This window comes from Paracoccus versutus (assembly GCF_000763885.1).
Classification (GTDB): Bacteria; Pseudomonadota; Alphaproteobacteria; order Rhodobacterales; family Rhodobacteraceae; genus Paracoccus; species Paracoccus versutus.
The window spans coordinates 1-55,516 of the sequence record NZ_JRKO01000023.1 but is presented as its reverse complement, the minus strand read 5'-3'; the positions used below and the strand labels follow the sequence as shown (position 1 = coordinate 55,516).

Here is a 55,516-nt window from a genome sequence, read left to right as displayed (position 1 = left end):
CCCGACCTCGGCCATGAAACAGGGCGGCGATCAACCGATGGGCAGCCGCCGCCAAGCGGCCGGGGCAAAACGCCCGGCAACCTGCCCGGATATTCGCCACGGCGACGGGTTTTTGGGCAATCGCCGAACGCCTGCCGCCCTTTGGCCGCCGGTGCCGGACCTGGGCCGGGAAAACCGACCGCCCCGGCCCTGCTTCGATCCATTTCTGCCCGTTCGGCAAGCGATCGCCCGCGGAACTGGCTGAAACTTCATCACCGCATGTCGCCCGGCGCCGCGCCGCGGCATGGGATTTGGCGCGGTGCCGCCGATGGCCTCTAGTGCCCCTGAACCCGCTGCCAATGACACAGGGAAGGGAAGACAGGGATGAAGAGGATTATCAGCGCAGCCGCCGCACTGGCCGTTTCGACCGGCCTTGCCAGCACCGCGCAGGCGCAGGCGCAGGAAGGCGAGCCGATCAAGATCGGCGTGCTGCATTCGTTGTCGGGCACGATGGCGATTTCGGAAACCACGCTGAAGGACACCGTCCTGATGATGGTCGAGCGCCAGAACGCCAAGGGCGGCCTTCTGGGCCGCCCGCTGGAGGCGGTGGTGGTCGATCCCGCCTCGGACTGGCCGCTCTTTGCCGAGAAGGCGCGCGAACTGCTGACCGTGTCCGAGGTGGACGTGATCTTCGGCTGCTGGACCTCGGTCTCGCGCAAGTCCGTGCTGCCGGTGCTGGAGGAACTCAACGGGCTGATGTTCTATCCCGTTCAATATGAAGGCGAGGAAAGCTCGAAGAACGTCATCTATACCGGCGCCGCCCCGAACCAGCAGGCGATCCCGGCGGTCGATTACATGACCGAGGAGCTGGGCGTCGAGAAATGGGCGCTGCTCGGGACCGACTACGTCTATCCGCGCACGACGAACAACATCCTCGACGCCTATCTGAAGGGCAAGGGCGTGGCAGAGGGCGACATCTTCGTCAACTACACGCCCTTCGGGCATTCCGACTGGTCCAAGATCGTCGCGGACGTGGTGGCGCTTGGCGCCGACGGCAAGAAGGTCGGCGTGGTCTCGACGATCAACGGCGACGCCAATGTCGGCTTCTACAAGGAGCTTGCCGCGGCGGGCGTCTCGGCCGAGGACATCCCGGTCATCGCCTTCTCGGTCGGCGAGGAAGAGCTTTCGGGGCTGGATACCACGAACCTCGTGGGCCACCTGGCCGCCTGGAACTATTTCCAATCCGCCGACACGCCGGAAAACGCCGCGTTCATCGAGGACTGGCACAAGTTCATCGGCGACGCCAAGCGCGTGACCAACGACCCGATGGAGGCGACGGTGATCGGCTTCAACGCCTGGGTGGCGGCGGTCGAAAAGGCCGGGACCACGGATGTCGATCCGGTGCTGGACGCCATCGTCGGCGTCGAGGTGCCGAACCTGACCGGCGGCACGGCGACGGTCCTGCCCAACCACCACCTGACCAAGCCGGTGCTGATCGGCGAGATCCGCGAGGACGGGCAGTTCGACATCGTCAGCCAGACCGAGCCGGTGCCCGGCGACGCCTGGACCGACTTCCTGCCCGAATCCGCGGTGCTCGAGGCCGACTGGCAGGACAGGAAATGCGGCATGTTCAACACGCAGACCGACAGCTGCGTGCAGATCCAGTCGAATTACTGACAGATTGCGGGGGCGGTTCCGCCGCCCCCTTCCTTGGACGGGAGCGCCCATGACCTGCCGCCTGATCGCCCTTTTGCTGACGCTGCTTCTGGCCCTGCCTGCCGCCGCCAACCCGGCGCTGGAAGCCGTCGTCGCCGACAACCTCGACCAGATCGAAAAGCCCTCGCGCCGCACGGTCGGGCCGCTGGTCGCCGAGATCGCCGCCACCGGCCCCGAGGGGCTGGCGCTGCTGTCGGCCTGGGCGGGCCGCGCGCTTGGCCTGGCCGGCGGGCGGCTGGTGATCGTGGACGGCGACGGCGCCACCGATGCGGTGACGGGACAGCCTGTCGCGGACGCGGAGCCCAGGATGCTGCGGCCCAATTCCGGCGTGCGCGGCGTCATCGAATCGGCGCTGGTCGCGGGCGAGATCGCCAGCCCCGACCGCGCCCGCCGCGCCGCCGCGCTGGCCAGCATCGCCCGCGACGGCACCGCCGCGCATCTGGCCGCCCTGCGCTCGGCCGCGCCCGAGGCCGATCCCGTCCTGGCCGCGCGCCGCGACCGGATCGAAAGGCTGCTGACCATCCGCTTCGATACCGACCCCGCCGCCCGCGTGGCCGCCATCCAGCTGATGGCGGGCGATGTCGGGCTGGATTTCCGCGCCGCGCTGAACCCGCTGCTGGCGACGCGCCGCCTGGCCGCGGCGGAGGAGCCGCAAGCCAATATCGCCCGCGAATTGCGCCCAGGCTCGGATGATTTCCCGCGCGAGGCCGCCGTCGCCCTGCTGACCGCCGAGGGGCTGATCCAGCCGCGCCTGACGCCCGCCGACCAGCGCGCTGCGCTGGCCGCGCATGTCGCCCAGGGCCGCGTGGGCGGCGTTCCCGTCGCAGAACTGTCCGACCCGCAGGCCCGCGACCGCGCCTATGAGGCGCTGGAGGCCGCGGGCGCCGTCCCCCCTGCCGCGACCGAGTCCGAGACCGAGGCGGCGCTGGCCGGCACCCGCTTCTTCGAGGTCTATGCGGAGGCCGACCCCGACGTGACCGACGCCGCCCGCGCTGCGCAAAGGGGCGCGGAATGGCGGCTGGCGGCGATGTCCGGCATCGACCTGGGGCTGGACGCGCTGTCCCTGGCCTCGATCTATTTCCTAGCCGCCATCGGGCTGGCGATCACCTTCGGCGTCATGCGCGTCATCAACATGGCGCATGGCGAATTCATCATGATGGGCGCCTATACCGGCTATGTCACCCAGACCATGATCGCGGATCGCACCCTGTCGCTGGTGGTGGCGCTGCCGCTGGCCTTTGCAGTGACCTTCGCGGCCGGGGTGGCGCTTTACCGGCTGGTGATCCGGCACCTGGCGCATCGCCCGCTGGAGACGCTGCTGGCGACCTTCGGCGTGTCCATCGCGCTGCAACAACTGGCCAAGAACATCTTCGGCACCCAGGCCCGGCCGCTGACCGCGCCGGCATGGCTGGAGGGGGCGATCACCGTGAACGACGTGATCTCGATCTCTTCGATCCGGGTGGCGATCCTGGTGCTTGCGGTGCTGTTCCTGGGGCTGTTCCTGTTCATCATGAAGCGCACCCGGCTGGGGCTCGAGGTGCGCGCGGTCACGCAAAACCCCGGCATGGCCGCCAGCATGGGCATCAACCCCGACCGCATCGCCATGATGACCTTTGGCCTCGGCTCGGGCATCGCCGGGATCGCCGGGGTGGCCATCGGCCTTTTCGCGCAGGTCACGTCCGAGCTGGGCCAGCAATACATCGTGCAAAGCTTCATGACCGTGGTGGTGGGCGGCGTCGGCAATATCTGGGGCACGCTGGCGGGCGCCGGGCTGATCGGGGTGCTGTCGAAGGTGATCGAATCCTTCAACCCCTCGAACACGCTGGCGGCGCAGACCTTCATGATCCTGTTCATCGTGATCTTCATCCAGTTCCGTCCGCGCGGCATCATCCCGCAGCGCGGCCGTGCGGCGGAGGCCTGACATGACTCGGCAACCCCTGATCCTGCGCAACCCCTCGGTGCTGGTCGTCCTGGCGCTGCTGGCCGTCTTTACCCTTGCCGTCACGCTGCTGAGCCAGGCCTACGGCTCGGGCGTCGTGCCGACCTCGACCGTCAAGATCCTGGGCAAGACGCTGTGCCTGGCGCTGGCCGCCCTGGCGATGGACCTGGTCTGGGGCTACCTGGGCATCCTGTCGCTGGGGCAGATGGCCTTCTTCGCGCTTGGCGGCTACATGATCGGGCAATGGCTGATGTATGCCAGGACCGAGGCCATCGTCGCGGCCGCGATGGCCGGCAACCCGATCCCGCCCACCGCGCAGGAACTGCGCGAGGCCGTCGCCAACCAGATCTTCGGCGTCGTCGGCTCGTCCGAGCTGCCCCTGGCCTGGGCCTTCGCCCACAGCCTGACGGCGCAGCTGGTGCTGGTGGTCGCGGTGCCGGGGCTGCTGGCGCTGGCCTTCGGCTGGCTTGCCTTCCGCTCGCGCGTGAACGGGGTCTACCTGTCCATCCTGACCCAGGCGATGACGCTGGCCCTGGCCTTGTGGCTCTTCCAGAACGACAGCGGCTTTCGCGGCAACAACGGGCTGTCGGGCCTGCAGAACATCCCCGGCCTGGACGGCGTCCCGCAGGCCACGCTGTCGGTCTGGTTCCTCTGGGCCTCGGCCGCGGCGCTGGCGCTTTGCTACGTGCTGGCCGCCTGGCTGGTCAGCGGCAAGTTCGGCAGCGTCATCCGCGCCATCCGCGACGACGAGACGCGGGTGCGCTTCCTCGGCTATCCGGTCGAGGGCTTCAAGCTGGTCGTCTTTACCCTGGCCGCGATGATCACCGCCGTCGCCGGCGCGCTCTATTACCCGCAGGCCGGCATCATCAACCCGGCCGAGTTGATGCCCATCGCCTCGATCTACCTGGCGGTCTGGGTGGCGATCGGCGGGCGCGGCCGGCTTTACGGCGCGATGATCGGCGCCATCGCGGTGTCGCTGCTGTCCAGCTGGTTCACCGGCGGCCGCGCGCCCGACCTGCCGCTGCCGGGCTACACGGTCAAATGGGTGGATTGGTGGCAGGTGGCGCTGGGCCTCAGCTTCGTGCTGGTCACGCTGTTCGCGCCCAAGGGCATCGCCGGCATCTTCGACCGGCTGGCGGGCGTGCTGCCGCCGCGCCGGCACGGCCGCGACCTTGGCCCCGGCCAGGGCGCCTTGCAGGAAAAGGAGGCCAAGGCATGAGCGCGCTTCTGGAGGTCGACGGCATCTCGGTCAGCTTCGACGGGTTCCGGGCGATCAACAACCTGTCCTTTGCCATCGGCGCGGCGGAACTGCGCGCGGTGATCGGCCCGAACGGCGCCGGCAAGACCACCTTCATGGACATCGTGACCGGCAAGACCCGGCCCGATTCCGGCGATGTCCGTTTCGGCGAGACCTCGCGCTCGCTCTTGCGGATGAACGAGGCGCAGATCGCCCGCGCCGGTATCGGCCGCAAGTTCCAGCGCCCCACCGTTTTCGAGGACCAGAGCGTCGCCGCCAACCTGACCATGGCGCTGAAAGCCGGCCGCGGCCCCTTTGCGGTGCTGTTCTGGAAACCCTCGGCCGCATCGGTGGCGCGGGTCGCGGAACTGGCGGCCGAAGTCGGGCTGGCCGAACACACCGGCCGCAAGGCGGGCGAGCTGAGCCACGGCCAGAAGCAATGGCTGGAGATCGGCATGCTCCTGGCGCAAGAGCCGCGGCTGCTGCTGGTGGACGAGCCGGCGGCGGGCATGACCCTGGCCGAGCGCGAGCAGACCACCGCGCTTCTGGTGCGGCTGGCGCGGACCCGCGCCGTGGTGGTGGTGGAACACGACATGGATTTCGTGCGCCGGCTCGACTGCAAGGTGACGGTGCTGCACCAGGGCTCGGTCCTGGCCGAGGGCACGCTGGACCACGTGACCCGCAATCCCGACGTGATCGAAGTCTATCTGGGGCGCTGAGAGATGCTGGAAGCCAGGAACCTGACCCTTCACTATGGCGGCAGCCAGATCCTTCACGGCATCGACATCGACGCCCGGCCCGGCGCGGTGGTCTGCGTGATGGGCAACAACGGCGTGGGCAAGACCTCGCTGCTTGCCCTGCTGGCCGGGCGGCATCCGCGTTCGGGCGGCACGATCCGCCTGGACGGGCGCGAGCTGGGCCGCGTCAGCGCGCAGCAGATGGCGCGGATGGGCGTGGGCTACGTCCCGCAGGGCCGGGCGATCTTCCCGATGCTGACCGTTCGCGAGAACATGGAGACCGGATTCGCCTGCCTGCCGCGCGCCGAGCGCCGCATCCCCGACGAGATCTTCGACAGCTTCCCGGTCCTGGCCGAGATGGCGCATCGGCGCGGCGGCGACCTTTCGGGCGGCCAGCAGCAGCAACTGGCCATAGCCCGCGCGCTGATCACCCGGCCGCGCCTTTTGCTGCTGGACGAGCCGACCGAGGGCATCCAGCCCAACATCATCGCCCAGATCGGCCGGGTGATCGCCGCGCTGCGCGACCGCGGCGACATGGCCATCGTGCTGGTCGAGCAGTATTTCGACTTCGCCTGGGATCTGGGCGACGACTTCCTGGTGCTGGAGCGCGGCCGGGCGGTGGCGCAGGGCCCCAAGGCGCGGCTGCGGCGCGAGGACCTGCACGCGCGGCTGGCCGGCCACGCGGCCGCCTGACGGGTCCAGGGTCGCCCGGCCTGTCCATGCGGCGCCATGGGACGGGGTTCGCGGCGACATGCCGGCCCGGTTTTGCAAAGGCGCTCCGGTCCTCTCGCATCAACGCCGGCCGTCCTGTGCAAGACATGCGGTTTCGGGACGCGACAGTCAGGCCGGACCCACCGGCACGGCGTTCCGGCCGGCCGGGAAAGGCGTCGGGACGAGCAGGAATTTCTGGCTGGATTGCGCGATTTGGACTATCATCGTCCCATTGCAACGGGGGCGGCAAAGATGCGTATCCTGGCCCTGACTCTCTCGACAGCAGCGATCGCGCTCGTTTCCGGCTGTGAGGAGGTTCCCACTTCCTCCGCAACCGGCCAGCAGGCGCAGCCGGCCGTTTCCTCGGCCGGGTCAACAGGCGGAACCGGCGGCGGCCGGGCAAATGAATCCGGCGGCGGTGGCTCGAGCGGCGGCAATAGCGGCGGCTCGGGTGGCGGAACCGGCGGCGGCGGTTCAGGCGGCGGCTCGGGTGACGGTTCGGGCGGCGGCGACAGTGACGGTGGCGACAGCGGCGGAGACGGCGGCAGCGGTGGCAGCGGCAACGACGGCGGCGATGACGGCGGAGGGGGCTGGGACTAGCGATGTCGGCCGGGCGACCAGCTAGGTCTCTGCTGCTGGCTGCGGCGGTGTCGCTGGGCCTGACCACCCTGGCCGGGGCCGAAGGCGCCCGCATCGCGCTGGTCGTCGGCAACGGGGACTATCAGCGCGCGCCCCCCTTGGACAATGCCGTGCGCGACGCCCGCGACATCGCCGACATGCTGCGCGGCTTCGGCTTTACCGTGCAGGAATCCCACGACCTCGACCGGACGGGCTTCGAAACCTTCCTGCGCACGGCCTTGCTGAACATTCCCGAGGGATCGGAGCTGGTCTTCTTCTATGCCGGCCATGGCATCCAGATCGGGCGGCGCAACTATCTGCTGCCGACCGACGTGGCCTTCGAAAGCATCTACGACCTGCCGGTGCAGTCCATCACCCTGGACCGGGTGGTCGAGCTGCTGTCGGCCCGCGGCTCGACCCATGTCGCCATGATCGACGCCTGTCGCGAAAACCCCTTTCCGAACCTGCGCCTGGCGGCCAATCTTGATGCGACGCTGTTCGAGACCAAATCCGGCTTCGAGGTCTTCTCGACCCCGATCAATTCGTTGGTCGCCTTTTCGACCTCGCCCGGACAGGTGGCCTATGACGGCGAGGCGGGCGGGAACGGGCCCTATGCCCAGGCCATCCTGGACGCGGCCGGGCAATATTCCGATGAAAACATCCTGACCATGCTGGCCGACGTGCGCCAGCGCGTCTATCAATCGACCAGCGGCCGGCAGGTGCCCTGGGAAAGCTCGACCCTGGTGCAGCCCTTCTACCTGGTCCAGGGCGGGACCGTCGCCGCCCCGCCGTCCGCGGATTCCGCCGTCTCGCAGCCCAACCGCAGCGCCGCGCCCGCGCGGGAACAGGCGGTCGACCTGACCCTGCCCTTCGCGCGCGAACTGCCGCTGGGCGAGCGGCTGGCCGAAGGGATCGGCGGCCCTCTGGGCGATGTCTCGGTGATCGAGGCGCCGCAGCATGGGCAGATCGACCTTGCCGGCGGCGCCCCGACCTATCGCCCGCACCTGGCCGAGACCCCGATGGCCGGCAGGACCGAGCATGTCGTCCGGGACCGCTTCACCCTTGGCATCGGCGGCGCCGAGCCCGGCGTGCTGACGGTCTCGGTCCAGATGCCCGCCCTGGCCTGCGACGTGCAGGCGGGCGATGCGCTGGACCTTCAGGGCGTGGGCCTTTACCGCCTGCCGAACCAGATCGAGCCCCGGCGCGCGCTGGCCGATTGCACGCAGGCCGTGGCCGAAAACCCCGGCGTCCCGCGGTTGCTCTACCAGCTGGGCCGTGCGCAGCAGGCGTCGGGCGACCTGAAAGCGGCCTATGACAGCTTTCGCGCCGCCGCCGCGGCCGGCCATGTCCGCGCCGGCCATGCCGCCGCCATGCTGCTGCTGAGCCCGCGCGTGGACCGCGCCGCGGTGCCGATCCCGCTGGACGAGGCGCAGGGCAACGCGCTGCTGGAGCAGGCCATCGCCAGCGGCGATCCCTTTGCCATGCACAGCCGCGGCCTGCGCCTGCTGCGCAACGGCCCTGCCGAAGCCGACCGCCAGCGCGGCTTCGAGCTGCTGGAGCGCGCCGCAGAGCTTGGCCATACCTATTCCATGAACGAGCTGGGCGCCTATTTCCTGGACCCCGACAGCCGCTGGTTCCGGCCCGAGCGCGGGCTGACCTATCTGCGCGCCTCGGCCGAGCGCAAGGACATCTACGGCTACAACAACCTGGGGCTGGTGGCGCTGCGCGGTCATGGCGACGTGAAGCCCGATCCCGCCGCCGCCCGCGACTGGTTCGAGCGCGCGGCCCAGGGCGGGCATCCCTTTGCGCCCGCGAACCTGGGCCGGATGATCATGCGCGGCCAGCTGGGCAAGCCCGATCCGCGCGCGGCGCTGCGCTGGTATGACATGGGGCTGGCGCGGGGCGACGGCTGGGGCGGTGCCAATGGCGCCGGCATCATCCTGGGGGGCGACGCCCGGCCGCTGGGCCCGGCCGATGCCGCCCTGCGCGCCGCCAAGGCGCTGCACCTGCCCTCTGCCGAGGCGGCCGCCCGCGCGCGCGAGCTGCTGGAGGGGGTCGCCGCCGCCGACCTGGACCGGGCGGCGCAGATGATCCTGAACGAGCTGGGCGAAGCGGTCGCCGTGGACGGGCGGGCCGGGCCCGCCACCATCGCGGCATTGGCGCGGGCGGGCAGCCGCGCGGGGCTGGAAGCCTTGCCGCCCCGCGCCGGCCCGCAGGAGCGGCTGCTGATGGCAGCCCGCGCCTGGTGGACGCAGAACCCGCCCCGCGTCGATCTGTTCTGAGGCGACCGGGACGGGCAAGCACCCCGCCCCGCCGGTCCTGGCTTTTCTGCCGGTGCGCTGCGTCCGCCTGCCCCCAGGCCCAGCCGACGGCTGCCCCGTCAGCGCATAGCTCGTTTGCAATCTCATGCGTTGCGGCGAATTGGTTTGGATGCCATCTATTTCTGCATCACAGCAGGATCTCCCCGATGTCCGAAGACGACGAGCAGGGCCGGCCGCCCCGGCTGGGCAGGCTGATCGGCCAGGCGAGCCGCCGCTGGCGGCAAGCCATCGACCACAGGCTCCAGGGCTGCAAAGTCACCGATGCCGGCCTGGCGCCGCTGGTCCAGCTGGCCCGCGCAGGCGAGCCGGTCCGGCAAAAGGAACTGGCCGCGGCGCTGTCGCTGGACAGCTCGTCCCTGGTCCGCATCCTTGCCCGGCTCGAGGCCGACGGGCTGGTGCGCAGCGCGCCCGACCCGCGGGACGGCCGCGCCAAGGCCCTGAGCCTGACCCCGGCCGGAGAGGCTTTGGGCCGCCGCGCCCTTGCAGTCTCGCGCGAGCTGGAGGCCGAGGTGCTGGCCGGCATCGACGAGGACCGGATCGCCGCCGCCCGCGACGTCCTGCAACGCATCCTTGACCGGCTGGCGCCGGAACGAACCGACAAAGGCAACGCCCCATGACCATGGCCACCTGTCACGAGCCGCAAGGCTGGCGAACCGCCCCGGCGCCCGCGCCGCTGTGGCTGCTGGCCATGCTTACCCTGGGCGGCACCATGGCGATCCATATCTTCGTGCCGGCGCTGCCGATGGTGGCCGCGGCCTTTGGCACCACCGCCGGCGCGGCACAGATGACGCTCAGCGCCTATGTCGTCGGCCTGGCGCTGGCGCAGGTCGTCTACGGGCCGATAGCCGACTGTTTCGGGCGCCGCCCGGTGCTGATCGCGGGCATGGTGATCTATGCCCTTGCCGGGGCGACGGCATTCCTGGCCCCGACCATCGAGATGCTGATCGTCGCGCGCTTCTTCGAGGCGATCGGCGGCGGCTCGGGCCTGGTCCTGGGCCGGGCGATGCTGCGCGACGGCCATTCGCACGAAGAGGCGGCAAGGAAGCTGTCGCTCATGAACCTGATGGTCATGGTCGGGCCGGGCCTTTCGCCGCTGGTCGGCGTGCTTCTGGCCGAGGCGACCGGCTGGCGCTCGATCTTCCTGGTCCTCTGTGCGCTGGGGCTGGTAAACCTGCTGCTGGTCTGGCGCCGCCTGCCGCATGGCCCCGACCTGCACGGCCGGGATCTGGGCCGGGTGATGCGCAGCTATGCCGGGCTTCTGGGCTCGCGCCGCTTCCTGGGCTATGCCATCGGCGGCGGCTTCGCCACGACGGCGATCTATGCCTATCTGGGCGCCGCCCCCTTCATCTTCGTCGACCAACTGCACCGCCCGGCCAGCGAGGTCGCCTTCTACCTGGCCTTCAACGTGCTGGGCGTATGGTTCGGCAGCCTTGCCGCCAGCCGCCTGGCGGGCCGCATCCGCATGGGGCGCCTGATGGTGGCGGGCAACCTGATCAGCTGCCTGGGGGCCGTGCTGTTCCTGCTGGCGGTCCTGAGCGGCACGCTGAGCGTGGCCCTGGCGGTCCTGCCGATGCTGGTGCTGAGCTTCGGCGCCGGGCTCGCCTCGCCCATGGCGCTGTCCGAGGCGCTGAGCCTCGACCCGGCCGCCTCCGGCTCGGCCTCGGGACTTTACGGCTTCATCCAGATGGTGATCGGCGCGGCCTGCGTCGCGCTGAGCGGCATCGGCGGCAATCCGGCCCTGGCCGCGGCGCTGGTGCTGACGGCGGCGGGCATCCTGGCGCAGCTGTCGTTCCACATCGCGCATCGCAGCCGGGCCTGACGCGGCGATCCCGGACCGAGCCGGCGGCGGCCGGCCCGCGCGGCCTTGCCGGGGGCTGGCTCAGGACGTGCTCAGGACGTGCTCAGTACGTGCCCTGGCGCTTCAGGATCGACACGAGGTCAAGCGCGTTCGTGGCACGGCCGGACAGGTCCAGGTCGCGCTTGATCTGGGCCAGATGCTCTTGCATCAGGCGCGCGCCTTCCTCGGCATCGCGCCGGCGGATCGCATCGACGATCCGGGAATGATCGTGGTCGCGGCAATCGGTCATGTCCTGCGCGCCGAAAATCCCGATGATCAGCGAGGTGCGCGTGATCAGTTCGCGCATCATCCGCAGCATCACCGAATTGCCCGCCACCTGCGCCAGAAGGCCGTGGAACTGGCCCGACAGGCGGATGGCGTCGCGGCGCCTGCCGATGTGGTGGGCTTCGTGCTCGCGCTCGATATGGGCGGCGAGCATGGCGATTTCGGCATCGGTCGCGCGCTGCACCGCAAGGCGGGTGATCGAGGGTTCCAGCATCAGCCGCGCCTCGAAGACCTCATGCGCCTGTTCCGCGGTCGGGCTGGCGACGAAGGCCCCGCGATTGGCCTGCAGATCGACGATCTGGCGGCTGGCCAGCAGCAGCAGCGCCCGGCGGATCCGCATCCGCCCGACGCCGAATGCATCGCACAGGGCCGATTCGGAAAGCTTGGTGCCGGGGGGCAGGCGCTGTTCTATGACTGCTTCGAAAATATGCTCGACGATGTCTTCTTCACCAATCTCGGTGCTTTCGTCCTGTGCTGCTGCGAACTCCATCGACAGTCAATTCCCCGGCAATGCCCTTCTGTTCCCCCGAAAATAGGGTCTAACCCAGGCTACAACAAGAATCCGACGCGATCCAGATTGTTAACATAATTGTTGACATATCTGTTAACGGGTTCACGATGGGCCTTGTCGAAAATCGCAAAAGCACCCGCGCGGCGGCCTGGAGCCACTGCCCGGACAGTCAACAGACAGGGAGAACTGAACTCATGCTGCGTCGTAGCTTTCTGAAATCCACCGCATTGGCCGCCGTCGCCACCCTGGCGCTGATCCCGGCGGCCCATGCCGAGAATGCCAAGCTGAAGATCGGCTTCGTGGGCGTGACCTCGGGCCCGGCGGCCGCCTGGGGCATTTCCAACCAGCGCTCGATGGAGGCCCGCGCGGCCTGGCTGAACGAACTGGGCGGGGTGCAGATCGGCGACACGACCTATGACGTGCAGATCGTCGCCTTCGACGACCAGAAGGATCCCAAGCGCGCCATCGCCGGGATGGAAAAGATGGCGCAGGACGGCGTGCATTACGTCGTCGGCCCGAATGTCGACGACGGCGCGGCCGCCGTCCGCCCGGTCGCCGAGCAGAAAGGCATCATCTATTTCCCCTATGCCTTCCCCAAGACGCTCTATGTCGCCCCCGCCTCGAACGCCATCCTGGGCATGGTCGCGAACTATCAGTCCGGCCCGGCGATCTACAAATACCTGATGGAGAACAAGGGCGTGAAGAAGGTGGCCTTCGTCGCCGCCAATGAATCCGACCCGCTGAGCCAGCGCGATTCCGGCATCGAGGCGGCCAAGGCGCTGGGGCTCGAGGTGGTGTCGGACAAAGTGACCTACCAGGTGGACACCACCGATTTCACCCCGGTCCTGCTGCCGGTGCTGCAGGCGCAGCCCGACCTGCTGGTGCTGTCGGGTGTGTCGCCCGCCAACGCGCCGCAGCTGATCCGTTCGGCGCGCGAACTGGGCTACGAGGGGCTGATCTCGACCGAGACCGCGCAGGATGCCAGCGTGCTGGCCGAGGGCGCGGGCGACCTGGCCGAGGGCTTCATCTCGGTCGGCGGCGCCTCGACCGAGGAGCTGGCCTCGGACGCGATGCGCGAATTCGTGGAGCGCTATACCAAGATGTTCGGCGAATATAACGACGAGTCGAACACCAAGGTCTATGCGCTGGAATACATCATCGAGACGCTGAAGGCGAACCCCGCCGCGATCAGCGACGTCGAGGAGTTCAAGAAGACCATCGACACCTTCGAGGCGCCCAATCCCTTCATGGTCGGCGATGCCAAGCTGCGCTATGTCGGCGAAAGTTCCTTCGGACAGAAGCGGCAGCTTTCGGTGCCGCTGGTCGTGAACGAATACCGCGGCGGCAAGTTCGAGACCCTGTTCGTGGCCGAGGTCGACTGACGCCGCATCGCGTCGGGGGCCTTGCGACCGCATGGCCCCGGTTTCACACACGAGGACGGGATGGAACAGATCATCGCAAACGGCCTGTATCTGGGTGCGCAATACGCCCTGATCGCCCTGGGCCTGACACTTATCTTTTCACTGATGAACGTGCTGAACTTCGCGCATGGGCAGATGTATGTCCTGGGCGGCTTCGTCTGCTACACCGTCGTGGCGCAGCTGGGGATGCCGTTCATCGTTGGGCTGGTCGCCTCGGCCCTGGTGCTGGCGGTGCTGGGCGGGCTGATCGAGCGGTTCCTGTTCCGCCCCGTCATCCGCCGCTCCAAGCGCGACGAATCCACCATGCTTCTGGCGGCGGGGATCGCCTTCTTCCTGGACGCGGTGATCCTGCTGCTGTTCGGCGAAAAGCAGCGCGGCGTGCCCAAGGTGGTCAACGGGGTCTTCAACTGGGACTTCCGCATCATCATGCCCTATGACCGCATCCTGATCGGGATGCTGGCCATCGGCCTGATCGTCGCCTTCATCCTGTTCATGCAATATTCCAAGGCCGGCCGCGCCATGCGGGCCCTGGCGCAGGACCGGGTGGCGGCGCAGCTGATGGGCGTCGACGTGGACCGCTATTCCATGATCGGCTTTGCCATGGGCGCGATGCTGGCCGGGCTGGTCGGGGCGCTGCTGGTCACGATCACCGGCGTCAACCTGGGCATGGGCGGCCCCACCTCGATCAAGGCCTTCCTGATGATCATGATCGGCGGCGCCGGGGTGATCTCGGGCGCCATCGCCGGGGGCTTCATCCTGGGGATGATGGAAAGCGTCGGCCTGTCGGTCTTGTCCTCCTATGGCGACGTGACCTATCTGGTGATCTTCGCCACCCTGATGATCTTCCTTGCCATCCGGCCGCAGGGCCTGATGGGCAAACCCTGGGGCTGAGGCGATGACGATGCAAAACCAACCGCACGCCGCGCCCTTGGCGGCCGGCAAGGGGCTGACGATGCCCAAGATGCTGGGCGTGGCCGCCTTCCTGGCCTTCGTCTTCGCAGCCGTGCCCATGTTCATCGCGGCGACCGGCCGCTGGGACTTCTACTATACGCTGACCTCGGTGGCGCTGCTGTCCATCGGGGCGGCGGGGGTCTGGCTGACCTTCTATATCGGGCGGATCAACATCGGACAGGGGGCCTATGCGCTGGCCGGCGGCTATGTCTCGGCCGTGCTGATCACGCAGGCGGGCGTCAGCTTCTGGCTGACCCTGCCGCTGGCGGGGCTGTTCTGCGCGCTGATCTCGGTGCTGATCGGCCTGCCGATCCTGCGGCTGCGCGGCGTCTATTTCGCCATGGTCACGCTGGTGCTGACCGAGGTGGCGCGGCTGACCGCGCTGGCCCTGCCGGTGACGAACGGGGCCAAGGGCATCACCTCGATCCCGCTGCCGGGGGGCGTCTCGGTCTTCGGCATCACCCTGATCCCCGATTTCGCCACGCTGCAGAACCCGCGCCAGGCGTTCTATTTCGCCGCCATCGGCCTGATGATCCTGGTCTACGTGATCCTGTGGCGGATCGTGAACTCGCGCCTGGGCCACCTGTGCCGCAGCCTGCAGCAGAACGAAGAGCTTTCGGCCTCCATCGGCGTCAACACAGCATGGCTGCGGATCATGGCCTATGCCATCTCCAGCTTCTTCGGGGGCGTCGCGGGGGCGATGTTCGTGTCGATCTCGCAATCCATCTATCCCTCGTCCTTCGTGGTGCAGGACAGCGTGAACTTCATGCTCTACTGCTTCCTCGGCGGCCTGGGCTATGTCTTCGGCCCGATGCTGGGCACGCTGCTGCTGTATTTCGGCTGGGATCTGCTGTCGGTGGCCGGGAAATACCAGCTGCTGATCTATTCGGGGGCGATGATCACGCTGATGCTGGTGCTGCCGAACGGCGTGCTGAGCCTGTTTGACCGAAAGGGGGGCGGCAAATGAGCCCGATCCTGGAAATCCGCAACGTCACCAAGAAATTCGGCGGGCTGACGGCGAACAACGACATCAGCTTCGACGTCGCACCCGGCGAGATCCTGTCGGTGATCGGGCCGAACGGCGCCGGGAAATCGACGCTGTTCAAGCAGATCGCCGGTTTCGAGAAGCCGACCACCGGCGAGGTCCGCTTCAAGGGCGAACGCATCTCGGGGCTGGCGCCGCACAGGGTGGCGCGGCTGGGCGTGGTGCGCACCTTTCAGGAAACCACCATCTTCCGGTCGATGACCGTGCGCGAGAACGTCATCGTCTCGCATCACCTGCGCTCGCGCGCCAGCCTGCTGGGCTATTTCCTGGGCACCGCCACCGCGCGCGCGGACGAGGCAGAATTCGCCCGCTCGGCCGACGAGATCATCGACTTCCTGGGCCTGGGCGCCATCCGAGACGAACTGGCCTCGAACCTGCCGCAGGGGCATCTGCGGGCGCTTGGCATGGCCATCGGCCTGGCCACGCAGCCGCAGGTCATCCTGCTGGACGAACCCTTCGCCGGCATGAACCACGACGAAACCATGCGCATGGTCGCCCTGGTCCGCAGGCTGCGCGACGAACGCGGCGTGACCGTGCTGCTGGTCGAACACGACATGCCCGCGGTGATGAAGATCTCGGACCGGATCGTCTGCATCAACTTCGGCGAGAAGATCGCCGAGGGCAGCCCCGCCGAGATTCAGGCCAACCCCCGCGTCATCGAAGCCTATCTCGGCTCGGAAGACGCGGCCATCGGGATGTAAGCGCATGACCAGGATGCTCAGCTTCGACAATGTCGAGCTTTACTACGACCATGTCTATGCGCTGAAAGGCGTGTCCATCGAACTGAACGAGGGCGAGACGGTGGCGCTGATCGGCGCGAACGGGGCCGGCAAGTCCTCGATCCTGCGGGCGATCACCGGCCTGCGCAAGATCAAGTCCGGCCAGATCACCTACATGGGCGAGCGGCTGGACGGCACCTCCGCCCCCGAGGTCGTCAGGAAGGGCATCGCCATGGTCCCCGAGGGACGGCGCGTCTTTCCGCTGATGAGCGTCAAGGACAACCTGCTGATGGGGGCCTTCACCCGCAGCGACAAGCCCGGCATCGAACAGACGCTGGAAAGCATCCTGACGCGGTTTCCCCGCCTGCGCGAACGCTTCAACCAGCAGGCCAGCACGCTTTCGGGCGGAGAGCAGCAGATGATGGTGATCGGCCGCGCGCTGATGGCCAAGCCCAGGCTGTTGCTGCTGGACGAGCCCTCGCTGGGGATCGCGCCCAAGCTGGTGCAGGACATCGCCCGGGCCATCGTCGCCATCAGCCGCGACGAGGGGGTGTCGGTCCTGCTGGTCGAGCAGAACAGCCGCATGGCGCTGTCCATCTCGAACCGGGCCTATGCGCTGTCCCTGGGACAGGTCGTCCTGTCGGGCAATTCGCGCGAGCTGCTGAACGACCCGCGCGTCAAGGCCGCCTATCTGGGCGGGGATGTCTGAGGAAAACATGCGCCTTCTGGTTCTGAACCCCAATACCACCGCTTCGATGACCGAAAAGATCGCCGCCGCCGCCCGGCGCGCGGCCTCGCCCGGAACCGAGATCGTGGCGGCCAACCCTGCCCGCGGCCCGGCCTCCATCGAGGGTTTCTATGACGAGGCGATGAGCCTGTCGGGCCTGTTGCAGGTGATCCGCGAGACCCCCGATGTCGATGCCGTGGTGATCGCCTGTTTCGACGACACCGGCCTCGATGCGGCGCGCTGCCTGACCGACATTCCCGTGGTCGGCATCGGCGAGGCCGCCTATCACATGGCCTCGCTGATCTCGAACAGGTTCTCGGTGGTCACGACGCTGGCGCGCTCGGTCCCGGCGCTGGAACACAACCTGCACCGCTATGGCCTGTGGTCGCGATGCGGGCGGGTGCGCTCGTCCGAGGTCGCCGTGCTAGAGCTGGAAGAGCCGGGCAGCAACGCCAGCGCCCGCATCGGCCGCGAGATCGCCCGCGCCATCGCCGACGACCGGGCCGAGGCCATCGTGCTGGGCTGCGCCGGGATGACCGACCTGACCGAGCGGCTGGCCGCCGAACATGGCGTCCCCGTGCTGGACGGGGTCAGCTGTGCCGTGACCCTGTGCGAGGCGATGGTGCGGCTGAAGTTGCGGACGTCCCGCCTGGGCGGCTATGCCCCGGTGCCGCAACACAAGCTGGCCCCGGCCTGACCCTGGCGCGCCCCGCGCATCCTGATCCCACGGAGGTAAGACAGATGAAACACCGCACCCATCCGGTTCTGGCCGCGCTGATGCTGACCCTGGCGACCGCCCCCCAGGCGCTGGCGGAAACGCCCGCCATCGTGCTGATCAACCCCAATTCCAATGCCGAGGCGACCAGAAGCATGGCCGATCTGGCCCGCGGCGTCGCCGGCGACCGCGCCACCATCGTCGAGCGGACGAATGCAGGCGTTCCCGCGCTGCTGACCACGCCCGAGGACATGGCGAATGCCGCCAGGGGCGTCGCCGCCATCGGGCAGGAGGTTGCTGCCGAGCCCGGCGTCGCCGCGGTCATCGTGGCCGCCTTCAGCGATCCGGGCCTGCCGGAGCTGCGCCAGGCCGTGACCGGGATCGGTGTCTTCGGCATCGGCGAGGAGGCGTTCCACGAGGCGGCGCGGGATGGCCGGCCTTTCTCCATCGTGACCATCACCCCCGACGAGGGGCTGCTCGAATCCTTCCGCCTGCGGGCCGAGGAGTTGGGCTATGCCGACCAATACCGGGGCGTCACGGTGACGGAGGGGGATCCGAACGAGCTGGTCAAGGATGCCGAGGCGCTGGACGCCGCGCTGGCGGATGCGGTCGAACGGGCCATCGCGGAAAAGGGCGCGGCGGCGATCATCATGGGCGGCGGCCCGCTTTCGGCCCCCGCGATGCGCATCCAGGACAAGTTCCAGGTTCCGCTGGTCGTGGCGGTGGCGGCGGCGACAAGGGCCGCCCTGGCCGGGATCGACTAGGACCGTCGCCGGCCGCGGCCGGGTGATCCGCACGGCAAGCCGGCCGCGGCCTGGCGCGCCCGTGATGCCGGCCAGGCAAGGCGGATCGCCGTCGCGGCAAGCCTGCGGAACGGCCGGGCCTGGCGCCGCTCAGGCGCCGGCGGGCCTGCGCGTCATGCCAAGCGCCCGCCGATGCCGCATCGAGCGGACGAGGACCGCGATGGTCGTGCCGTTATGCAAGAGCGCCGTGGTCGCGGGCGCAAGCAGGCCCGTCGTCGCCCCGGCCAGGATCGCCGAGTTCACCCCCACCGCGACGCGGAAGTTCGAGCGGATCAGCGCCATCGTGTCTTGCGCGATCTCCAGCACGTCGGCCAAGGCGTCCAGCCGGTCCTCGACCAGCAGCACATCGGCGGTTGCCCGCGCGATGTCGGCCGCGCGCGGCATGGCAAGGCCCACATCGGCCACCATCAGCGCCGGCCCGTCGTTCACCCCGTCGCCGACATAGGCGACCTTGGCGCCCTGCGCCTTGAGCGCGGCGATCAGGCTGGCCTTGTCCTCGGGCTGCTGTTCGTAATGCACCTCGTCCATGCCCAGCACGCGGCCGAAGGCCAGCGCCTTTTCGCGCGCGTCGCCGGTGATCATCACCATGCGCCGGATGCCCATCGCCCGCAGCCGCGCCAGCACCGGCGGCGCCTCGTCCCGCAGCCGGTCGCGCAGGGCGAACATCGCCAGCGGGCGGTCGTCCTGCGCGGCATAGAGCATCGACTTGCCCTCGGCCTTCAGCGCCTCGACCCGCGCGCGTTCGGCGGCGAAGGAGACATGCTCGTCGTCTTCCAGGAAATGCCGGCTGCCGAAGCGGATCACGTTGCCGCCGATCCTGCCCTCGACGCCATGGCCGACGATGAAGTTCACCTCTTCATGCGCGACATGAGCCAGATGCCGGGCCTGCGCCAGTTCCACCACCGCGCGGGCGATGGGATGGGCGGTGTGTTCCCCCAGCGAGGCGACCATGGCCACGGCCCGCTCTTCGTCCACGCCCCTGGCCAGCGGCACGATGTCGGTGACTTGCAGCGTATTGTGGGTCAGCGTCCCGGTCTTGTCGAAGACCAGCGTATCGACGCCCGCCAGCGCCTCCAGCGCCTGGCCGGACTTGATCAGGCAGCCCTGTTTTGCCGCGCGATACATCGCGCTCTTGATGGCGATGGGGGTGCCCAGCTTCACGGTGCAGGAATAATCGACCATGAAGACCGATTCCATCCGCCGCCAGTCGCGCGTCGCGGCAAAGACCCCGGCCGCCGAGGCCAGCGTGATGCCGATGCGCTTGTCGGCAAGCTGCTCGGACACGGTCTCGATCTCGGCCGGGCGCTCCAGCGCCTCCTGGATATAGCGGGTGATGCGGCCGGTGGTGGTGGCGTCGCCCACCCGGTCGGCGCGGATCACCAGCCGGCCGTCGGTGACGATGCTGCCCGACAGCGCCACCTCGCCCGGCATCCGCGACAGGGGCAGGCTTTCGCCCGTCACCGCCGACTGGTCGACATAGCCCGCGCCCGCCAGCACCAGCCCGTCGACGGGCACGGTCTCGCCCATGCCGACCACGACGCTTTCGCCGCCCTGCAGGCTGTCGAAGGGGACGCGGACGGTCTGGCCGCCGCGCTCGACCCAGACGTCGTCGGGGCGGCGGTGCAGCAGCGTGCGCAACAGCTCGTCCGAGCGCTGCTCGGTGCCCGCCTCGATGTAATTCGCCAGCTCCATCAGGAAGCGGGTGAAGTTCGCCGTGCCGTATTCGCCGCGCAGCGCCGGCAGGCCCATGGCGATGGCGTCCAGCACCTCGACCTTCAGCCCCTCGGTCAGCGCCGCCCCGGCGCCGGTCAGGACCGGCCGGGCGACATTCGCCCAGGTGGCCAGCGCGGCCAGGGGGCGCGGCAGGGCGAAGGCCCCGGCGACCGAGCCCGCCGCCAGCGCCAGGTCCAGCCCGTCCGCCCCCTCGGGCGGCACGAAGCCCTCGGCATGGGCGGGCGGGTTGGCGGCGGTGGCGAGGATGCGCGCGCGCAGGCCGGGGCGGGCGTCATGAGGGCCCCCGCCCGAGCCGCCCCGCCGGTTCACCCGCAGCCCGGTCACGCCCGGCAGGGCGCGGATCGCCGCCCCCGCCCGCGCGATCAGCGCGGCATCGGCCGGCAGCCGCAGGCGCAGGCGGCCGGGCAGTTCATGGGCGATCCGCATGGCCTAGCCGTTCACCGGGCGCGGGCCGCTGCGGTCGGCCTGGGGATCGACCGCCGCCTGGGGCTCAGCGGGGGCCTCGGCGGGGGCCTCGGGCGTCGCCGGGGCTTCGGCGGCCGCTTCGGCCTCGGCGTCGTGATAGCGTTCCTTCAACTCCTCGATCCCGCCCTGCAGCGTCGCCCAAAGCTGCACCGCGGTGCGCATGATGACGCGCTGCGCCGGCTCGCTGGTCAGAAGCCAGGCCGCGCCGGCGCCGACCGCCAGCCCCTTGACCAGCGAATCCGCCTGCGGATGCGGGTGTGGATTGGCCATGCCCGGCGCGGGCTGGCCGGGCTGGCCGCGATAGCCGGGAAAGGCCGGCGGGCCGGCCCATGGCTGGGGTTGCGGCTGGGGCTGCGGGACCATTTGCTGGGCCGGATCGGGCGCCGGCCAGCCCTGGCTGCCGTAGAAGTGATAGTGATAATGCACCCCGCCGTTATCCTTGCTCGACATGCTCACCCCTCCTGACCGGGCTTGTGAAAGACGTGCGAGACGACCTCGCGCAGTTCCGGCTTGCGGGCCAGGACCACCACGCCGGCGCCGATGGCCGCGCCGAGCCAGAATTTCGAGCCGCTGGCCCGTGCGATCCGGCCGAGGTTCGACAGGCTGAGCCCGTCCTGCATCACCCCCTCCAGCACGTCCAGCAGATCGACCCGGCGCGGTCCCGGTCCCGGACCATAGCCATAGGGTCCGCCCTGCGGCCCCTGGCCATAGCCCCAGCCGTGGGGCTGGCCGGGGCCGGATTGATAATCGTTGCTCATGGGATGCTCCTTTGCGACTGGTGCGGGGACGCGCCGTCCCCAAGCTGGCGATTCAGGGCCGCGGCGATCTCCGCGGCCCCTCCGTTCAAGATGACCTGCCAATCCGCCGCGCCGATCACCTGCGGATCGTATTCCACCACCACCGACAGCGCCGCCGGGTTGAGCCGCGCGATCCGCACCGGCAGGCGGCGCAGCAGGTCGAGGAACGGCGCCGGATCGGCCGAGGGCATGGCCCTGAGCGCCGCGGGCGCCAGCTTCAGCCGGATGCGGCCGGCAACGTGATGGGCCACGGTGACATGGCGGCGCAGGTGCAGGAAGGGGGCCAGATCGGGCATGGGATCAGCCATGGGGCACCTCGCGCGGGATCCATTCCCAGACCTCGGGCAGCATCTCGGCCACCGGGCAGGTGCAGCAAACGGGCCCCTTGCCGCAGGAACCGCAAGCATCGGCCACCAGCCGGGCGCGACCCTTGGCGGCCCAGATCTGCATCATCGCATGGGCGTTGTCGCGGCTGGTCTCCAGCGCGATGGACAGGTCGGTCAGGCTGGCGCGATGCGCGCGCTCCATATAGTCGCGAAGGGCGGCCAGCGTGGTCATGCAGCACCTCCGATCCGGCCCGGCAGCGGGGGGCGCTCGGGCAGCCGCCTGCGCGCGACCGAATGGCCCACCGCCCAAAGCGCGGCCATCGACCCGGCCAGCAGCGCCAGGCAAAAGGCGATCCAGAGCGTCGCCTGCGCCGGGTCGCGGCCGAAGCGCGCGCCCTGGTAGAACAGCGTCGCCGCCGTCCAGCCCAGACCCGTGGTCCAGCCGGCCGAGAACGCGGTCCAGCGCCAGCCGACCTCGTGCCAGATCGCGCCCACCGCGGCCACGCAGGGCATGTAGAGCAGGATCATCAGCAGATAGGCGAAGGCGCCGGCCTGCCCGTCGAAACGCGCCTCCATCGCGCGGAAGGCGGCGGGGGCGACCTCAAGCTCCTCGGCCACCGCATCCTCGCCCTCGGCCGTATAGGAGACGTCGATCCCCAGCGGATCGCCGGCCGAGCCGAAGGCATCGGCCAGGTTCGCGGGAATGGTGGCAAAGGCGGTCGCGATCTGTTCGCCGATGCCGGGCGCCTCTTCCTCGGCCGCCTCGCCGCCGGCTTCCGCCACACCAAGCTGGGTGTAAAGCGCGTTCAGCGTGCCGATCACGGCCTCTTTCGCCAGGATGCCGGTAAAGACGCCCACGGCGGCGGGCCAGTTGTCGTCGGTCATGCCCATGGGGCGGAACACCGGCACGATGCCGCGCCCGATGGCGGAAAGGACCGAATCCGTCTCGTCCTGGTGGCCGAAGCTGCCGTCGGTGCCGACCGAATTGAGGAAATTCAGCACCACGACCACCGGCACGATCACCCGCCCGGCCTTGACGATGAAGGCCTTGAGCCGGTCCCAGGCGCGCAGGATCACCGTGGTGAAGGTCGGCAGGTGATAGGGCGGCAGTTCCATGATGAAGGGCGAGGCATCGCCTTTCAGCACCGTGTTCTTCAGCAGAAGCCCGGTCAGCACCGCCGCGGCGATGCCGATGACGTATAGCAGGAAGACCAGGTTCTGCCCGGTTTCGGGAAAGAAGGCGGCGGCGAACAGCGCATAGACCGGCAGCCGCGCCCCGCAGGACATGAAGGGCGCCATCATCACCGTCAGCAGCCGGTCGCGACGGCTTTCCAGCGTGCGCGTGGCCATGATCGCGGGCACGTTGCAGCCGAAGCCGACGATCAGCGGCACGAAGCTTTTTCCCGGCAGGCCGATGAAGCGCATCGCCCGGTCCATGACGAAGGCCGCCCGCGCCATGTAGCCCGAATCCTCCAGCACCGACAGGAACAGGTAGAGAAAGGCGATAATCGGGATGAAGGTCGCCACCGTCTGGATGCCGCCGCCCACCCCGTCGGCCAGCAGCACCACCAGCCATTCCGGCAGGCCGATCGAGGACAGAGCCCGGCCGAAGCCGTCGACCGCCACCGCGCCCACCGCGATGTCGAAGAAGTCGATGAAGGCGCCGCCGATAGAAATGGTGAAGAAGAACATCAGATACATCATCGCCAGGAAGATCGGGATCCCCAGCCAGCGGTTCAGCACCACCCGGTCGATCCGGTCCGACATGGTGCGCGAGACGTCATGCGGCCGGGTCAGCACCGCAGAGACGATCCCGGTCACGAAGCCGAAGCGGGCATCGGCGATCAGGATGTCGCTGTCCTCGCCCAGCGCGCGCTCCAGCCCGTCGCGGGCGGCGGCGATCTGCGATTCCAGTTCGCCCCCGGTCCCGGCCAGCGTCGGCGGGTCGCCCTCGATCAGCTTCAGCGCCCGCCAGCGGCTGCCGGCATGGGGCATCAGCGCGGCGACGGCGGCCTCGATCTCGGGCGCATAGCGCGGCTCGGTGCCTGGGCCGGGGGCGGCGGTGATCGCGCGCTTCAGCGCCTCGATGCCGGTCCCGCGCGAGGCCACGACCTCGATCACCGGGCAGCCGAGCGAGCGCTCCAGCCCCGCCCGGTCGATGGCCAGCCCCCGCCGCGCCGCGATGTCGACCATGTTCAGCGCGACCACGATCGGCACCTGCATCTCCAGCAGCTGCGTGGTCAGGTAGAGGTTGCGCTCCAGGTTCGAAGCATCGACGATATTGACGATCACCTGCGCCGCGCCCGACAGCACGAAGTCGCGCGCGACGCGCTCGTCCTCGGACACCTGCACGGTCGCGCCCAGCGAATAGACGCCGGGCAGGTCGACCAGCTCATAGACCGGGTTCTGGTGGCGGAAGCGGCCGGTCTTTTTCTCGACCGTCACGCCGGGCCAGTTGCCCACCTCCTGCCGCGCGCCGGTCAGGATGTTGAAAAGCGTGCTCTTGCCGCAATTGGGGTTGCCGACGACGCCGATGACGATGGTCATTGCAGCTTCTCCACCGACAGAAGGGCGGCCTCGGCCTTGCGCAGGCTCATGGCAAAGCCGCGCAGGCTGATCTCGACCGGATCGCCAAGGGGCGCGACGCGGGTGATGGCGAATTCGACGCCGGGCGTCAGGCCCATGGACATCAGCCGCTGGCGATAGCCTGCGGCGCCATGGCCCAGCCCGAGGATCCGCGCCCTGTCCCCCGGCACCAGGTCGGAAAGCGTCAGCGCCGGCATGGCCGGTTCCAGCAGCCGCACCTTGACCCGCCGCGCGGTGTCCAGGTCCAGCGTCAGCCGCGCATCCTCGTTGATGGACACCAGCAGCCCTGCCCCGCTGCGCTGCACCACGCGCAGGCGGCAGCCGACATGCAGGCCAAGATCGGACAGGCGAAGCTGTTCTTCGGGCGGGGCCTCGATGGCGCGCACCCCAAGCGCGCCGTCCGGGGCTTCGTCAAGGGATACCGCGCACATGGATGACCTCGTTGGCAAGGAGGAAACGAGCTGGCGGCGGCTTGCCCGGATCATTTGATCCTAGCCCGATTCGCCCCTGCCGTCCTTGATCCGCATCAATCCAGGCGCGCCGTGCCCGGCCCGGCCGGGCCAAAGGGGTCTGTCCCGCGCCGCGCGGCTCAGCCGTTTCCGGGTGGCGGCGCCATGCCCATGCCGCGCCTGGCGGCGAAATCGACCGGGATCGCCAGCCTTCCCGCATAGCCGCCCGCGGGATCGCCGCTCGGCACCACGGTCTGCCGCCCGCGGCGAGCCGTTCCTCTGCACCCGTCCCCGCGCCTGAGCCGACGGATCGCATCGCCGAGACCGCGTTTCCCAACAGCCCCCAGATGCCGCCCCGCGCCGCAGGCGAGAAACCGCGGCCAGCCTTTCCTCTGAACCTGTCCCGGTGCCGAAGCCGACGGATCGCCGCCAAGGCACCATTTCCCAGCAGCCCCCTTGGGACACCGACCTCCGCCTCACGCACCGAGTCGAGATCCGGATTCTCGTCAACGATCCGGCCGCCCTGCGTAAACAGCAGGACGATCGAGATCGTCGCAGGCAATCGCAAGCCGGCTTGGCCCGACACTCGACACCGACGGGGCCAAGGGCCCTCCCCGCCCTTATCCCGCGGTCCCCGCCTGGCTCGCCTGCAATTCCCCGATCAGCGCCTCGATCCTGCGTTTTCGTTGCCGCGCCTCGGCGATCAGCGCGTCCACCGCATCGCGCTTTGCGCTCAGCAGGCGGATCGCCTCGGCGCAGGAGATCGGATGCGGGCCGGAACGGACCTCGACGCTAGCGATCTCGCGCAGGGTGAAGCCCAGCCCCTGCGCGTGCTCGATGAAACGCAAAAGCGCGACCAGTTCCTCGGGGTAGTCCCGATAGCCGTTCGGCCCGCGCTCGGCGGGCGCGATGATGCCGCGCTTTTCGTAGAAGCGGATGCGCGAGGTGGTCACCCCCGCCGCTTTCGCGATCTCGCCGATCTTCATTCCGGCCCCTTGACCTTAAACCTAGGTTCAAACCCTATATCCCGATGCGACACGACAAGAAAGGATCGCGCCGCATGCCGGATATGTCCCAATCCCCGCTGTTCCAGCCGCTTCAGCTGCCCAGCGGCCAGACCATCCCCAACCGCATCGCCAAGGCGGCGATGGAGGAGAACATGGCCGACCTGCGCCACCTGCCGGGGGAACGCCTGGGCCGGCTTTACCGGCAATGGGCCGAGGGTGGCGCCGGGCTGATCGTCACCGGCAATGTCATGGTCGCGCCCGATGCGGTGACGGGGCCTGCCGGGGTTATCCTCGACGCAAGCCAGCCGCTGGCGCCGTTCAAGGACTGGGCGGCGGCGGGGCGCGTGAATGGCGCGCGGCTCTGGATGCAGATCAACCATCCCGGCCGCCAGGTCTTTGCCCGCACCACGCCCGAGGCCATCGCCCCCTCGGCGGTGCCGATGCGAATGGAGGGCGCCTCGCGTCTCTTCGCCAAGCCCCGCGCCATGACCGGCGCAGAGATCGCCGAGGTGATCCGCCGCTTTGCCGAGACCGCCGCGCTGGCCGAACAGGCGGGCTTCGACGGGGTGCAGATCCATGCCGCGCATGGCTATCTGCTGAGCCAGTTCCTGTCGCCGCTGGCCAACCTGCGGACCGACGAATGGGGCGGCAGCCTGGAGAACCGCGCCCGGCTGCTGGTCGAGATCGTCCGGGCGGTGCGCGCGCGGGTTTCGCCCGGCTTCGGACTGGGGGGCAAGCTGAACTCCTCGGATTTCCAGAAGGGCGGGTTCGGGGCCGAGGATGCGGTCGCCGTGGTGCGGATGCTGAACGACCTGCCCGTCGACCTGGTCGAGCTATCGGGCGGCAGCTACGAAAGCCCGGCCATGCATGGCCGCCCCGCCGCCGCCAGCACCGTGGCGCGCGAGGCCTATTTCGTCGATTTCGCCCGCGACGTGGTGGCGGTGGCGCATATGCCGGTGCTGGTCACGGGCGGCATCCGCCGCCGCGCCACGGCCGAGGCCGCGCTGGCCCCCGATGACGGCCGCCCCGGCGTGGCCATGGTCGGCCTTGCGCAGGCGCTGGCCTGGGCGCCCGACCTGCCGAACCGCTGGCGCGCGGGCGAGGCGGTGGCCGAGGTGCCAGGGGTGCGCTGGAAAAGCCGCCCGCTGGCGAGCCTCGCCACCATGGCGCTGGCCAAGCTGCAACTGCGCCGCATGGGCGCGGGCAAGGCACCGACGCCCCGCGCCTGGGCGCCCGGCGTGGCGGTCCTCGACCAGGTCAGGACCGCTTGGCGCAGCCGCCGCTATCGCGCATGGTTGCAGGCCCGCCGTCAGGCGTGAGAGGATCGGCCATGAAACGCATCCTGCATGTCGTGACCAATACCGCCCATTACGACGACCCGAGCCACCCCACCGGGCTATGGCTGTCGGAACTGACCCATGCCTGGGACATCTTCGCTGCCGAGGGCCATGCCCAGCACCTGGCCAGCCCGCAGGGCGGCCGCGCGCCGCTGGAACCGCGGGCGCTGAGATGGCCGCTGCTGGACGCCTCGGCGCGGGCCTGGCGGGACGATCCGGCCCGGATGGCGCTGCTGGAAGAGACCGCCGCGCCCGACCGGATCGACCCGGCCGATTACGACGCCATCTATTTCACCGGCGGGCATGGCGTGATGTGGGATTTCCCCGACAGCGCCGGATTGCAGCGCATCACCCGCGAAATCTGGGAGCGGGGCGGCATCGTCGGCGCGGTCTGCCACGGCTATTGCGGGCTCTTGAACACCCGGCTTTCGGACGGCCGGCTTCTGGTGGCGGGCCGCCGCGTCACCGGGTTTTCATGGCGCGAGGAGATCCTCGCCGGGGTGGCCAAGGCGATGCCCTTCGAGGCCGAGGCCGAGATGGCCCGGCGGGGCGCGCTCTACCGCAAGGCACTGCTGCCCTTCGTCCCGCATGTCGTCGCCGACGGGCGGCTGGTGACGGGCCAGAACCCCGCCTCGGCCAAGGCCACTGCCCGGCACATCGCTCGGCTGCTGCGGGAATGATTGGGGAAGCGCCACGCTATGCCGCTGGGCCGGTGGGTCATGGCGAATGTCCCGCGGCCTTCATTCCGCCGCAGCGGCGTGGCGGGGCTGTCCTGCGGAAGCCAGGCGCTTCAGCGTCTCGGCCAAGGCCACGGCGAAACGGATCGCCCGGATGCTGCACGGCTGACCGGGGAAGCGCCACGCTATGCCGCTGGGCCGGTGGGTCATGGCGAATGTCCTGCGACCCTCATTCCGCCGCAGCGGCGTGGCGGGGCTGTCCTGCGGAAGCCAGGCGCTTCAGCGCCTCGGCCAAAGCCATGGCGAAACGGATCGCCCGGATGCTGCGCGGCTGATTGGGGAGGCGTCACACCATGCCGCTGGGCCGGTGGGTCATGGCGAATGTCCCGCGGCCCTCATTCCGCCGCAGCGGCGTGGCGGGGCTGTCCTGCGGAAGCCAGGCGCTTCAGCGCCTCGGACACCTCCACCCGGCGGTAGGTCTCGGTCGCCAGCCCCTCGGGCGAGCGCAGGGCCTGCCGGGTCTGCAGCGCCCTTTCCCGCTCTTCGGGGGCGATCTCGGCGTCGCAGGCGACCAGCCAATGCGCATAATCGTCATCGGCTTCCTTGATCGGGATGCCGCTGCTCGAGACCGCGCCGGGCGCACGGCGCATCGCGACGATCTCGGAAACCGGGCGCAGCACCTGCGCAGGATTGAACTCGGTGCGCCTGTCGGTCCCCGCGATCTCGACATCGCCGCCCGTCACCCGCCCCGAAGCGTCATAGACGAAGGCAGAGGCGATGCGGTCGAGCGCCGCCTCGACCTCTTTCGGGCGATGCACCACCTCGCGCAAGGGACGGTCGGGAACGGCGAGGCGGGTGATGCCGCGGTCGTTGATCGCATCCAGCACCTCGCGGTGATCGTCGGTGCGCAGGATCACTTCGCGCCGGGCGGGCCAGAAATCATAGGGCGCATGGGCGCCGTGGCACTTGCCGATATGGAAGGCATAGATCTCGGGATAGACGGCGCGACTGCTGCGGCGCGAGGGCTTGGCATCGTAATAGGCCATCATCGCGGATTGCAGCAGGTGGGTGGCGCCGACCCCGCCCACGGGCTCGTCGATCACCAGGCCGAAACGGTCAAGCTCGGTCCAGCCGGGGAAAAGCTCGTCCAGCCCTGCGGGCCTGCCACCGATGCGGATCGCGAACATGTCGGTGCGAAGCAGCGATACAACATGCATGATTCATCCTCCTGCACTGCGCTGGACCACTATAGGCGGCGCGAGCGGCCTGTCATCGGGCAATGAGGTAGCACGGGGCACGACCGTGACAGGCAGCCAGGCCCGCGAAACCGCCAGCGGGAGCCGGATCGCTGTCCCGATCCTGCACTCGCGCAGTTTGCGGCCGGGCGGCCGGTCATTCCTCCAGATGGCCGCGCAGGGTGTCGGCCGAGTATCGCGGCCGAAACAGCCCCTCCTGCACCAACCGCGGGATCAGCGCCTCCAGCAGCAGGTCCAGCGAGCGGATCGAGCCGCCCGGCACGGCGATGAAGCCGTCGATGGCGCCGGCGCGGAACCAGGCGGCGATCTCCTGGACCGCATCCTCGACCGTGCCGATCACCTGCCAATGCACCGAGGCCAGGATCTCGGGCCGGGCCAGCAGGTCGGCGGGCGTCGGGCGCTGGTCGCGCAGGATGCGGCGCAGCGCCTCGCAATGGCTGGCGCAGCGGGACGAGCGGTGGTCGGCCGGCAGGTCCGCCGGGGTGATCGGCCGGTCCTCGGGCCAGTCCCGCAGGTCGAGGCCCAGGAATTCCTGGGCCAGCCGCATGCGCTGGCGGCGGTCGATCCGGGCGTGGGTGGCCAGGAACAGCGCCCGCGCCTCGTCCCGCGTCTCGCCCAGGTAAAGGCTCAGGCCCGGCAACAGCCGCACGTCGCGCGGCTGGCGGCCATGGGCCAGCGCGCGTTCGGACAATTGCCGCCGCATCTCCAGCGCGGTCGGCATGTCGGGCGTCATGCCGAAGACCATGTCGGCGACCTGCCCGGCGAAATCCACCCCCAGGCTTGATCCGCCGGCCTGCATCAGCGGAATGTCCGGGCCGGGATATTGCGGCAGGTTCATCGGCCCGCTGACCTGGAACTGCGGGCCGTGGTGGTCGATGGGCAGGATCAGGTCGGTATCGGCATAGCGGCCGTTCTCGCGGTCGACCAGCAGCGCCTCGGCCGGGAAGCTGGCCCAGAGCCGGCGCACCACCTCGGTGAACTCGGCCGCGCGGGCATAGCGCGCCTGGGACGAGGGCATCTCGGGCAGGCCGAAATTCTCGTTGCCCTGCAAGGCGGTGACGACGTTCCACCCCGCCCGGCCCCGGCTGAGCCAATGCAGCGACATCAGCTGGCGCGCGGCGTGATAGGGATGGCCGAAGGTGGTCGAGATGGTCGTGACCAGCCCGATCCGGCGGGTTTCCTGCGCGATCGAGGCCAGAAGCAGGGTCGGGTCCAGGCTGGAAAAGCCGAAGGATTGCGCCATCACCGGCAGGGGCAGGAAGCTGGCGTCGGGGCGAAAGACAAAATCCATATGCGCCGCCTCGGCCCGCCGGGCCACGTCCAGCGCCAGGTCGCTGGAATAAAGCCCCTCGATGCCGCTGTCCCTGTGCCGCCAGCCTTCGCCGCTGAGCCATGTGGGCGCAACGGACATGCCGATGCAAAGTCTTGGTCGGAGCATCATTCGCCCTGCCTGCCTGTCAAAGAAGACCGGCGCCACGGGGGCGCCGGCCGGAATTGCGCGGTGCAGCCGCCTAGAAGGTGCCGCGGATGCCGATGCCGACCATGCGCGGCGAGGTCATGCTGCCCTGGGTAAAGACCACATTCCCCCGCGCCGCTTCAAGCAGCGTCGGCGTGCGTTCGTCCAGAAGGTTGTTGACATAGCCGTAAAGCTCGACCCGGTCGTTGACACGGTAGCTGGCATTGACGTCGACCAGGGTAAAGCCGTCCACCGCATAGGCCGGGGTGTTGGCGGTGTTGGAATAATAGCCGTCGATATAGCGCAGCTGCCCGCCCAGGTTCAGCCGGTCGGTCGCATCCCAGCTGGCGCCCAGCGTCAGCATCTTGCCGGGGGCGCGGGCGAATTCGTTGCCCTCGTAGGCGGGCATCTGGTCGAAGCGCTCGAACTTGGTATGCAGCAGGCCCATGCTGCCGCGCAGGGTCAGCGCATCGGTCGCGCGCCAGTCCGCGGCCAGCTCCAGCCCGTAGGCGCGGGCATCCTGGGCGTTCACGGTCTGCAGATAGGTCACGCCGTTGACCAGATGCGCGATATTGTGCTGCGCATCGCTGTAATCCATGTAGAACAGGTTGCCGGTCAGCATCAGCCGCCCTTCCAGCAGTTCGGCGCGGGTGAACAGCTCGTAGTTCCAGACGGTCTCGGCGTCGAACTCGGTCCATTCCTTGGAATAGCCGAAGTCCAGCGAGATGCCGCCGGGATTGTAGCCCTTGCTGACCAGCGCGCCGACGCTCCAGTCCGGCGTCGCCTGATAGGCCAGCGTCAGCCTGGGCAGCAGCGCGTCGAAGGTGTGGTCGTAATCCACGTCGCTGTTGGCGAACAGCGGCGAGACGTCGCCCTGCCGGCGGATATGGTCGCGCTGATAGCGCAGGCCCGCCGACAGCGTCCAACGCTCGTCCATGCGCCAGTTCACCTCGCCGTAAAGGCCCAGGTTCGACTTCTCGTCGCGGAAGGTCGAGATGCCGCCCTGGTTCAGCCATTCGTCCTGGTCGGTGAAGGCGACATAGATGCCGGCCACGCCGCTGAGCCCGTCGGCCGGCGTGCCGAAGGTCAGCTTGCTTTCGTTCGAGTAATTGTCCTGCGCGACATTCGCATCGCCCATGGTCGGCGTGCCGACGCGGCGCTCGACATCCGAGGTCGAATATTGCGTCCTGCTGCTCAGCACCAGGCCGTTGCCGATGTCGTAATCCACGTCGAGGATCGCGGTATCGGTGGTCTGGTCCCAGCCCGGCATCCAGGTGGCGATCGATTCCAGCTCGTCATAGGGTTCCGAGGCGCCCTCGGCGCTGGGGCGCTTCATCCGGCTGTGGCTGTAGGTCAGCTTGGCGGACAGGCCCGGCAGTTCGGCCGGCTGCCACAGCAGCTTCAGCCGCGCATTGGCGTTCAGGAAGTCCTGCCCGATCTCGTTCTGGATGAAGTTCGAGCCGACATAGTCGATGAAGGTGTCGCGGGCCGAATAGTCCAGCGAGACCCGCGCGGCCAGTTCCTCGGTGATCGGCCCCGACCACATGAAGGATGCGGCGCGCTGGTTGTAGTTGCCGCCTTCCAGCCGATACGCGCCCTCGGGGGTGAAGCTGGGATCCTTGGTGTTGACGATGATCGCGCCGGCGATGGCGTTCGCGCCCTGCGCGGTGGTCTGCGGGCCGCGGAACACCTCGACGCCGTCCACGTCCCAGGTCGAGGTCGCGCCGAAGTAAAGCTCGTTATAGCTGAGATAATGGCCGTCGAGGTTGATGGTCGCGCGCGGCACCGATCCGGCGAAGAAGGCGTTGGCGCCGGTATGCGGCCCCTGCGCGTCCTGGCCGCGGATGACCGGCGTGCTGACGTTGTCGGTATAGAGCACGTTCGGCGTGCCGGCGATGACGCTGCGGACCTCGGCCTTGCCGGGCTTTTCCTTTTCCAGCTCCTCGGCCGTCACCACGGAAACCGAACTGGGGGTCTCCATCAGGTCGCGGGTGATGGTGTCGCCGGTGATGATGACCGTCTCCAGCGTGATGGCTTCGGCGGGGGCTTCCTGCGCCTGCAGCGGCGCTGCGACCAGAAGCGTGACCAGGCTGACCCCTTGCGTCAGCCGCCTGCGATGATTCTTGGGCATGGGTTCCTCGGGCTTGTCGGCAAAAGCGCGGGCTGGCAGGGGAACCTTGCTGGCGGCATGTGTGCCCCATTGCGCAATGCATTCCGCATGTCAATCACATAGCGCGCCCGCCCCTTTGCCATCGCCGCCGCGCCGCGCTAGTGTTGCGCTGCTGCCGCACGCCCGATCCGCGAGCCAGCCGCAAGCGCAGGAGAAACCGCCCATGATGGAGTTCGAGCCCTTCCTTGACGAGGATGCGAAGCTCTCGGGGCAAAAGCGGTCGGGGACGATCCAGTCGATCACCATCGCCATGCGTTTCCTCAACATCCTGGCCGGGGCGGAACGCGCCCTGCCGCTGGCCGAGATCGCGCAGCTGTCGCGCACCGGCCGCTCGACCGCGCATCGCTACATGCAGAGCCTGGTGAAAGAGGGGCTGGCGGTGCAGGATCCCGCCTCCAGCCGCTATGACCTTGGCCCGGCGGCGCTGAGCCTGGGCGTCGCCGCGCTGCGCCGGGTCGATGCGGTCGAGATCTCGGGCACGCAGATGAAGCAACTGACCGAGAATCACGGGCTCAGCTCCGGCGTCTGCATCTGGACCGAGCGCGGCCCGACCATCGTGCGCTGGTATCGCAGCGCGCATTTCGCCATCACCGCCGTCAGCCTTGGCGACGTGCTGCCGGTGGACAACACCGCCTGCGGCCTGGTCTTCCAGGCCTTCCTGCCCCGCACGCAGATCGAGGCCGCACGCCGCCTGCAACCGGCCAGCTTCCGCGGCACGCCGCCCGGCAAGGCGGCGATCGACCGCATCCGCGCCGAGGGCTGGGCGGAACTGACCAGCCACCTTCTGTCCAACGTCACCGGCCAGGCCGCGCCGGTCCTGGATGCGCAGGGCGAGCTGGTCTGCGTCGTGACCACGGCCGGCAACCTGGGCAAGCTGGATTCGCCGCAGGCGGGGCTGGCGCTGCGCGACGCGGCGCGGCTGATCAACCGCGCGACCGGCGGGCAAAGCACCTTCGACTGATCAGCCGCCGCCCAATTCGCCGCGCGGACGCGGGATCACCATCGGCCGCCCGGTCAGCGGATCGGGCTGCACCAGCGCATCGAGGCCAAAGACCTGCCGCATCAGCGCATCGGTGACGATCTGGTCGGGCGCGCCCTCGGCCACCACGGCGCCATCGTTCATCGCCACCAGATGCGAGGCATAGCGAAAGGCCAGGTTCAGCTCGTGCAGCACCGCGACCACGGTGCGGCCCTGCGCGTTCAACCCGGACAGAAGCTCGAGCAGCTCGACCTGATGCACGATGTCCAGGAAGGTCGTCGGCTCGTCCAGCAGCAGGATGCCGGTTTCCTGCGCCAGCGCCATGGCGATCCAAACGCGCTGGCGCTGGCCGCCCGACAGCTCGGCCACCGGGCGCCCGGCCAGGGGCAGCGTGCCGGTGGTTTCCAGCGCCGCGCGCACGGCCCGCTCGTCCTCGGGCGACCATTGCTGCAGGAAGCCCTGGTGCGGAAAGCGGCCGCGGGCCACCAGCTCGGCCACGGTCAGCCCGTCCGGCGCCACCGGCGATTGCGGCAGCAGCCCCAGCCGCCGCGCCACCTCGCGCGAGGGCAGACCCAGGATCGCCTTGCCGTCCAGCACCACCTGCCCCGCATCGGGCACCAGCAGCCGCGCCAGGGCGCGCAGCAGCGTCGACTTGCCGCAGGCGTTGGGCCCGACGATGGCGGTGAACGACCCGTCCGGTATCGCCAGCGACAGGTTTTCCGACACCACCCGCGCCTGGTAGCGCAGCGTCACCGCATCGGCATGCAGGCGATGGGACATTCCCGTTCCTTCCCTTGAGCCGCCTTTTTCCGGCGGCATGTGTATTGCATTGCGGAATGCGCTCTGCAATATGGTTTCAGCCATTGCGCCGGAGCCCGGTCCGGCGATCAGCCATCCCTGCTTTTCAGACCAGCGCCCGCGACATGCTGCAGGCGGAAAGGATGCCATGGCCAGCCCGAACACGGAATCCGTCGAAGATCCTGACGACCTGCTGTCGCAGCAGGATCACATGCGCGACATGGATCGCGTCCAGCTGGAGGTGGCCGAGATCCGCCGCCCCTTTCCCTCGGTCGCGCGGGTGGTCGGCCGCATCGACGCGGCGGACCCCGCCGCCTGGCTGCCCGCGAACCTGGCCGTCCGCATCGAGGTCGAGACGCCCCAGGGCCAGCGGCCGGTCTCGCGCATCTACACGATCCGCAGCTTCGAGCCCGCCAGCGGCACGGTCGAGATCGACTTCGTGCTCCATGACGACGACAGCCCGGCGATGCGCTGGCTGAAGGCCGCCCGCGCCGGCACGCGCGCCTGGATGATCGGGCCGCGCCAGCACCTGGTCCCCGGCCACGCCCCCGACAAGCGCGCGGCGATCTTTGCCGACGAAACCGCGATCCCCGCCGTCCACGCCATCCTGGGCGCATGGCCGCAGGGTACCCCCGGCAGCCTGTGGATCGAGACCGCCGAGCCCGGCGCGTTCGAGGAACTGCCGCGCCTGCCCGGCATCGACTATCACCTGATCCGGCGGGACCGGCCCGCGGGCACCACCGGCGCGCTGCTGGCCGCCGCGCGCAACGCCATCACCACGCCCAAGGGCTGGACGCTCTGGGCCGCCGGCGAGCGCCAGGAAATGCGGGATCTGCGCAGCCATTTCCGCGCCCTCGGCCTGGCCCGAGAGGACGTGCGCGTCTTCGGCTATTGGAAGCACGGCGCCAGCAGCTCCGAGATCGACCGCATCCGGCTGCGCGAATATGCCGAGATCCGCAAACGCGGGCTGCGGCTGGAAGACCTTGACGACGCCGAACTGCCGATCTGAGGAATGCCCATGCCCACACGCCTCGCTCCGCTGCTCCTTGCGCTGAGCCTGCCCACCGCGGCGCTTGCCGACGAAGGCTGGCCGCGCAGCATTCCCGACGCCCTGGGCGAGGCGACGGTGGCAGCGCCTCCGCAGCGCATCGTCTCGACCTCGCCCAGCCTGACCGGCATCCTGCTGGCCATCGACGCGCCGCTTGCGGCCACCGCCTCGGCCATGGTCGGGCCGCTGACCGACGACAAGGGCTTCTTCACGCAATGGGCCGCCACCGCCGACCAGCGCGGGGTCGAGGTGCTGTATCCGAACCTGAATTTCGACATCGAGGCGCTGATCGTGCAGGAGCCCGACCTCGTCGTCGCCTCCTCCGTCGGCGGCGACAGCATCCTGCCCTATCTCGACCAGCTGCGCGCGCAGGAGGTGCCGGTGATCGTGCTGGACTACGCCAACGACGGCTGGGAGGAACTGGCCCACAGCCTGGGCCGCGCCACCGGGCACGAGGCCGACGCCGCCCGCATGACCCAGGATTTCGCCCGCCGGGCGGCCGAGGCGAAGGCGGGGCTGTCCCTGCCGCCGGGCGATGTCAGCATCGTGTCCTACAATTTCTCGGGCACCTATTCGGTCGGCAAGCCCGAAAGCCCGCAGGCGCGGGTGCTGGCGGCGCTGGGGTTCTCGGTCGCGGGCCTTCCCGACGAGATGCGGGGCGAGGTCTCGCGCTCGGCCGATTTCGATTTCGTCTCGCATGAGAACCTGCCCGCCGCGATCACCGGCGACAGCGTCTTCCTGCTGAACGGGACCGAGCAGACGGTGCGCGAATTCAGCGCCGATCCGGTGCTGGCCAACCTGCCCGCGGTGCGCGAGGGCCGGGTCTATCCGCTGGGGCCGAACTCGTTCCGGGTGGATTACTACTCGGGCCTGCAGATCATCGAGACGGTCGCGCTCTATTTCGCCAAATGACGCCGCTGTTGCGCCCGGCGCCGGCAGGGCGGCAATACGCGGCCGGCGCGACGGTGCTGGCGCTTCTGGCGCTGGCAAGCCTGGCCGTCGGCTCGCGCCCGGTGCCGCCCTCGCAGGTGCTTTCGGCGCTGTTCGGCTTCGACCCGGCGAACGACCTGCATCTGGTGGTGCGCGCGCTGCGGCTGCCGCGCACGCTGCTGGCGATCTTTGCCGGCGCGGCGCTGGGGCTGGCCGGTGCGGTGATGCAATCGGTGACACGCAACCCGCTGGCCGAACCGGGCCTGCTGGGGGTGAATTCGGGCGCGGCCATCGCGGTCGTCTTGGGGGCCTCGGCCTTCGGGCTGACGCAGATGGCGCAATATGTCTGGTTCGGCTTTCTGGGCGCCGGGCTGGCGGGGGTCGCGGTCTTCCTGCTGGGCCGGGCGCATGAAAGCGGCACCGACCCGGTCCGGCTGGTGCTGGCGGGGGCCGGGATCTCGGTCCTGCTGGGCGCGGCGGCGAGCCTGGTGATCCTGAACTCGGGGCTCGAGGTGCTGGACCTGTTCCGCAACTGGGGCTCGGGCGCGCTCGAGGGGCGCGGGCGGGCCGTGGCGGCGACCATGGGCGTGGCGCTGGCGCTTGGCGGCGGGCTGGCGCTGGCGCTGGCGCCGGGGCTGAACGCCATGGCGCTGGGGCATGACAGCGGCCGGGCGCTGGGGCTGCGGCCGCAGCGGTTCTGGGCGCTCGCCTGCCTGTCGGTGATGATCCTGGCCGGCGCCGCGACGGCCGCGGCCGGGCCGATCGGCTTTGTCGGGCTGGTCGCGCCGCATCTGGCGCGCGCCGTCACCGGGCCGGACAACCGCCGGGTGCTGCCGCTTTCGGCGCTGTTCGCGGCCTCGGTCCTCCTGGGCGCGGACATCATCGGCCGCGTCGTCGCGCCGCCGGCCGAGGTCGCGGCCGGCATCGTCGCGGCGATCCTGGGCGGGCCGTTCTTCGTCCATGTCGTGCGCCGCTTCCGGCTGGCGCGGCTATGATCCTGCCCGAGACCCGCGTCCTGCGGCTGGGCCGCGCCTCGCTGCTGTGGCGGCCGCGCGCGCTGGCGGTCTGCCTGGCGCTGCTGCTGCTGTGCCTGGTCCTGGCCCTGCTGCTTCTGGGCACCGGCACGGTGCGGCTGTCGCCGGCGCAGGTGGTCGAGGGGCTGGCCGGCACCTCGGGCGAGACCACGGTGACGCGGGTGCTGCGCGGCATCCGCCTGCCGCGGGTGCTGACGGCGGCGCTGGTCGGCGCCTCGCTGGGCATGGCCGGGGCGGTGTTCCAGTCGCTGTCGCGCAATGCGCTGGGTTCGCCCGACGTGATCGGCTTCACCACCGGGGCGGCGACCGGGGCCATCGTGCAGATCGTCCTGTTCAACGCCGGCACCTTCCAGGTCGCCTCGGCGGCGGTGGTCTCGGGCCTGGCGACGGCGGTGGTGGTGCTGGCGCTGGCGCGACGCCGGGGGACCGAGGGCGGCTATCGCCTGATCCTGGTCGGCATCGGCGTGGGCGCGGTGCTGACCGGGGTCAACAACATGCTAATGGTGATGGGCAATCTCGACCGCGCCATGTCGGCGCAGATCTGGCTGGCCGGATCGCTGAACGCGCGCAGCTGGTCGCATGTCTGGCCGGCCCTGGCGGGGCTGGCGCTGTTCGCGCCGCTGCTGGCGCTGAACGCGCGCCGCCTGGCCGTCCTTGAGCTGGGCGAGGGCATGGCGGCCCAGCTGGGCCTGAACATCGCCCGCACCCGGGTGCTGCTGGTCATCGCCGCCGTCGGGCTGACCGCCGTGGCCACCGCCAGCGCCGGCCCCATCGCCTTCATCGCGCTGGCCGGGCCGCAGATCGCCCGGCGCCTGACCCGCGCGCCGGGGGTGCCGCTGCTTTCCGGCGCATGGACCGGCGCGGCGCTGCTGCTGGCGGCGGACCTGATCTCGCAGCGCGCGCCGCTTGGCCTGCTCTTGCCCATCGGCAGCATGACCGGATTGTGCGGCGGGCTCTACCTGGTCTGGCTGCTGGGACAGGGTGGCGCGGGGGCCGGCAAGCGGTGAACCTTTGTCCGGCCATCCGCAGAAACAGGGGATCTCCTCATGCACGAGGCGCGGGCAACGCGCGCGGCCGTTGCAGCAAGGCTTGACCCTTTCTCGATGATGGACAAGCCTGTGGCGGGCGCCTTGCGCGCCATTCGATACCGGGAATTTCATGCAAGTTGCTGTTTCCATGGCCGAGTGCCGGCAGACCCTGCTGTCCTTTGGCTGGCTGGCGCAAAAGCCGGGCGCGTTCCAGTCCGCCCTTCTCGACGAGGCGAGGCTGCGCCATTACGAGGCCGGCCAGTATACCCATCACATCGGCGACGGCCTGGGCGGATTCTACGGGATCGTCCGGGGCAGCTTTGCCGGGCTTGGCCCGACCCCGGATGCCGGCATCGCCATGGGGCATATCTTCCGGCGCGGCGACTGGGTGGGGGAAGGGCCGATGGTCTCTCGCCAGCCGCGGACCCTGTCCTTTCGCGCCATGGAGCCGGCCGCGGTGCTTTACGTCTCGCTTGCGGCCGTGGACAGGATTTGCCGGCGCCTGCCCGAGGCGGCGCTGCATTTCGGCTCTCTTTCGGAATACAACCTCGACATAGCGGTCCGCTGCATGGCCGACCTGCTGATCCGGCGGGCGGATCGCCGGACGGCGGCGGTGCTTTTGCGCGTGGCCGGCACGGGCCCCTGCGAGGACGCGCCCGAGACCTGCCGGCTGACGCAGAACGACCTGGCCGAAATGGCCAACGCCTCGCGCCATATCGTGAACGAGACGCTGAAGAAGCTGGAGGCCCTCGGCTGCATCGAGGTCGGCTATGGCCGGATAACCGTGCTGAGGCCGCAGGGCCTGCGCGCCTATGTCACCGGGACCGAGGGCTGATACCCCGGCCATCCGCTCTCGGGTCCTGTCCTTTCAGGCCACGTCGCGCATTCGCCCGCGCTCCATACCCTCGGTGCCGGAAAGGGCGTCCTTGGCCATCTCGGGCGTCACCCGGCCTTCGGCGCGGCCCGCAGCGATCTGGCGCAGCCTTCCCTTGATGGTCTTGAAGTCGGTGGGCAGGTCGTCGTGGATAAGCTGCAGCACGACCCATCCGATGGTAAAGGCGATCATGTCGGGATTCCGGGTATGGCGAAGGTTTTTGCTCATAATCGCGCCTATGCAAATCTGGTGGGGACAAGGGGCGCCCGTGGGCGCCGTCTCCGGGTATAAGCGGACGGCCGATGGCCGGAATGTTGAGAATTCGACATTTCGGAAAATATGCGGCCGCCGCCCTGCCCGGTTCCTGCCCGGCTCCTGCCCCGGCCGCGGGGGATGCGGCCCGCGGAAGCCCGTCCAAACATTGGGGAAAACGCCGCGGCTCATGCAACTGCATGTTGAAAAGGCCGAACGCTCGGGCCATGGTGGTCCCATCTTCCTGCTCCCGGCGATCCTGCGAGGCGTCCATGACCGGCAAGGCCAATCCCGACCTGATAGATTCGCTGGACCGGATCGCGCGGGAGGGGACGGGGCTGTTGGGCGCGGCCGGGGTCGCGCGGGCGGGCGCGCTGCCAGCATGGTTCCTTGGCCCCAAGGCCGAGAACGAAGCGGTGCTGCGCGAACTGGTCGGGATGGCGATTTCCGGCCATGTCGCCGCCCGGCGGGACTATGCGCCGCAGGATCCCCGGCTGGGACCGGACCGCGTCTTCGAAAGCGACGCCTATCGCGCCACGGTCGAGCGCATGCGCGCCTGTCTTGCCGAGATGATCGGCAAGCTGGCCGGGTCCACGCCGCTTTCCAGCTATCGCAACCAGTCGCACATGTATTGGGACATCACCCTGCCGGGGGTTGCGGGCTATATCGCGGCGCTGCTCTTCAACCAGAACAATGTCGCGGCCGAGGCCTCGCCCGTCACCACCTTGCTGGAGATCACCGTCGGGCGCGAGTTGTGCCGGATGGCCGGCTTTGACGATGCGCAGCGCCCGCCCTGGGGCCATGTCACCTGCGACGGCAGCGTGGCCAATGCCGAGGCGATCTGGGCGGCGCGCAACCTGAAATACCTGCCCTTCGCGGTGGCGGAGGCGCTGCGCGAAGTGCCGGCCCTGGCCGCGGCCCGCGGGCTGGAGGTGCGGACCGGACAGGGGCAGGCCCGGCTGCTGGAGCTGGACGCCTGGGGGCTGATGAACCTGCCGGTGCGGACGGTGCTGGACCTGACCGGCGATCTTGCCCGGTCGGCCGGGGTCGAGCCCGAGGCGGCGGTCGCCGCGCTGGCAGGCCGCACCGTGCAGGATCTGGGCCTGGCCGAGATGCACCGCCGCCATGCCCCCGACCTGCCGGTGCCGCTGGTCCTTGCCCCGGCGACGGCGCATTATTCCTGGCCCAAGGGCGCGGCGCTGCTGGGCCTGGGACGCACCGCGCTGCGCAGCGTGCCGGTGGACGACAACGGCCGCATGGAGATCGGCGCGCTGGAGCGGATGCTGGCGGAATGCCTGGACCAGCGCCGGCCGGTCATGCTGGCGGTCGCCGTGCTGGGCACTACCGAGGAGGGCGCGGTCGATCCGCTGGACCGCATCGTCACCCTGCGCGAGGCGTTCGGCGGCCGCGGCCTGGGCTTTGCGCTGCATGCCGACGCCGCCTGGGGCGGCTATTTCATGTCCATGCTGCGCCAGCCGCCGTTGGGCAGTTCGGACCCCAACCACATGCTGGACATCGACGACGACGACGCGCCGCCCGGCATGCACCTGAACCCGCGGGTCGAGGCGCGCCTCGAGGCGGCGCGGCATTGCGAGACGCTGACCGTGGACCCGCACAAGGCGGGGTTCATCCCCTACCCCGCCGGCGCGCTTTGCTATCGCGACGGCGCGATGCGCGATCTGGTCAGCTTTGCCGCGCCGGTGGTCTTTCACGACGGCGTGGTGCCGACGGTCGGCATCTATGGCATCGAGGGCTCGAAGCCCGGCGCCGCGGCGGCCTCGGTCTGGCTGTCGCATCGGGTGATCCCGCCCGACCAGTCGGGCTATGGCCGGTTGCTGGCGAAATGCATCTTTGCCAGCCGCCGCTTCTATGCCGCGCTGCGGGCCGGGTTCCCGGCCGACGGGCCGGTCGCCGTCACCCCCTTCCAGCGCCTGCCGGCCGAGCGCCGCGGCCTCGACCCCCAGGCCGTGTCCGAGCAGGAGCGGCGGCTGCACGACGAGATCGCCTGCCTCGACAACGATGCGCTGGTCGACCGGCTGCTGGCCGATCCGACGCTGATGGCGTTGTTTCGCAGCATCGGCTCGGACACCAGCATCGTGCCCTATGCCTTCAACTTCCGCAGCGAGCGCGGGCTCAACACGGACCTAGGGCTGATGAACCGGCTCAACGACGCCATCTTCCGCGCGCTGAGCCTGGAAGAGGCGCCCGTTTCGGGACCGCCGCCGAAGCCGATGTTCGTCACCGCCTCGGAATTCGACCCCGCCGTCTATGGCGAGGGGTTCGTCGCGCGCTTCGCCCGGCGGGCCGGGGTCGAGCCGCAGCCGGGCATGGGCGTGCGCTTCCTGATCTCGACCCAGCAGAACCCGTTCCTGACCGCGACCGAGGACGGGGATTTCATTCCGCGGCTGATCGCGATCCTGCGCGAAACCGCCACCGAGGCTGCCGGGGAAATCTGCCGGGCCGCCGGATTGCGTCTGAAGAAAGGATGAAGATGGATCATTGCCCCGAACACGATCCGGCCGGGCCGCCGATCAGCAACATGGCGCATCAGCACGCCTTCACCATCGTCGGCGCCCAGACGCTGTTCGGCGTCCACATGACGCAATACCATACCGAGATGCACAAGTATCAGCTGGTGCTGCGCTTTTCGGTCCCGGCCGAGGTCGCCGCCGCCCTGCGCGAGATCCGGGCGCGCTATCCGCGCGACATCTTCGTGCTGGCCAACGACGAAAGCGACGAGTTCAACATCCCCTCGGTCGCGGCCGGGCTGAAGCCCACCTTCACCGGCAACATCTTCCAGGGCATCCCGCCCTTCGGTCCCGAGGACGAGAAGGACCCGCATTTCTTTCCCTGGCAGCTGACGCGGGTGCGCCCGGTCTTCGGCAAGATCCCGGTCACGGTCGAGCGCGTGGTGTATTTCCGGCCCTTCTCCCATGCAGAGCCCCTGCCCGAGGTCGCGCATTACCTGATGTTCGGCCGCGGCGCCGAGGCGCATATGACCGACCTGCAGACCGCGCCCGTCGCCCTGGCCGCGGACGGCGGCATGCTTTTCGGCCCCGGCTACGACCATGTGTTGAGCCTGGCGGGGACGCCCGGCTGGATCGCGCCGGACATGCTGGAGGCGGGGATCGTCGTCACCCTGCCCTCGATCCCCTTGCGCGGCCCGGACGGGCGGCCGCATATCCCCTGCGCCATCCCCATGGCCGAGGGCGAGGCGGTGGTGCTGGATTATCGCGGCCTGCCGCGCGACCCGCCCCTGACCGCGGTCGCCGGCCCCTCGTTCTTCTGCGCCACCGCGGTCTGCAACAGCGAGGGGCTGGACGTCTGCCCCGAGGATCAGTCGATGCACGCCTCCGAAACCCCCGACGAATACCTGGTCAGGCCCGATGTCCGATAGCGCCTCGCAGCCCGAATTCGGCAACGAGCAGCTTTGGCTGCAGATCTTTCGCGACGGCCATCCGGTGCTGATGGGCAAGCAGCGGCGCTACCGGCGGCTGCCGGGCCTGCCGCGCTGCAAGCTGTGCTTCGCGCCCTTCGGCGGCTGGGGCGGCTGGGTGGCCCGGCGGATCGGCCTGCGCCCGTCGAACCGCAACCCGCGCTTCTGCAACGCCTGCGACAGGTTCATCGAGCAGTTCCCCGGCGGCGCCGAGGTGCCGATCAGCATCCTGTTCTGCGACCTGCGCGGCTCGGTCGCATTGGGCGAAAGGCTGGGCGCGGCCGCCTATGCCGCGACGGTGGCGCGGATGCGCGACACGGTGGTCGCGGCGCTGTGGCAGCATGACGGCTTCGTGCTGGAGTTCCAGGGCGATTCCGTGATCGGCGTCTGGCCGCCCGGCTTTTCCGGCAAGGACCATGCGCTCAAGGCCGTCGCCGCCGCCCGCAGCATGGCCCGGACGCTGGCGCGGCAGGAGGATGCCGGCGACGACCCGATCCGCGCCGGCATCGGCCTGCATACCGGCACGGCCTTCCTGTGCACCTTTTCGGCGGCCAGCGGCCTGCTGCAAGAGGTCGGCGCCTTCGGCCAGGCGATGAACATCGCCGCCCGCCTTTCGGCCCTGGCCGAGCCGGGGCAGATCCTGGCCACCAGAGCCGTCTGCGACGCCGCGCGGCAGGCGCCCCCGCCGCTGCGCCAGGTCACGCTGAAGGGCATCGACGAGCCGGTGGAGATCACGGCTCTGGCCTGATCTGCTCGCCCGTGTCCAGCGCGGCGGCCAGCCTGGCGCGCGAGGGCACGTGCAGGCTGCGGCCCCGCCTTTCCAGCACCCCCAGCCGGGCAAGCCGGCTCATCTCGCGCGAGACCGCCTCGCGATGGGTGGCGATGCGGGCGGCCAGCTCCATATGGCTTGGCGCCGGGTCCAGCAGATGCGGCCCGTCGCCCGGCGCGGCCAGCAGGCGCAGCAATTCGCGCACCAGCCTTTCGCGCACCAGGAGCGTGCCGAATTCATAGACCCGCTCGGACAGGCCGCGGATGAGGCCGACGAAATGCAGGTGGATCGCACCGGCAAAATCCGGCTCTCGCATCAGCCGCTGGAAATCCTGGGGCGAGACCCATGCCGTGCGCCCCGCATCCCGCGCCACCACGCTGGTCGAGCGCGCGCCGCCGTCGATGGCGGCCAGGATGCCGACCAGGTCGCCGGGCACGACGCGGGAAAACAGGACCATGCGCCCCTCGGGCGAATGGGCCAGAACGTCGGCCTCGCCCGCCAGCATCAGGAAGACGCGCCGGTCCCGGTCGGCCTCGCGGATCAGTTCGGCGCCGGCCGGGTGGCTGCGCTGATGCGCGGACGCCATGAACATCGCCCGCGCCTCGCCGGTCAATTGCATCGCCTCTCTCCCATCGCGCGAATGATCCACAACCGGCGCGATTATTCCCCGGCGCTGTGGCAAATGCCACTGCGCCGATTCGCGGAATGCGCGAAACAGGTCTTACCCAAGGCGGCAACGCCGCGGACCATTTCAGACCCGCGATTTCGGAGGAAAATCATGTCTCTGCAGAAAGTCGGCAATTTCAGCCTGCACAATGGCGGCGGCTTCGTCGCCCGGATGAAGTTCGCCTATATCGACGACGAGGGCCAGAAGAAGAGCACGCGGGAAACCGGCGACATCCTTCTGGGCCAGACCAAGACCGCGAAACTGGAAGAGTTCGACATCCCGGACGGCGCGCTCGTCTATCTGCATGTCGACGTGGTCTGGGGCAAGGACAACGAGGCCGCGCGCGCCTTCACCTACGAGCGCGGCAATACCTGCACGGCGGCCTATACGATCACCGGCACGACGCTGTCGAACACGCTGGGGCTGATCGACGTGAACTGCTGAGCCCTTCCTTCAGGAGGATTTTCCATGACGCTGCAATATCTCGACACGCTTGGGCTTGGCGCCATCATCGTGGATGCCTGGCAAAATCACCTTGAAACCGAGAAGGACCCGGCCGGCGGCCAATGGTTCGCCAACGGTCCCGGCAACAACGGCGGGCTGTTCGGCAAGCTGACGGACACGCTGGCATCCGAACTGGTCTTAGACGTGCCGGCGCAGACCTTCAGCGTCTACCAGTCAGCGGCGGCGACCGGGATCGTGGACAACCGCAACGGCCTGACGCCCGAGCAGACGGTCGGCCTGTCCTGCACCTTCCAGGACACGGTGACGACGACGCATTCGGTCAGCAAGGCGGTCAAGACGGGCACCACGGTCTCGATCAAGGGCACCATCGACGCCAAGGTGGTGAAGAAGGAATTCGGCATCAGCTTCACCGCCGAATATTCGCATTCCTGGACGGATGCGACCGCCGTGTCGAAATCCGAGTCGCGCAGCTTCAGCGTCTCGGTGCCGGTGCGCAACGTGCCCGCCGGCCGGGTCTGGCAAGTCGTGCTGATGGCCAACAAGAAGGAACTCAGCATGCCCTATCGCGCCGACATCATCCTGAAGGGCAGCACGGTGGCGAATTTCCTGTCGCCGATCCGTGGCCAGAGGATCTGGCAGGCCGATGCCGGCACGCTGTGCGAATGGATCAACCGCCATGGCTCGGCGGGCGACGAGTCCTGGAGCTATGGCCGCGATCCCGCCGATCCCACGCAGGGGCGCATTTCCCTGCTGGGGACGCTGAAGGCGGTCCATACGGTCAATTTCACCGTGCGGACGCTGGATCTGACCGAAAGCTTCCGACCCGATGGCGACGGTGGTCTGGTCCTTGCGACCAACGCCGGGTCGGAAGCGCCTGTTGTTGACGAGGTTCTGGTTACCGAGCTTGCCGCTGCCTGAATCTCCTGGCAGGCCGCGGCGGCCCCGCCCCTTTCCGCAGATGGCAGCTGCGGAAGAGGCGGGGCTTTCCCCTTTCGCCGGGATCGGGTTTCCCGGCCCGCCCCCTTGCCGCCGGTCACGGCTCGAGCGGAAGGAACATCGGCAGGACGACGATCCCGACCAGCAGAAGCGCCCAGCAGGCGCGCGGGAACCATGTGGCCAGCAAGACCCTGCGCCGCGCATCCCTTGCCGGGACCAGCGTCAGCAAAAGCAGGGCCGCGCCAAGCGCATAGGCGGCATGGACCACCCAGTCGCGCACATGGACGACCCGCCCCGCGGGCCAGTTCGCCTCCTGATAGGCGGTCGTATGCGCGACCAGCAGGATGAAGGCCAGCGACCCGAGGCTGTTCATTGCGGCGGCAAGGGGCAAGGCGTCGTCTCCGTTGCAAGGCGATGAGAACCCGGAGCCTTACGGCCTGTGCGCCTGGGGCGCAATCCGCCCGCAGCGGTCGCCGCCTGCGATGCCGATGTAAAGCATACTTGACATCTGCAGCCTGCGGCCCGACTGTAAAGCGCGCTTTACATCGAGGACATGAAATGAGCCGGATAGCCCCATCCTTCATCCTGAGCATGCTGGCCTATATGGTCACGCTGGCAGTCTCGTTGCGCCTTTTGAACGGCAACGACTGGGGCCAGACGATGCAGATCGTCGTTTCGATGGCGCCCATGGTTCCGGCCGTCCTTCTGTGCTGGTCGGTCGTGCGCGCCATCCGCGCGCTGGACGAATTGCAAAGGCGCATCCAGTTCGAGGCATTCGCGCTGGCCTTTGCCGGCACGGCATTGCTGACCTTCAGCTACGGGTTCCTGGAAAATGCCGGCATGCCTCGGCTGTCCATGTTCGCGGTCTGGCCGCTGATGTGCGCGCTCTGGACCCTCGGGCTGGTCATCGGCCGGCTGCGCTACAAATGAACAACCGCGTGCAGCAGCTGCGCCAGGAGAAAAGCTGGTCGCAAGCCGAACTTGCCGCGAAACTGAATGTCTCGCGCCAGACCGTCAATGCGATCGAGCGCGAGAGATACGATCCCAGCCTCGAACTTGCCTTCAGGATCGCACGTCTCTTCGACCGGAAGATCGAGGAGATCTTTCTGCCCTGATCCCGGTTCGGCAGGCCACGGCGGCCTGATCCGACCGGGCCTGGTGCCTGACCGGATGCCTGGCGGGGCAGGCCGGGGGCGCGGGCGGTCGGCGCGCCGCGTTGCAGCGGATCACGCGCCCGCCATCCGGTGCCGCCCGATGGGCAGCATCATCGGGCGCCCCGAAGTCGGGTCCGCGATGATCCGGCTGTCCAGCCCGAACACCGCCCGCACATTCGCCGCCGTCAGCACCTCGTCCGGGCTGCCCGACACATGCAGCCGCCCCGCCGCCATCGCCACCAGGTGATCGGCATAGCGCGCGGCAAGGTTGAGGTCGTGCAGAACCATCACGATGGTCGTGCCGCGGCGCTGGTTCAGGTCGGTCAGCAGGTCCAGCACCTCGACCTGATGGGCAATGTCCAGGAATGTCGTCGGCTCGTCCAAGAGCAGCAGGTCGGTTTCCTGCGCCAGCGCCATCGCGATCCAGACGCGCTGGCGCTGCCCGCCCGACAGCTCGTCCACGGCGCGCTCGGCCAGGTCGGCGGTGCGCGTGGCCTCCAGCGCGGCGGCGACGGCCTGGTCGTCGCTGCGGCTCCATCGGGACAGGATGCCGTGATGCGGATGGCGGCCCCGGCTGACCAGATCGGCCACGGTGATCCCCTCGGGCGCCGTGGGCGATTGCGGCAGAAGGCCCAGCACCTGCGCCAGCTTGCGCGGCGCCATGCGATGCACCGCCTTGCCGTCCAGCAGCACCTGGCCGCCACGCGGCGCAAGCAGCCGCGACATCGACCGCAGCAACGTCGATTTCCCGCAGGCATTGGCCCCGACGATCGCCGTCATCCGGCCCGGCAGCACGTCGAGGTCCAGCCCCTCAAGGATCAGCCGGTCGCCATATCCGGCCGACAGCTGCTGCACGCAAAGGGTATGGGCGGTCACAGCGAGCCTCCGGTGCGGTTGACGCGGATGATGAGATAGATGAGGTAAGGCGCGCCCAGGGCCCCGGTCACGACGCCCACGGGATAGCGCCCCGGCAGCAGGAACTGCCCCGCGTAATCGCCGGCCAGCACCAGCGCCGCGCCCACCAGCGCGGCGGGCAGCAGGGCCGAGCCGTTCGGCCCGACGATCCGCGCCGCAATCGGCCCGGCAAGGAAGGCGACGAAGGAGATCGGCCCGACCACCGCCGTCGCCACCGCGATCAGCCCGACCGCCGTGACCACCACGAGGGCGCGTGTCCGTCCGACATCGGTGCCCAGCGCCGAGGCCGCATCGTCGCCCAGCCGCAGCGCCTCGAGATCGCGCGTGCGCAAGACCAGCAGCCCGCCGAAGACCAGCAGCGACAGCAGCACCGGCACGGCCTGCGCCAGCTGCGCGCCGTTGAGGCTGCCCGCCAGCCAGCGGATCGCCTCTTGCAGATCCCACGAGGGCGCGCGCGACAGCGTGTAGGAGATGAAGCTTTGCATCATCGCCTGCACACCGATGCCGACCAGGATCAGCCGCGTGCCGGCGACGCCGCCGCGAAAGGACAGCGCATAGATCGCAATCGCCACGCCCAGCCCGGCCAGGACGGCAAAGACCGACACCGCCGCGCCGTCGAGGCCCATCACGACGATGGCAAAGACCGCCGCGGCGCTGGCGCCCGAGCTGATGCCGATGATGTCGGGGCTGGCCAGCGGGTTGCGCAGCATGATCTGGAACGCCGCGCCGCCAAGGCCGAAGGACAGGCCCGCCAGGATCGCCATGACCGCGCGCGGCAGGCGCAACTGCCCGACGGTGAAGGAGACGCCCGGCACCTCGTGCCCGGCCAGCACCCGCAGCACGTCCTGCGGCGGGGTGAAGCTTTGGCCCAGCATCAGCGTGACGGCGAACCCCGCCGCCAGCAGCGCGAGCGCCGTCCAGATCACCCGGCTGCGGTAACGCGCGCGGCGCAGGCGCCCGGCGGTGACGGCATCGGCGATCATAGCTCGCGGACCCTCTGGCGGCGGACGATCCAGATGAAGAAGGGCGCGCCGATGAAGGCGGTGACGATGCCGACGTCAAGCTCTCCGGGGCGGGCGACGATGCGGCCGACCACGTCGGACGCGACCAGCAGCGCCGCGCCGGTCAGGGCCGAGAACGGCAGCAGCCAGCGATGATCGACCCCCACCAGCAGGCGGCACAGATGCGGCACGATCAGCCCGACGAAGCCGATGGGGCCGCAGACCGCGGTTGTCGCCCCGCAAAGCAGGATCGCCGACAGCGCAGCCGTTGCGCGCGCGACCGCGACACGCTCGCCCAGTCCCGCCGCCATCTCATCCCCAAGCGCCAGCGAGTTCAGCTTGCGCGCGGATGCCATCGCCAGCAGCAGCCCGAGGGCAAGGAAAGGCAGCACCGGCTGCATCCGCGCGAATGTCGCCCCGCCGACGCCGCCGATCTGCCAGGCCTGCAAGCCCCCGGCGATGTCGCCGCGCGTCAGCATCACCGCCACCACCAGCGAGTAGAAGGCGATCGAAGTCGCCGTCCCCGCCAGCGCCAGCTTCAGCGGCGTCGCGCCGCCTCGGCCGAGCGAGCCGATGGCATAGACGAAGACCGCCGTCGCGCCGGCGCCGCAGATCGCGACCCAGACGAAGCTGTGCGCGGCGCTGATCTGGAACCAGGCGACCGCGACGACCACGGCCAGCGCCGCCCCGGTATTCACCCCCAGGATGCCCGGATCGGCCAGCGGATTGCGCGTCACCCCCTGCATCAACGCGCCCGAAAGCCCAAGCGAGGCCCCGGCCAGCGCCGCAAGCATCGTGCGCGGAATGCGGGCCGAGACGGCGGCCTGCGCGATCGTTCCGACCTCTCCGCGCAGCCCGGCCAGGATGTCGTCAAGCCCCACCTGCCGGGTGCCGATGGCCACCGACAGCGCGCCAAGCAGCAGCAGCGCGGCCAGGACCACCGCCAGCCACAGCAGCCGCGCCCGCGCGGCGCGCCGCGGCAAGATGGTCGCGGGTTCGGTCATTCGGCTTTCTGCGCGGCCTCGGCCAGCATGGCGACGTAATCGTCCAGCACCCAAGCGATGCCCAGGGGCGTCGGATTCGCCGCGTTCCCGACCGGATCGTTCTTCAGCATGACGATGCTGCCATGGGCGACGGCGGGCATGTGGCTGACCAGAGGATCGGCCTTCATCGCGGCCAGCAAAAGCAGGTTGCCATAGGTCACGACGATGTCCACATCCTCGAAGGCGTCGATATTCTCGGCACTGACCGAGCCCGCGAACTTGCCAGGCTGCGTGGCATCCACGACGCTTTTCGGCATCGACAGGCCAAGATCCTGGAAGAACTTCACCCGCGTATCGTTGGCCGTGTAGAAATTCACGACGCTGAGGTTCGTGGTGTCCAGATGGGTCACGAACATCGCGGTCTTGCCCTGCAAGGCGGGATGCGCGGCAAGCGTGTCGGCGATCTGCGCCTCCATCCTGGCGATCAGCGCATCGCCTTCGGCCCCCATGCCCATGCCGGCGCTGTTCATCTGGATCATCCGCCGCCAATCGGTCGTCCAGGGCGAATCCGGGTAGGCGACGACCGGCGCGATTTGGCTCAGCGTGTCGTAATCGGACTGCGTCAGCCCGGAATAGGCGGCAAGGATCACGTCGGGGTCCACCGCCGCGACGGCCTCGAAATCGATACCGTCGCCTTCGTCGAACAAGGCCGGCGTGTCCGCGCCCAGTTCGGCCAGCTTTTCCTCGACCCAGGGCAGCACGCCGTCGCCGTCGTCGTCGCCGTAGTTCGCCGCCGCCATGCCCACCGGCACGACCCCCAGCGCAAGCGGCACCTCGTGATTGCCCGAGGCGACCGTCGCCACGCGGAGCGGTTTTTCCGTGATCGTCGTGGTGCCGAACGCGTGCGGGATGCTGACGGGAAACCCGGCCTCATCCGCAAGGGCGGGGGCGGCGGCCGTCATCAGGACCAGCATCGCAGGGCGCAGAATCCGCATCGTCATGGCCTTTCCTGGCAGGTTCGCCTGCGGATTTCCCGCGCAAGCGGACATGCGTCAACCCGTGCCGACCAAGGTATCCGCTTTTTCCCAAAGATTCCGACAAAAAAAGTGGGATTCTACAAGACAGGTTCGCGCCATCGGCCCTAGAAGCCCCGCCAGCATGACCGCCACGCCGTCCCTGCCCCAGCCTCGGGCACCGGGGGGCTGCCGTCATTCCAAGACCAGCCAGCCTCGGCCCCTCCTCTGATCCGCAGGCAGCCAGCAGCAACAACAACATCCATGCGGGACCTTGAACCATGGCACATGACATCCGGCGCGGCCCCCGCCGCCACCTTACCGCCCTTCTGCTGGGCTGCACCGCCCTGATCGCATCCCCGGCCCTGGCCCAGGATCCCGCGCCGCCGGATTCCGGGGCGGGAACCGAGGAATCGCCCTATCGCCTTTCCCCGATCATCATCAACGCCAGCGGCCCGTTCGACGACGACGCGAACACGATCGTCGCCAGCGAATTGTGGGTCGGCGGCAAGGTGGCGACCAGCATCCTCGACACCCCGGCCTCGGTTTCGGTGATCACCGAAAAGGAGATGCGCGACCGCAGGGCCACCACGCTGGAAGAGGTGCTGAGCTATTCGGCGGGCATCCACACCGACTATTGGGGGACGGACGACCGCAACGAATACTATCTCGTGCGCGGCTTCCAGGCGACGACCTATCGCGACGGGCTGACCCTGGGCTCGATGCGCGCCACGCGCGAAGAGCCCTATGCCTATGAGCGGGTCGAGGTCATCCGCGGCGGCAACTCGACGCTCTTCGGCACTTCGGATCCGGGCGGCACGATCAACTTCGTGACCAAGCAGCCGCGCTTCGAGCGTTTCGGCGAGGTCTATGGCTCGATCGGATCGCCGCGGAACGCGGAATACGGCTTCGACGTGGGCGACACGCTGAACGCCGATCAGACGCTGGCTTGGCGCCTGACTGCCAGGGTGCAGGACGGCGAGCGGGAATACGACTATTCGCGCAACGATTCCACCTTCGTCATGGGCGGCCTGTCCTGGCAGCCCACCACGGCGACCAAGCTCAGCGTGATCGCGGATTACCTGAAGCGCGAGAACACGCCCAACAGCGGCGGCTATCCGCTGGACCGCGAATACGACCGCAGCGACTTCTTCGGCGAGCCGGACTTCAACTATCAGAACGTGGAGCGCTCGAGCATCAGCGCCCTGTTTGAGCATGAGTTCGACAGCGGCCTCAGCCTGCGTGCGAACCTGCGCTACAGCGACCTGAAAAGCGATTTCGGCTATGTCTATCTGTCGGACAGCGCGGCGCGGACCGGCACCATGGTGGATCGCTGGTATTTCGGCGGCAACTCCACGGCCAAGGAACTGATCGGCAACGTCATCCTGCAATACGACCGCAGCTTCGAAGCCTTCGACAGCAGCACCGTGGGCGGCATCGAGTTCCGCGACGCATCGACCACCAGCGCCCCGTTCTATGGGCTTTACACACCCATCGACGTGGCCAATCCGGTCTATTCGGGCGCACCCGGCGCGCTGGCAGCGCCCTACGAACTGCGCGACAACGACTACAAGACCCAATCGCTGTTCGTGCAGCAGAACCTGTCCTTCGACGACAAGATCATCGCAACGGTAGGCCTGCGCCACGACTGGCTGGACATCGAGGAAACGCTGAACGGCGTGCGCTCCAGCGGCGATTACTCGGAAACCTCGATCCGCGGCGCGCTGACCTACAAGATCAACAGCGAAATCTCGGCCTATGCCAGCTATGTCGAATCCGTCGCGCCTCCGGGCGTCGGCGCCGAGCCGGAACGGGGCGAGCAATACGAAGTCGGGGTGAAATACCAGCCGCTTGGCACCAATGCGCTGATCTCGGCCTCGGTCTATGACCTGCGCAAGAACAACGTCACCGTCGCCGTGGTCCAGCCCGACGGCAATATCACCCGCGAACTGGTGGGCGAGCAGCGCGTGCGCGGCTTCGACCTGGAAGGCAAGGCTGAGCTGGCGAACAACCTCGACCTGATCGCGTCCTATTCCTACATGGATTCGGAAGTCGTGCGATCCGCGCCGATCCGGGGCGTGGAAGTGGAAGGAAACGAGTTCTCCGAGGTTCCCAACCACATGGCGTCGCTGTGGCTGAACTATACCCTTGAGGGCAATGAGACCCGCGGCGACATGACATTCGGCCTGGGCGCGCGCTACGTCGGTTCGTATTTCCACACGATCTCGAACAACACGGGCAAGGCCGATGCCTCGGTCACGCTTGATGCGGCCTTCAACTACAAGGTGCAGGAGAACACCAGCCTGGCGGTCAATATCAGCAACCTGCTGGACGAACAGCATGTCGTCGGGCGGGGCACGGCGGATTACTACAATCCGGGCCGCACCGTCGCGGTGACGCTGCGCCGCACCTGGTAAGCCGACGGCCCGGCCGTCGTCGCGACGGCCGGGCCCCTAGCTGACCAGCTGCATCCGCCGCCAGGCGGCGGGCGTTTCCCCGGCGACCTGGCGGAACACGCGCGTCAGATGCGCCTGATCGGAAAAGCCGACCTGGGCCGCGACATCGGCAACGGTCAGGTCGGTCTCGACCAGCAGCTTCTGCGCCTGGCCGATGCGTTGCGCCATCTGCCATTGCAGCGGCGTCTGCCCGGTCGTCTGCTTGAACACGGTCGCAAACCAGCTTTCCGACAGCCCCACCGTCGCGGCCATCTCGGCCACGGTCAGGCGGTGATCGCCCGCCTTTTCAAGACGCGCGGCCAGGCGGTTCATCTGCGCCGGGGTCAGCCCGCCGCTTGCACGCTCGGCCCCCTCGTGCGGAATGTCCAGAAGCCCGGTCACGATGCTGCCGACAAGGCTTTCGGCGAAAACGCCGTGGCGCGAGGGCTGCGCGACCTCTCCGACCAGCAGCCCGGCCAGGGTGTGGATCGCATCGGCGTCCTGGATCTCGACCGGGCGGCGCAGCGCGGCCAGTGCGGCGGATGCCCCCACCGTCGGCGTCAGGAAGCGCATCATCCGGTCCTTGTGGATATGCAGGTCCAGATGCGCAAAGACGTGATGGCCGGTAAAGCGCGACCACATCGGCACGCCCGCCGGGACATAGAGCGCCCGCATCATCGGTCGCCCGCTGCGTCGCATTTCGTCGTCGCGGTTCGAGATCAGGATATGCGAGGACACGTCGTCGAAGAAGAACATGATGCGCGGGTCGGGCGACAGGTAATAGCCATGCGCGCCGGCCTGGCCTTCGGCTTGCCAATAGACGCTGACCAGCCCGTCCAGCCCGCGCCATTGCACCGGCGACACGCAGCTGATGCCTTGGGTATAACAGATCATCGAGTGACGATAGCTCATCGTCCGAAAGCCCCGCTCGTGCTGAGTATTCCAGATGGCATGCCTGTCAGGCGCGGCGCAGCAGGGCGCGAGGCGTCATCTCTGGGAAGCGATCCATTGTCGACCACGCATGATGCGGGAAACGGCCCGCCTTGGCAATATGGCGGGCCCCCACGTCGTTTCGGCCGGGCCAGGCTGGTGTATTTTCGCGACGCAGCGCGGGCCGGCCGGCGGGACCGCCCGGCCCATCCCGCCCATGGCCGCGGGATGATCATGACCGGCACGCAATGTGGCTGAAACGCCACGAACGACATCCGACAAGAATGCCAGGGAAGCGGCTTGCGCTCCCGGAGTGGGTCATGACAGTGCGCTCGCCCGCAATCTGGTGATAGACCACGAGTGCCGGCGGCGCTCTGTCACCCTCCACCAGGTCGGCGACGACGCGCTGCGGCAGGTCGCCGACCCGTCGCCGGGCGCGGAAACCATCGTCCATGACCGGCAGCGCTTCGCATCGTCAGGCGCGCGCGGGCGGACCTGCCGCCGCGTACGCGGCTGGCCTTCGAACAGCATCGGCTGGGAGGGGCTCGGCAATGCCGAGATCGGGCAGCGCATCGGCCTGTCGACGACGCAGACATGGATGCTGATCCGCGATGCAGCGCCTTTGCGAGACAATGAACCTCGGCTTCCTCTACGCACCGCACTCGGAATCGCTGCAGGCCCTGTCGCCCGACCTGTTCCTCGGCGCTTTCGGCATCGGCGCGCCAATCGCGGCGCTGGAGCGGATCGCGCCGGTCATCTCGATGCCGATCCACGCGGCGGGACCGACAGCTTCCCGGCCACCGAGGCGCCTTGCGCCGAGCCGGCGCAGTCACCGGCTCGATCATACGGCGACCGATGTCGACCGCGAAGACGACCCCGCGCCCGCCAGCGTCATCTCGGCAGCTTCCCGCTTGACGTCCCAGCTGCGACGAAACAGCCCATCCGCTGATCACCGCGGGGCCTCGGCCCGATCCGCGTGACCATGGATGGCACAGATGCAGGATCTGTTCCGCCGGTTCGTCGGGCAGAGTGCATGCTGGCTTTGGCCGACATGGTATTCCGCGAGGATCTGGCGCCTGAATTCATGCAGAAGTTTCGGTGGCGTCCTGGCAGGGGATTTCTTCCTCTCGAAACCTGGATGAGGTCGTTTCAACCGCCCAGTCCTGCGCGGTTTCCCGTCCCGGATGGGTGAAATCTGCCGTCATCTTGGTCCCTCCCGATGTTCAGCTTGCGTCGCGGCGCGGCAGGGCGTCCTGCCGGATCATGTCCGCCGCCTTTTCCCCGATCATGATGCAGGGCGCGTTGGTATTGCCCGAGGTGATCGTGGGCATGACCGA

Annotated in this window: 54 protein-coding genes; 33 read left to right on the top strand and 21 right to left on the bottom strand. The window is 69.0% G+C overall.

The annotated features are described in order from the left end of the window. The first annotated feature begins 363 nt into the window (after positions 1-363). From urtA to IT40_RS11980, 9 genes are all read left to right on the top strand, one after another. Positions 364-1,656, top strand: coding sequence for an urea ABC transporter substrate-binding protein (urtA, locus tag IT40_RS12020; protein WP_036755141.1), 1,293 nt, complete (start codon positions 364-366; stop codon positions 1,654-1,656). A 49-nt stretch (positions 1,657-1,705) separates the two neighbouring features. Continuing rightward, positions 1,706-3,616 carry an urea ABC transporter permease subunit UrtB gene (gene urtB, locus IT40_RS12015; RefSeq protein ID WP_036755139.1) on the top strand — a complete coding sequence of 637 codons (1,911 nt, stop codon included), beginning with the start codon at positions 1,706-1,708 and terminating at the stop codon, positions 3,614-3,616. A 1-nt stretch (position 3,617) separates the two neighbouring features. Continuing rightward, positions 3,618-4,853 (top strand): urea ABC transporter permease subunit UrtC, encoded by a 1,236-nt coding sequence (urtC, locus tag IT40_RS12010; RefSeq protein WP_036755136.1) that lies wholly within the window; start codon positions 3,618-3,620, stop codon positions 4,851-4,853. After that, positions 4,850-5,590 (top strand): urea ABC transporter ATP-binding protein UrtD, encoded by a 741-nt coding sequence (gene urtD / locus IT40_RS12005; RefSeq protein ID WP_036755135.1) that lies wholly within the window; start codon positions 4,850-4,852, stop codon positions 5,588-5,590. Before urtC ends, urtD begins: the two co-directional genes overlap by 4 nt. Positions 5,591-5,593: 3 nt before the next feature. Beyond that, positions 5,594-6,301, top strand: coding sequence for an urea ABC transporter ATP-binding subunit UrtE (gene urtE / locus IT40_RS12000; protein WP_036755132.1), 708 nt, complete (start codon positions 5,594-5,596; stop codon positions 6,299-6,301). 270 nt (positions 6,302-6,571) lie between these two features. Beyond that, complete coding sequence (locus tag IT40_RS28565; protein WP_147307303.1) at positions 6,572-6,919, top strand: hypothetical protein; 348 nt, start codon at positions 6,572-6,574, stop codon at positions 6,917-6,919. Between the two features lie 2 nt (positions 6,920-6,921). Next, positions 6,922-9,219, top strand: coding sequence for a caspase family protein (locus IT40_RS11990; protein WP_084197068.1), 2,298 nt, complete (start codon positions 6,922-6,924; stop codon positions 9,217-9,219). A 185-nt stretch (positions 9,220-9,404) separates the two neighbouring features. Continuing rightward, positions 9,405-9,875: a MarR family winged helix-turn-helix transcriptional regulator gene (locus tag IT40_RS11985; protein WP_036755127.1), complete on the top strand. Its 471-nt coding sequence runs from the start codon at positions 9,405-9,407 to the stop codon at positions 9,873-9,875. Then, positions 9,872-11,077 (top strand): multidrug effflux MFS transporter, encoded by a 1,206-nt coding sequence (locus IT40_RS11980; RefSeq protein WP_036755125.1) that lies wholly within the window; start codon positions 9,872-9,874, stop codon positions 11,075-11,077. Before IT40_RS11985 ends, IT40_RS11980 begins: the two co-directional genes overlap by 4 nt. Positions 11,078-11,159: 82 nt before the next feature. On the opposite strand, the gene IT40_RS11975 is transcribed toward IT40_RS11980, so the two are convergent. Continuing rightward, complete coding sequence (locus IT40_RS11975; protein WP_036755123.1) at positions 11,160-11,870, bottom strand: GntR family transcriptional regulator; 711 nt, start codon at positions 11,868-11,870, stop codon at positions 11,160-11,162. A 215-nt stretch (positions 11,871-12,085) separates the two neighbouring features. Between IT40_RS11975 and IT40_RS11970 the strand changes: the two genes are divergently transcribed. The 7 genes from IT40_RS11970 to IT40_RS11940 are packed head-to-tail and all read left to right on the top strand — an operon-like array spanning position 12,086 to position 18,233. Next, the gene (locus IT40_RS11970) at positions 12,086-13,273 is read left to right on the top strand and encodes an ABC transporter substrate-binding protein (protein ID WP_036755121.1); all 1,188 of its coding nucleotides are present in this window, start codon (positions 12,086-12,088) and stop codon (positions 13,271-13,273) included. 60 nt (positions 13,274-13,333) lie between these two features. Continuing rightward, a complete protein-coding gene (locus tag IT40_RS11965; protein ID WP_036755119.1) occupies positions 13,334-14,203 on the top strand; it encodes a branched-chain amino acid ABC transporter permease in 870 nt (289 codons plus the stop codon). A 10-nt stretch (positions 14,204-14,213) separates the two neighbouring features. Continuing rightward, positions 14,214-15,230: a branched-chain amino acid ABC transporter permease gene (locus IT40_RS11960; RefSeq protein WP_240540221.1), complete on the top strand. Its 1,017-nt coding sequence runs from the start codon at positions 14,214-14,216 to the stop codon at positions 15,228-15,230. After that, positions 15,227-16,009, top strand: a complete 783-nt coding sequence (locus IT40_RS11955; protein WP_036755116.1) for an ABC transporter ATP-binding protein — start codon at positions 15,227-15,229, stop codon at positions 16,007-16,009. The genes IT40_RS11960 and IT40_RS11955 overlap by 4 nt, the downstream gene beginning before the upstream one ends. A gap of 4 nt (positions 16,010-16,013) precedes the next feature. Continuing rightward, complete coding sequence (locus tag IT40_RS11950) at positions 16,014-16,736, top strand: ABC transporter ATP-binding protein (protein WP_036755114.1); 723 nt, start codon at positions 16,014-16,016, stop codon at positions 16,734-16,736. Positions 16,737-16,743: 7 nt separating this feature from the next. Next, positions 16,744-17,451 (top strand): aspartate/glutamate racemase family protein, encoded by a 708-nt coding sequence (locus IT40_RS11945; protein WP_036755112.1) that lies wholly within the window; start codon positions 16,744-16,746, stop codon positions 17,449-17,451. Positions 17,452-17,495: 44 nt separating this feature from the next. Continuing rightward, positions 17,496-18,233: an aspartate/glutamate racemase family protein gene (locus IT40_RS11940; protein ID WP_208021356.1), complete on the top strand. Its 738-nt coding sequence runs from the start codon at positions 17,496-17,498 to the stop codon at positions 18,231-18,233. A 129-nt stretch (positions 18,234-18,362) separates the two neighbouring features. Here IT40_RS11940 and IT40_RS11935 read toward each other — a convergent pair whose 3' ends face one another. From IT40_RS11935 to IT40_RS11900, 8 genes are all read right to left on the bottom strand, one after another. Next, positions 18,363-20,432: a heavy metal translocating P-type ATPase gene (locus IT40_RS11935; protein ID WP_036755110.1), complete on the bottom strand. Its 2,070-nt coding sequence runs from the start codon at positions 20,430-20,432 to the stop codon at positions 18,363-18,365. 3 nt (positions 20,433-20,435) lie between these two features. Next, entirely contained in the window at positions 20,436-20,921 is a 486-nt protein-coding gene (locus IT40_RS11930; protein ID WP_052095882.1) for a hypothetical protein, read from the bottom strand. Between the two features lie 2 nt (positions 20,922-20,923). After that, the gene (locus IT40_RS28560) at positions 20,924-21,229 is read right to left on the bottom strand and encodes a hypothetical protein (RefSeq protein WP_036755106.1); all 306 of its coding nucleotides are present in this window, start codon (positions 21,227-21,229) and stop codon (positions 20,924-20,926) included. After that, positions 21,226-21,576: a hypothetical protein gene (locus IT40_RS11920; RefSeq protein WP_147307302.1), complete on the bottom strand. Its 351-nt coding sequence runs from the start codon at positions 21,574-21,576 to the stop codon at positions 21,226-21,228. The genes IT40_RS28560 and IT40_RS11920 overlap by 4 nt, the downstream gene beginning before the upstream one ends. After that, positions 21,569-21,826, bottom strand: coding sequence for a FeoC-like transcriptional regulator (locus IT40_RS11915; protein WP_036755104.1), 258 nt, complete (start codon positions 21,824-21,826; stop codon positions 21,569-21,571). The genes IT40_RS11920 and IT40_RS11915 overlap by 8 nt, the downstream gene beginning before the upstream one ends. Then, positions 21,823-24,141 (bottom strand): Fe(2+) transporter permease subunit FeoB, encoded by a 2,319-nt coding sequence (feoB, locus tag IT40_RS11910; RefSeq protein ID WP_036755101.1) that lies wholly within the window; start codon positions 24,139-24,141, stop codon positions 21,823-21,825. Before feoB ends, IT40_RS11915 begins: the two co-directional genes overlap by 4 nt. Then, the gene (locus IT40_RS27550; RefSeq protein WP_083539143.1) at positions 24,138-24,611 is read right to left on the bottom strand and encodes a FeoA family protein; all 474 of its coding nucleotides are present in this window, start codon (positions 24,609-24,611) and stop codon (positions 24,138-24,140) included. Before IT40_RS27550 ends, feoB begins: the two co-directional genes overlap by 4 nt. A gap of 638 nt (positions 24,612-25,249) precedes the next feature. After that, positions 25,250-25,615: a MerR family transcriptional regulator gene (locus IT40_RS11900; RefSeq protein WP_036755099.1), complete on the bottom strand. Its 366-nt coding sequence runs from the start codon at positions 25,613-25,615 to the stop codon at positions 25,250-25,252. 74 nt (positions 25,616-25,689) lie between these two features. On the opposite strand from IT40_RS11900, the gene IT40_RS11895 reads away from it, so the two are divergent. Next, positions 25,690-26,955: an NADH:flavin oxidoreductase/NADH oxidase family protein gene (locus tag IT40_RS11895; RefSeq protein ID WP_036755096.1), complete on the top strand. Its 1,266-nt coding sequence runs from the start codon at positions 25,690-25,692 to the stop codon at positions 26,953-26,955. 11 nt (positions 26,956-26,966) lie between these two features. After that, positions 26,967-27,653, top strand: coding sequence for a type 1 glutamine amidotransferase domain-containing protein (locus tag IT40_RS11890; protein ID WP_036755093.1), 687 nt, complete (start codon positions 26,967-26,969; stop codon positions 27,651-27,653). A 392-nt stretch (positions 27,654-28,045) separates the two neighbouring features. Here IT40_RS11890 and IT40_RS11885 read toward each other — a convergent pair whose 3' ends face one another. From IT40_RS11885 to IT40_RS11875, 3 genes are all read right to left on the bottom strand, one after another. After that, complete coding sequence (locus IT40_RS11885) at positions 28,046-28,867, bottom strand: hypothetical protein (protein ID WP_116171180.1); 822 nt, start codon at positions 28,865-28,867, stop codon at positions 28,046-28,048. A 175-nt stretch (positions 28,868-29,042) separates the two neighbouring features. Further along, positions 29,043-30,317 (bottom strand): NtaA/DmoA family FMN-dependent monooxygenase, encoded by a 1,275-nt coding sequence (locus IT40_RS11880; protein WP_243700216.1) that lies wholly within the window; start codon positions 30,315-30,317, stop codon positions 29,043-29,045. A 100-nt stretch (positions 30,318-30,417) separates the two neighbouring features. Further along, positions 30,418-32,493, bottom strand: coding sequence for a TonB-dependent receptor (locus tag IT40_RS11875; RefSeq protein WP_036755085.1), 2,076 nt, complete (start codon positions 32,491-32,493; stop codon positions 30,418-30,420). A gap of 202 nt (positions 32,494-32,695) precedes the next feature. Between IT40_RS11875 and IT40_RS11870 the strand changes: the two genes are divergently transcribed. Beyond that, the gene (locus IT40_RS11870; RefSeq protein ID WP_036755083.1) at positions 32,696-33,493 is read left to right on the top strand and encodes an IclR family transcriptional regulator; all 798 of its coding nucleotides are present in this window, start codon (positions 32,696-32,698) and stop codon (positions 33,491-33,493) included. Here the strand turns inward: IT40_RS11870 and IT40_RS11865 are convergent, their stop codons facing one another. After that, positions 33,494-34,291, bottom strand: coding sequence for an ABC transporter ATP-binding protein (locus tag IT40_RS11865; protein WP_036755081.1), 798 nt, complete (start codon positions 34,289-34,291; stop codon positions 33,494-33,496). 166 nt (positions 34,292-34,457) lie between these two features. On the opposite strand from IT40_RS11865, the gene IT40_RS11860 reads away from it, so the two are divergent. The 5 genes from IT40_RS11860 (at position 34,458) to IT40_RS11840 (ending at position 39,184) form a co-directional block, all read left to right on the top strand. Continuing rightward, complete coding sequence (locus IT40_RS11860) at positions 34,458-35,318, top strand: siderophore-interacting protein (RefSeq protein WP_036755078.1); 861 nt, start codon at positions 34,458-34,460, stop codon at positions 35,316-35,318. A 9-nt stretch (positions 35,319-35,327) separates the two neighbouring features. Further along, positions 35,328-36,269, top strand: a complete 942-nt coding sequence (gene fepB, locus IT40_RS11855; protein ID WP_084197078.1) for a Fe2+-enterobactin ABC transporter substrate-binding protein — start codon at positions 35,328-35,330, stop codon at positions 36,267-36,269. Between the two features lie 8 nt (positions 36,270-36,277). Continuing rightward, positions 36,278-37,282, top strand: coding sequence for a FecCD family ABC transporter permease (locus tag IT40_RS11850; RefSeq protein ID WP_243700215.1), 1,005 nt, complete (start codon positions 36,278-36,280; stop codon positions 37,280-37,282). Further along, positions 37,279-38,328: a FecCD family ABC transporter permease gene (locus IT40_RS11845; RefSeq protein WP_036755069.1), complete on the top strand. Its 1,050-nt coding sequence runs from the start codon at positions 37,279-37,281 to the stop codon at positions 38,326-38,328. The genes IT40_RS11850 and IT40_RS11845 overlap by 4 nt, the downstream gene beginning before the upstream one ends. 151 nt (positions 38,329-38,479) lie before the next feature. After that, the gene (locus tag IT40_RS11840; protein WP_083539140.1) at positions 38,480-39,184 is read left to right on the top strand and encodes a Crp/Fnr family transcriptional regulator; all 705 of its coding nucleotides are present in this window, start codon (positions 38,480-38,482) and stop codon (positions 39,182-39,184) included. Between the two features lie 33 nt (positions 39,185-39,217). On the opposite strand, the gene IT40_RS11835 is transcribed toward IT40_RS11840, so the two are convergent. Beyond that, positions 39,218-39,451 (bottom strand): hypothetical protein, encoded by a 234-nt coding sequence (locus IT40_RS11835; protein ID WP_036755063.1) that lies wholly within the window; start codon positions 39,449-39,451, stop codon positions 39,218-39,220. Between the two features lie 296 nt (positions 39,452-39,747). Between IT40_RS11835 and IT40_RS11830 the strand changes: the two genes are divergently transcribed. From IT40_RS11830 to IT40_RS11820, 3 genes are read left to right on the top strand one after another with little or no spacing between them, the layout of a single operon-like run. After that, positions 39,748-41,964, top strand: a complete 2,217-nt coding sequence (locus tag IT40_RS11830) for a pyridoxal phosphate-dependent decarboxylase family protein (protein WP_052095880.1) — start codon at positions 39,748-39,750, stop codon at positions 41,962-41,964. A gap of 2 nt (positions 41,965-41,966) precedes the next feature. Then, positions 41,967-42,872, top strand: coding sequence for a hypothetical protein (locus IT40_RS11825; protein WP_116171179.1), 906 nt, complete (start codon positions 41,967-41,969; stop codon positions 42,870-42,872). Continuing rightward, positions 42,862-43,659 carry an adenylate/guanylate cyclase domain-containing protein gene (locus IT40_RS11820; RefSeq protein WP_036755059.1) on the top strand — a complete coding sequence of 266 codons (798 nt, stop codon included), beginning with the start codon at positions 42,862-42,864 and terminating at the stop codon, positions 43,657-43,659. The genes IT40_RS11825 and IT40_RS11820 overlap by 11 nt, the downstream gene beginning before the upstream one ends. Here IT40_RS11820 and IT40_RS11815 read toward each other — a convergent pair. Then, positions 43,643-44,299, bottom strand: a complete 657-nt coding sequence (locus tag IT40_RS11815) for a Crp/Fnr family transcriptional regulator (RefSeq protein ID WP_052095879.1) — start codon at positions 44,297-44,299, stop codon at positions 43,643-43,645. The two genes, IT40_RS11820 and IT40_RS11815, sit on opposite strands and share 17 nt — an antisense overlap. Before the next feature lie 159 nt (positions 44,300-44,458). Here IT40_RS11815 and IT40_RS11810 point away from each other — a divergent pair, with 159 nt between their 5' ends. Both IT40_RS11810 and IT40_RS11805 read left to right on the top strand, forming a co-directional pair. Then, complete coding sequence (locus tag IT40_RS11810; protein ID WP_036755057.1) at positions 44,459-44,791, top strand: hypothetical protein; 333 nt, start codon at positions 44,459-44,461, stop codon at positions 44,789-44,791. A gap of 24 nt (positions 44,792-44,815) precedes the next feature. Next, positions 44,816-45,730 carry an ETX/MTX2 family pore-forming toxin gene (locus IT40_RS11805; protein ID WP_036755055.1) on the top strand — a complete coding sequence of 305 codons (915 nt, stop codon included), beginning with the start codon at positions 44,816-44,818 and terminating at the stop codon, positions 45,728-45,730. A 115-nt stretch (positions 45,731-45,845) separates the two neighbouring features. Here the strand turns inward: IT40_RS11805 and IT40_RS11800 are convergent, their stop codons facing one another. Then, positions 45,846-46,139 (bottom strand): hypothetical protein, encoded by a 294-nt coding sequence (locus IT40_RS11800; protein WP_208021355.1) that lies wholly within the window; start codon positions 46,137-46,139, stop codon positions 45,846-45,848. Positions 46,140-46,306: 167 nt separating this feature from the next. Here IT40_RS11800 and IT40_RS11795 point away from each other — a divergent pair, with 167 nt between their 5' ends. Both IT40_RS11795 and IT40_RS11790 read left to right on the top strand, forming a co-directional pair. Continuing rightward, a complete protein-coding gene (locus tag IT40_RS11795; RefSeq protein WP_036755049.1) occupies positions 46,307-46,678 on the top strand; it encodes a hypothetical protein in 372 nt (123 codons plus the stop codon). Positions 46,679-46,686: 8 nt separating this feature from the next. After that, positions 46,687-46,863, top strand: a complete 177-nt coding sequence (locus IT40_RS11790) for a helix-turn-helix transcriptional regulator (RefSeq protein WP_275600360.1) — start codon at positions 46,687-46,689, stop codon at positions 46,861-46,863. 111 nt (positions 46,864-46,974) lie between these two features. On the opposite strand, the gene IT40_RS11785 is transcribed toward IT40_RS11790, so the two are convergent. Genes IT40_RS11785 through IT40_RS11770 form a run of 4 tightly spaced genes read right to left on the bottom strand, consistent with a single transcriptional unit; the run spans position 46,975 to position 50,802 of the window. After that, complete coding sequence (locus IT40_RS11785) at positions 46,975-47,778, bottom strand: ABC transporter ATP-binding protein (RefSeq protein ID WP_036755043.1); 804 nt, start codon at positions 47,776-47,778, stop codon at positions 46,975-46,977. Further along, positions 47,775-48,800 (bottom strand): FecCD family ABC transporter permease, encoded by a 1,026-nt coding sequence (locus IT40_RS11780; protein WP_036755040.1) that lies wholly within the window; start codon positions 48,798-48,800, stop codon positions 47,775-47,777. Before IT40_RS11780 ends, IT40_RS11785 begins: the two co-directional genes overlap by 4 nt. Further along, a complete protein-coding gene (locus IT40_RS11775) occupies positions 48,797-49,822 on the bottom strand; it encodes a FecCD family ABC transporter permease (protein WP_036755037.1) in 1,026 nt (341 codons plus the stop codon). Before IT40_RS11775 ends, IT40_RS11780 begins: the two co-directional genes overlap by 4 nt. Beyond that, a complete protein-coding gene (locus IT40_RS11770) occupies positions 49,819-50,802 on the bottom strand; it encodes an iron-siderophore ABC transporter substrate-binding protein (protein WP_036755034.1) in 984 nt (327 codons plus the stop codon). Before IT40_RS11770 ends, IT40_RS11775 begins: the two co-directional genes overlap by 4 nt. 293 nt (positions 50,803-51,095) lie before the next feature. On the opposite strand from IT40_RS11770, the gene IT40_RS11765 reads away from it, so the two are divergent. Further along, positions 51,096-53,231, top strand: a complete 2,136-nt coding sequence (locus tag IT40_RS11765) for a TonB-dependent siderophore receptor (protein WP_036755032.1) — start codon at positions 51,096-51,098, stop codon at positions 53,229-53,231. Between the two features lie 36 nt (positions 53,232-53,267). On the opposite strand, the gene IT40_RS11760 is transcribed toward IT40_RS11765, so the two are convergent. Next, on the bottom strand, positions 53,268-54,161 hold the full coding sequence (locus IT40_RS11760) for a helix-turn-helix domain-containing protein (protein ID WP_181180866.1): 894 nt from the start codon (positions 54,159-54,161) through the stop codon (positions 53,268-53,270). A gap of 650 nt (positions 54,162-54,811) precedes the next feature. Between IT40_RS11760 and IT40_RS11755 the strand changes: the two genes are divergently transcribed. Further along, positions 54,812-55,159, top strand: a complete 348-nt coding sequence (locus IT40_RS11755; protein WP_147307301.1) for a hypothetical protein — start codon at positions 54,812-54,814, stop codon at positions 55,157-55,159. Positions 55,160-55,516 lie beyond the last annotated feature (357 nt).

Bases quoted from the DNA above. Each gene is read 5' to 3' on its own strand.
- urtA (WP_036755141.1), top strand. From the start codon at position 364: ATGAAGAGGATTATCAGCGCAGCCGCCGCACTGGCCGTTTCGACCGGC.
- urtB (WP_036755139.1), top strand. From the start codon at position 1,706: ATGACCTGCCGCCTGATCGCCCTTTTGCTGACGCTGCTTCTGGCCCTG.
- urtC (WP_036755136.1), top strand. From the start codon at position 3,618: ATGACTCGGCAACCCCTGATCCTGCGCAACCCCTCGGTGCTGGTCGTC.
- urtD (WP_036755135.1), top strand. From the start codon at position 4,850: ATGAGCGCGCTTCTGGAGGTCGACGGCATCTCGGTCAGCTTCGACGGG.
- urtE (WP_036755132.1), top strand. From the start codon at position 5,594: ATGCTGGAAGCCAGGAACCTGACCCTTCACTATGGCGGCAGCCAGATC.
- IT40_RS28565 (WP_147307303.1), top strand. From the start codon at position 6,572: ATGCGTATCCTGGCCCTGACTCTCTCGACAGCAGCGATCGCGCTCGTT.
- IT40_RS11990 (WP_084197068.1), top strand. From the start codon at position 6,922: ATGTCGGCCGGGCGACCAGCTAGGTCTCTGCTGCTGGCTGCGGCGGTG.
- IT40_RS11985 (WP_036755127.1), top strand. From the start codon at position 9,405: ATGTCCGAAGACGACGAGCAGGGCCGGCCGCCCCGGCTGGGCAGGCTG.
- IT40_RS11980 (WP_036755125.1), top strand. From the start codon at position 9,872: ATGACCATGGCCACCTGTCACGAGCCGCAAGGCTGGCGAACCGCCCCG.
- IT40_RS11975 (WP_036755123.1), bottom strand. From the start codon at position 11,870: ATGGAGTTCGCAGCAGCACAGGACGAAAGCACCGAGATTGGTGAAGAA.
- IT40_RS11970 (WP_036755121.1), top strand. From the start codon at position 12,086: ATGCTGCGTCGTAGCTTTCTGAAATCCACCGCATTGGCCGCCGTCGCC.
- IT40_RS11965 (WP_036755119.1), top strand. From the start codon at position 13,334: ATGGAACAGATCATCGCAAACGGCCTGTATCTGGGTGCGCAATACGCC.
- IT40_RS11960 (WP_240540221.1), top strand. From the start codon at position 14,214: ATGCAAAACCAACCGCACGCCGCGCCCTTGGCGGCCGGCAAGGGGCTG.
- IT40_RS11955 (WP_036755116.1), top strand. From the start codon at position 15,227: ATGAGCCCGATCCTGGAAATCCGCAACGTCACCAAGAAATTCGGCGGG.
- IT40_RS11950 (WP_036755114.1), top strand. From the start codon at position 16,014: ATGACCAGGATGCTCAGCTTCGACAATGTCGAGCTTTACTACGACCAT.
- IT40_RS11945 (WP_036755112.1), top strand. From the start codon at position 16,744: ATGCGCCTTCTGGTTCTGAACCCCAATACCACCGCTTCGATGACCGAA.
- IT40_RS11940 (WP_208021356.1), top strand. From the start codon at position 17,496: ATGAAACACCGCACCCATCCGGTTCTGGCCGCGCTGATGCTGACCCTG.
- IT40_RS11935 (WP_036755110.1), bottom strand. From the start codon at position 20,432: ATGCGGATCGCCCATGAACTGCCCGGCCGCCTGCGCCTGCGGCTGCCG.
- IT40_RS11930 (WP_052095882.1), bottom strand. From the start codon at position 20,921: ATGTCGAGCAAGGATAACGGCGGGGTGCATTATCACTATCACTTCTAC.
- IT40_RS28560 (WP_036755106.1), bottom strand. From the start codon at position 21,229: ATGAGCAACGATTATCAATCCGGCCCCGGCCAGCCCCACGGCTGGGGC.
- IT40_RS11920 (WP_147307302.1), bottom strand. From the start codon at position 21,576: ATGGCTGATCCCATGCCCGATCTGGCCCCCTTCCTGCACCTGCGCCGC.
- IT40_RS11915 (WP_036755104.1), bottom strand. From the start codon at position 21,826: ATGACCACGCTGGCCGCCCTTCGCGACTATATGGAGCGCGCGCATCGC.
- feoB (WP_036755101.1), bottom strand. From the start codon at position 24,141: ATGACCATCGTCATCGGCGTCGTCGGCAACCCCAATTGCGGCAAGAGC.
- IT40_RS27550 (WP_083539143.1), bottom strand. From the start codon at position 24,611: ATGTGCGCGGTATCCCTTGACGAAGCCCCGGACGGCGCGCTTGGGGTG.
- IT40_RS11900 (WP_036755099.1), bottom strand. From the start codon at position 25,615: ATGAAGATCGGCGAGATCGCGAAAGCGGCGGGGGTGACCACCTCGCGC.
- IT40_RS11895 (WP_036755096.1), top strand. From the start codon at position 25,690: ATGCCGGATATGTCCCAATCCCCGCTGTTCCAGCCGCTTCAGCTGCCC.
- IT40_RS11890 (WP_036755093.1), top strand. From the start codon at position 26,967: ATGAAACGCATCCTGCATGTCGTGACCAATACCGCCCATTACGACGAC.
- IT40_RS11885 (WP_116171180.1), bottom strand. From the start codon at position 28,867: ATGCATGTTGTATCGCTGCTTCGCACCGACATGTTCGCGATCCGCATC.
- IT40_RS11880 (WP_243700216.1), bottom strand. From the start codon at position 30,317: ATGTCCGTTGCGCCCACATGGCTCAGCGGCGAAGGCTGGCGGCACAGG.
- IT40_RS11875 (WP_036755085.1), bottom strand. From the start codon at position 32,493: ATGCCCAAGAATCATCGCAGGCGGCTGACGCAAGGGGTCAGCCTGGTC.
- IT40_RS11870 (WP_036755083.1), top strand. From the start codon at position 32,696: ATGATGGAGTTCGAGCCCTTCCTTGACGAGGATGCGAAGCTCTCGGGG.
- IT40_RS11865 (WP_036755081.1), bottom strand. From the start codon at position 34,291: ATGTCCCATCGCCTGCATGCCGATGCGGTGACGCTGCGCTACCAGGCG.
- IT40_RS11860 (WP_036755078.1), top strand. From the start codon at position 34,458: ATGGCCAGCCCGAACACGGAATCCGTCGAAGATCCTGACGACCTGCTG.
- fepB (WP_084197078.1), top strand. From the start codon at position 35,328: ATGCCCACACGCCTCGCTCCGCTGCTCCTTGCGCTGAGCCTGCCCACC.
- IT40_RS11845 (WP_036755069.1), top strand. From the start codon at position 37,279: ATGATCCTGCCCGAGACCCGCGTCCTGCGGCTGGGCCGCGCCTCGCTG.
- IT40_RS11840 (WP_083539140.1), top strand. From the start codon at position 38,480: ATGCAAGTTGCTGTTTCCATGGCCGAGTGCCGGCAGACCCTGCTGTCC.
- IT40_RS11835 (WP_036755063.1), bottom strand. From the start codon at position 39,451: ATGAGCAAAAACCTTCGCCATACCCGGAATCCCGACATGATCGCCTTT.
- IT40_RS11830 (WP_052095880.1), top strand. From the start codon at position 39,748: ATGACCGGCAAGGCCAATCCCGACCTGATAGATTCGCTGGACCGGATC.
- IT40_RS11825 (WP_116171179.1), top strand. From the start codon at position 41,967: ATGGATCATTGCCCCGAACACGATCCGGCCGGGCCGCCGATCAGCAAC.
- IT40_RS11820 (WP_036755059.1), top strand. From the start codon at position 42,862: ATGTCCGATAGCGCCTCGCAGCCCGAATTCGGCAACGAGCAGCTTTGG.
- IT40_RS11815 (WP_052095879.1), bottom strand. From the start codon at position 44,299: ATGCAATTGACCGGCGAGGCGCGGGCGATGTTCATGGCGTCCGCGCAT.
- IT40_RS11810 (WP_036755057.1), top strand. From the start codon at position 44,459: ATGTCTCTGCAGAAAGTCGGCAATTTCAGCCTGCACAATGGCGGCGGC.
- IT40_RS11805 (WP_036755055.1), top strand. From the start codon at position 44,816: ATGACGCTGCAATATCTCGACACGCTTGGGCTTGGCGCCATCATCGTG.
- IT40_RS11795 (WP_036755049.1), top strand. From the start codon at position 46,307: ATGAGCCGGATAGCCCCATCCTTCATCCTGAGCATGCTGGCCTATATG.
- IT40_RS11780 (WP_036755040.1), bottom strand. From the start codon at position 48,800: ATGATCGCCGATGCCGTCACCGCCGGGCGCCTGCGCCGCGCGCGTTAC.
- IT40_RS11775 (WP_036755037.1), bottom strand. From the start codon at position 49,822: ATGACCGAACCCGCGACCATCTTGCCGCGGCGCGCCGCGCGGGCGCGG.
- IT40_RS11770 (WP_036755034.1), bottom strand. From the start codon at position 50,802: ATGACGATGCGGATTCTGCGCCCTGCGATGCTGGTCCTGATGACGGCC.
- IT40_RS11765 (WP_036755032.1), top strand. From the start codon at position 51,096: ATGGCACATGACATCCGGCGCGGCCCCCGCCGCCACCTTACCGCCCTT.
- IT40_RS11760 (WP_181180866.1), bottom strand. From the start codon at position 54,161: ATGAGCTATCGTCACTCGATGATCTGTTATACCCAAGGCATCAGCTGC.
- IT40_RS11755 (WP_147307301.1), top strand. From the start codon at position 54,812: ATGAACCTCGGCTTCCTCTACGCACCGCACTCGGAATCGCTGCAGGCC.